General features: G+C 59.5%; 75 protein-coding genes (1 of these 75 running past the window's edge). 55 read left to right on the top strand and 20 right to left on the bottom strand.

Annotated elements, in window-relative coordinates:
* The 5 genes from LDH74_RS01505 to sdhC all read right to left on the bottom strand — a co-directional run.
* Nucleotides 1–61: the 5' portion of a hypothetical protein gene (locus LDH74_RS01505; protein WP_226040874.1), read on the bottom strand. The gene continues 89 nt to the left of window position 1, outside the view; the window shows 61 of its 150 coding nt (coding positions 1–61); it begins with the start codon at nt 59–61; its stop codon lies off the left edge, out of view.
* A gap of 89 nt (nt 62–150) precedes the next feature.
* A complete protein-coding gene (locus tag LDH74_RS01500) occupies nt 151–1,989 on the bottom strand; it encodes an FAD-binding protein (protein ID WP_226040873.1) in 1,839 nt (612 codons plus the stop codon).
* A 2-nt stretch (nt 1,990–1,991) separates the two neighbouring features.
* Nucleotides 1,992–2,870, bottom strand: coding sequence for a succinate dehydrogenase/fumarate reductase iron-sulfur subunit (locus tag LDH74_RS01495; RefSeq protein ID WP_226040872.1), 879 nt, complete (start codon nt 2,868–2,870; stop codon nt 1,992–1,994).
* A gap of 1 nt (nt 2,871) precedes the next feature.
* Nucleotides 2,872–3,237, bottom strand: a complete 366-nt coding sequence (locus LDH74_RS01490) for a succinate dehydrogenase (RefSeq protein ID WP_226040871.1) — start codon at nt 3,235–3,237, stop codon at nt 2,872–2,874.
* Nucleotides 3,237–3,668, bottom strand: coding sequence for a succinate dehydrogenase, cytochrome b556 subunit (sdhC, locus tag LDH74_RS01485; protein WP_226040870.1), 432 nt, complete (start codon nt 3,666–3,668; stop codon nt 3,237–3,239). Before sdhC ends, LDH74_RS01490 begins: the two co-directional genes overlap by 1 nt.
* A gap of 156 nt (nt 3,669–3,824) precedes the next feature.
* Here sdhC and LDH74_RS01480 point away from each other — a divergent pair, with 156 nt between their 5' ends.
* From LDH74_RS01480 to LDH74_RS01455, 6 genes are all read left to right on the top strand, one after another.
* Entirely contained in the window at nt 3,825–3,977 is a 153-nt protein-coding gene (locus LDH74_RS01480) for a hypothetical protein (RefSeq protein WP_226040869.1), read from the top strand.
* Entirely contained in the window at nt 3,970–4,278 is a 309-nt protein-coding gene (locus LDH74_RS01475; protein ID WP_226040868.1) for a hypothetical protein, read from the top strand. The genes LDH74_RS01480 and LDH74_RS01475 overlap by 8 nt, the downstream gene beginning before the upstream one ends.
* Complete coding sequence (locus LDH74_RS01470) at nt 4,275–4,871, top strand: hypothetical protein (RefSeq protein ID WP_226040867.1); 597 nt, start codon at nt 4,275–4,277, stop codon at nt 4,869–4,871. The genes LDH74_RS01475 and LDH74_RS01470 overlap by 4 nt, the downstream gene beginning before the upstream one ends.
* A 256-nt stretch (nt 4,872–5,127) precedes the next feature.
* The gene (locus LDH74_RS01465) at nt 5,128–7,224 is read left to right on the top strand and encodes a minichromosome maintenance protein MCM (protein WP_226040866.1); all 2,097 of its coding nucleotides are present in this window, start codon (nt 5,128–5,130) and stop codon (nt 7,222–7,224) included.
* Entirely contained in the window at nt 7,225–7,614 is a 390-nt protein-coding gene (locus LDH74_RS01460; protein WP_226040865.1) for a hypothetical protein, read from the top strand.
* A 365-nt stretch (nt 7,615–7,979) separates the two neighbouring features.
* Nucleotides 7,980–8,213 carry a MarR family winged helix-turn-helix transcriptional regulator gene (locus LDH74_RS01455; RefSeq protein WP_226040864.1) on the top strand — a complete coding sequence of 78 codons (234 nt, stop codon included), beginning with the start codon at nt 7,980–7,982 and terminating at the stop codon, nt 8,211–8,213.
* A gap of 67 nt (nt 8,214–8,280) precedes the next feature.
* On the opposite strand, the gene LDH74_RS01450 is transcribed toward LDH74_RS01455, so the two are convergent.
* Nucleotides 8,281–9,252 carry an ATP-binding protein gene (locus LDH74_RS01450; RefSeq protein ID WP_226040863.1) on the bottom strand — a complete coding sequence of 324 codons (972 nt, stop codon included), beginning with the start codon at nt 9,250–9,252 and terminating at the stop codon, nt 8,281–8,283.
* 165 nt (nt 9,253–9,417) lie between these two features.
* Here LDH74_RS01450 and LDH74_RS01445 point away from each other — a divergent pair, with 165 nt between their 5' ends.
* From LDH74_RS01445 to LDH74_RS01295, 30 genes are all read left to right on the top strand, one after another.
* On the top strand, nt 9,418–10,500 hold the full coding sequence (locus LDH74_RS01445) for a PAS domain-containing sensor histidine kinase (protein WP_226040862.1): 1,083 nt from the start codon (nt 9,418–9,420) through the stop codon (nt 10,498–10,500).
* Nucleotides 10,501–10,668: 168 nt separating this feature from the next.
* Entirely contained in the window at nt 10,669–11,370 is a 702-nt protein-coding gene (locus LDH74_RS01440; RefSeq protein WP_226040861.1) for a hypothetical protein, read from the top strand.
* A complete protein-coding gene (locus LDH74_RS01435) occupies nt 11,367–11,549 on the top strand; it encodes a hypothetical protein (protein ID WP_226040860.1) in 183 nt (60 codons plus the stop codon). The genes LDH74_RS01440 and LDH74_RS01435 overlap by 4 nt, the downstream gene beginning before the upstream one ends.
* Nucleotides 11,550–11,751: 202 nt before the next feature.
* A complete protein-coding gene (locus LDH74_RS01430; protein WP_226040859.1) occupies nt 11,752–12,351 on the top strand; it encodes a hypothetical protein in 600 nt (199 codons plus the stop codon).
* An 83-nt stretch (nt 12,352–12,434) separates the two neighbouring features.
* On the top strand, nt 12,435–12,680 hold the full coding sequence (locus tag LDH74_RS01425; RefSeq protein WP_226040858.1) for a hypothetical protein: 246 nt from the start codon (nt 12,435–12,437) through the stop codon (nt 12,678–12,680).
* Between the two features lie 2 nt (nt 12,681–12,682).
* Nucleotides 12,683–12,907, top strand: coding sequence for a helix-hairpin-helix domain-containing protein (locus tag LDH74_RS01420; RefSeq protein WP_226042591.1), 225 nt, complete (start codon nt 12,683–12,685; stop codon nt 12,905–12,907).
* 862 nt (nt 12,908–13,769) lie between these two features.
* A complete protein-coding gene (locus LDH74_RS01410; RefSeq protein WP_226040857.1) occupies nt 13,770–14,321 on the top strand; it encodes a helix-hairpin-helix domain-containing protein in 552 nt (183 codons plus the stop codon).
* A 13-nt stretch (nt 14,322–14,334) separates the two neighbouring features.
* Nucleotides 14,335–15,687 (top strand): phage terminase large subunit, encoded by a 1,353-nt coding sequence (locus tag LDH74_RS01405; RefSeq protein WP_226040856.1) that lies wholly within the window; start codon nt 14,335–14,337, stop codon nt 15,685–15,687.
* Nucleotides 15,688–15,705: 18 nt separating this feature from the next.
* Nucleotides 15,706–17,172 (top strand): phage portal protein, encoded by a 1,467-nt coding sequence (locus LDH74_RS01400; RefSeq protein ID WP_226040855.1) that lies wholly within the window; start codon nt 15,706–15,708, stop codon nt 17,170–17,172.
* Between the two features lie 3 nt (nt 17,173–17,175).
* Complete coding sequence (locus tag LDH74_RS01395) at nt 17,176–18,279, top strand: phage minor head protein (RefSeq protein ID WP_226040854.1); 1,104 nt, start codon at nt 17,176–17,178, stop codon at nt 18,277–18,279.
* A gap of 88 nt (nt 18,280–18,367) precedes the next feature.
* Nucleotides 18,368–19,729: a hypothetical protein gene (locus tag LDH74_RS01390; protein WP_226040853.1), complete on the top strand. Its 1,362-nt coding sequence runs from the start codon at nt 18,368–18,370 to the stop codon at nt 19,727–19,729.
* A gap of 10 nt (nt 19,730–19,739) precedes the next feature.
* Nucleotides 19,740–20,228: a hypothetical protein gene (locus LDH74_RS01385; RefSeq protein ID WP_226040852.1), complete on the top strand. Its 489-nt coding sequence runs from the start codon at nt 19,740–19,742 to the stop codon at nt 20,226–20,228.
* A gap of 11 nt (nt 20,229–20,239) precedes the next feature.
* Complete coding sequence (locus tag LDH74_RS01380; RefSeq protein WP_226040851.1) at nt 20,240–21,388, top strand: DUF2184 domain-containing protein; 1,149 nt, start codon at nt 20,240–20,242, stop codon at nt 21,386–21,388.
* Nucleotides 21,389–21,397: 9 nt separating this feature from the next.
* A complete protein-coding gene (locus LDH74_RS01375; RefSeq protein WP_226040850.1) occupies nt 21,398–21,568 on the top strand; it encodes a hypothetical protein in 171 nt (56 codons plus the stop codon).
* On the top strand, nt 21,561–21,908 hold the full coding sequence (locus LDH74_RS01370; protein ID WP_226040849.1) for a hypothetical protein: 348 nt from the start codon (nt 21,561–21,563) through the stop codon (nt 21,906–21,908). Before LDH74_RS01375 ends, LDH74_RS01370 begins: the two co-directional genes overlap by 8 nt.
* Before the next feature lie 3 nt (nt 21,909–21,911).
* Entirely contained in the window at nt 21,912–22,271 is a 360-nt protein-coding gene (locus LDH74_RS01365; protein WP_226040848.1) for a hypothetical protein, read from the top strand.
* A 6-nt stretch (nt 22,272–22,277) separates the two neighbouring features.
* Nucleotides 22,278–22,589, top strand: a complete 312-nt coding sequence (locus tag LDH74_RS01360; protein ID WP_226040847.1) for a hypothetical protein — start codon at nt 22,278–22,280, stop codon at nt 22,587–22,589.
* A complete protein-coding gene (locus tag LDH74_RS01355; protein WP_226040846.1) occupies nt 22,579–22,719 on the top strand; it encodes a hypothetical protein in 141 nt (46 codons plus the stop codon). The genes LDH74_RS01360 and LDH74_RS01355 overlap by 11 nt, the downstream gene beginning before the upstream one ends.
* On the top strand, nt 22,716–23,093 hold the full coding sequence (locus LDH74_RS01350) for a hypothetical protein (protein ID WP_226040845.1): 378 nt from the start codon (nt 22,716–22,718) through the stop codon (nt 23,091–23,093). The genes LDH74_RS01355 and LDH74_RS01350 overlap by 4 nt, the downstream gene beginning before the upstream one ends.
* Nucleotides 23,093–23,476 (top strand): HK97-gp10 family putative phage morphogenesis protein, encoded by a 384-nt coding sequence (locus LDH74_RS01345; RefSeq protein ID WP_226040844.1) that lies wholly within the window; start codon nt 23,093–23,095, stop codon nt 23,474–23,476. The genes LDH74_RS01350 and LDH74_RS01345 overlap by 1 nt, the downstream gene beginning before the upstream one ends.
* On the top strand, nt 23,473–23,973 hold the full coding sequence (locus tag LDH74_RS01340; protein ID WP_226040843.1) for a hypothetical protein: 501 nt from the start codon (nt 23,473–23,475) through the stop codon (nt 23,971–23,973). Before LDH74_RS01345 ends, LDH74_RS01340 begins: the two co-directional genes overlap by 4 nt.
* A gap of 19 nt (nt 23,974–23,992) precedes the next feature.
* Nucleotides 23,993–24,475 carry a hypothetical protein gene (locus tag LDH74_RS01335; RefSeq protein WP_226040842.1) on the top strand — a complete coding sequence of 161 codons (483 nt, stop codon included), beginning with the start codon at nt 23,993–23,995 and terminating at the stop codon, nt 24,473–24,475.
* Nucleotides 24,476–24,479: 4 nt separating this feature from the next.
* Complete coding sequence (locus LDH74_RS01330; protein WP_226040841.1) at nt 24,480–24,626, top strand: hypothetical protein; 147 nt, start codon at nt 24,480–24,482, stop codon at nt 24,624–24,626.
* The gene (locus LDH74_RS01325; RefSeq protein WP_226040840.1) at nt 24,626–24,925 is read left to right on the top strand and encodes a hypothetical protein; all 300 of its coding nucleotides are present in this window, start codon (nt 24,626–24,628) and stop codon (nt 24,923–24,925) included. Before LDH74_RS01330 ends, LDH74_RS01325 begins: the two co-directional genes overlap by 1 nt.
* Nucleotides 24,926–24,927: 2 nt before the next feature.
* Nucleotides 24,928–25,419, top strand: a complete 492-nt coding sequence (locus LDH74_RS01320) for a hypothetical protein (protein WP_226040839.1) — start codon at nt 24,928–24,930, stop codon at nt 25,417–25,419.
* A gap of 178 nt (nt 25,420–25,597) precedes the next feature.
* On the top strand, nt 25,598–27,997 hold the full coding sequence (locus tag LDH74_RS01315; protein ID WP_226040838.1) for a phage tail tape measure protein: 2,400 nt from the start codon (nt 25,598–25,600) through the stop codon (nt 27,995–27,997).
* The gene (locus LDH74_RS01310) at nt 27,994–29,115 is read left to right on the top strand and encodes a hypothetical protein (RefSeq protein WP_226040837.1); all 1,122 of its coding nucleotides are present in this window, start codon (nt 27,994–27,996) and stop codon (nt 29,113–29,115) included. The genes LDH74_RS01315 and LDH74_RS01310 overlap by 4 nt, the downstream gene beginning before the upstream one ends.
* 43 nt (nt 29,116–29,158) lie before the next feature.
* The gene (locus tag LDH74_RS26620; protein ID WP_305082470.1) at nt 29,159–30,655 is read left to right on the top strand and encodes a hypothetical protein; all 1,497 of its coding nucleotides are present in this window, start codon (nt 29,159–29,161) and stop codon (nt 30,653–30,655) included.
* Between the two features lie 6 nt (nt 30,656–30,661).
* Nucleotides 30,662–31,909, top strand: a complete 1,248-nt coding sequence (locus LDH74_RS01300; protein WP_226040836.1) for a LamG-like jellyroll fold domain-containing protein — start codon at nt 30,662–30,664, stop codon at nt 31,907–31,909.
* Between the two features lie 2 nt (nt 31,910–31,911).
* Nucleotides 31,912–34,638: a hypothetical protein gene (locus LDH74_RS01295; RefSeq protein ID WP_226040835.1), complete on the top strand. Its 2,727-nt coding sequence runs from the start codon at nt 31,912–31,914 to the stop codon at nt 34,636–34,638.
* A gap of 7 nt (nt 34,639–34,645) precedes the next feature.
* On the opposite strand, the gene LDH74_RS01290 is transcribed toward LDH74_RS01295, so the two are convergent.
* The 4 genes from LDH74_RS01290 to LDH74_RS01275 all read right to left on the bottom strand — a co-directional run bounded on the left by LDH74_RS01290 (nt 34,646) and on the right by LDH74_RS01275 (nt 36,840).
* Nucleotides 34,646–35,056: a hypothetical protein gene (locus LDH74_RS01290; protein ID WP_226040834.1), complete on the bottom strand. Its 411-nt coding sequence runs from the start codon at nt 35,054–35,056 to the stop codon at nt 34,646–34,648.
* 93 nt (nt 35,057–35,149) lie between these two features.
* Nucleotides 35,150–35,344, bottom strand: a complete 195-nt coding sequence (locus LDH74_RS01285) for a hypothetical protein (RefSeq protein WP_226040833.1) — start codon at nt 35,342–35,344, stop codon at nt 35,150–35,152.
* Between the two features lie 63 nt (nt 35,345–35,407).
* Nucleotides 35,408–35,593 (bottom strand): hypothetical protein, encoded by a 186-nt coding sequence (locus tag LDH74_RS01280; protein ID WP_226040832.1) that lies wholly within the window; start codon nt 35,591–35,593, stop codon nt 35,408–35,410.
* A gap of 914 nt (nt 35,594–36,507) precedes the next feature.
* On the bottom strand, nt 36,508–36,840 hold the full coding sequence (locus LDH74_RS01275) for a hypothetical protein (RefSeq protein ID WP_226040831.1): 333 nt from the start codon (nt 36,838–36,840) through the stop codon (nt 36,508–36,510).
* 126 nt (nt 36,841–36,966) lie between these two features.
* Between LDH74_RS01275 and LDH74_RS01270 the strand changes: the two genes are divergently transcribed.
* Both LDH74_RS01270 and LDH74_RS01265 read left to right on the top strand, forming a co-directional pair.
* On the top strand, nt 36,967–37,230 hold the full coding sequence (locus LDH74_RS01270) for a HalOD1 output domain-containing protein (protein ID WP_226040830.1): 264 nt from the start codon (nt 36,967–36,969) through the stop codon (nt 37,228–37,230).
* A 58-nt stretch (nt 37,231–37,288) separates the two neighbouring features.
* The gene (locus tag LDH74_RS01265) at nt 37,289–37,627 is read left to right on the top strand and encodes a hypothetical protein (protein ID WP_226040829.1); all 339 of its coding nucleotides are present in this window, start codon (nt 37,289–37,291) and stop codon (nt 37,625–37,627) included.
* A 3-nt stretch (nt 37,628–37,630) separates the two neighbouring features.
* On the opposite strand, the gene LDH74_RS01260 is transcribed toward LDH74_RS01265, so the two are convergent.
* From LDH74_RS01260 to LDH74_RS01250, 3 genes are read right to left on the bottom strand one after another with little or no spacing between them, the layout of a single operon-like run.
* Nucleotides 37,631–37,918, bottom strand: a complete 288-nt coding sequence (locus tag LDH74_RS01260) for a hypothetical protein (protein WP_226040828.1) — start codon at nt 37,916–37,918, stop codon at nt 37,631–37,633.
* Nucleotides 37,911–38,573 (bottom strand): J domain-containing protein, encoded by a 663-nt coding sequence (locus LDH74_RS01255; RefSeq protein ID WP_226040827.1) that lies wholly within the window; start codon nt 38,571–38,573, stop codon nt 37,911–37,913. Before LDH74_RS01255 ends, LDH74_RS01260 begins: the two co-directional genes overlap by 8 nt.
* Nucleotides 38,566–38,826 (bottom strand): hypothetical protein, encoded by a 261-nt coding sequence (locus LDH74_RS01250; RefSeq protein ID WP_226040826.1) that lies wholly within the window; start codon nt 38,824–38,826, stop codon nt 38,566–38,568. The genes LDH74_RS01255 and LDH74_RS01250 overlap by 8 nt, the downstream gene beginning before the upstream one ends.
* Nucleotides 38,827–39,008: 182 nt before the next feature.
* On the opposite strand from LDH74_RS01250, the gene LDH74_RS01245 reads away from it, so the two are divergent.
* From LDH74_RS01245 to LDH74_RS01230, 4 genes are all read left to right on the top strand, one after another.
* Nucleotides 39,009–39,407, top strand: coding sequence for a hypothetical protein (locus LDH74_RS01245; protein WP_226040825.1), 399 nt, complete (start codon nt 39,009–39,011; stop codon nt 39,405–39,407).
* Between the two features lie 3 nt (nt 39,408–39,410).
* On the top strand, nt 39,411–39,659 hold the full coding sequence (locus LDH74_RS01240) for a hypothetical protein (protein ID WP_226040824.1): 249 nt from the start codon (nt 39,411–39,413) through the stop codon (nt 39,657–39,659).
* On the top strand, nt 39,659–40,075 hold the full coding sequence (locus LDH74_RS01235; protein ID WP_226040823.1) for a hypothetical protein: 417 nt from the start codon (nt 39,659–39,661) through the stop codon (nt 40,073–40,075). The genes LDH74_RS01240 and LDH74_RS01235 overlap by 1 nt, the downstream gene beginning before the upstream one ends.
* A 111-nt stretch (nt 40,076–40,186) precedes the next feature.
* Nucleotides 40,187–40,384: a hypothetical protein gene (locus tag LDH74_RS01230; protein ID WP_226040822.1), complete on the top strand. Its 198-nt coding sequence runs from the start codon at nt 40,187–40,189 to the stop codon at nt 40,382–40,384.
* A gap of 9 nt (nt 40,385–40,393) precedes the next feature.
* Here the strand turns inward: LDH74_RS01230 and LDH74_RS01225 are convergent, their stop codons facing one another.
* Both LDH74_RS01225 and LDH74_RS01220 read right to left on the bottom strand, forming a co-directional pair.
* Nucleotides 40,394–40,660: a hypothetical protein gene (locus LDH74_RS01225; RefSeq protein WP_226040821.1), complete on the bottom strand. Its 267-nt coding sequence runs from the start codon at nt 40,658–40,660 to the stop codon at nt 40,394–40,396.
* Complete coding sequence (locus LDH74_RS01220) at nt 40,641–41,150, bottom strand: hypothetical protein (protein WP_226040820.1); 510 nt, start codon at nt 41,148–41,150, stop codon at nt 40,641–40,643. The genes LDH74_RS01225 and LDH74_RS01220 overlap by 20 nt, the downstream gene beginning before the upstream one ends.
* 305 nt (nt 41,151–41,455) lie before the next feature.
* On the opposite strand from LDH74_RS01220, the gene LDH74_RS01215 reads away from it, so the two are divergent.
* Nucleotides 41,456–42,526 carry an AAA family ATPase gene (locus LDH74_RS01215; RefSeq protein WP_226040819.1) on the top strand — a complete coding sequence of 357 codons (1,071 nt, stop codon included), beginning with the start codon at nt 41,456–41,458 and terminating at the stop codon, nt 42,524–42,526.
* A gap of 318 nt (nt 42,527–42,844) precedes the next feature.
* Here LDH74_RS01215 and LDH74_RS01210 read toward each other — a convergent pair whose 3' ends face one another.
* Both LDH74_RS01210 and LDH74_RS01205 read right to left on the bottom strand, forming a co-directional pair.
* A complete protein-coding gene (locus LDH74_RS01210) occupies nt 42,845–43,183 on the bottom strand; it encodes a HalOD1 output domain-containing protein (protein ID WP_226040818.1) in 339 nt (112 codons plus the stop codon).
* A 62-nt stretch (nt 43,184–43,245) separates the two neighbouring features.
* Entirely contained in the window at nt 43,246–43,899 is a 654-nt protein-coding gene (locus LDH74_RS01205; RefSeq protein ID WP_226040817.1) for a helix-turn-helix domain-containing protein, read from the bottom strand.
* Nucleotides 43,900–44,138: 239 nt separating this feature from the next.
* Here LDH74_RS01205 and LDH74_RS01200 point away from each other — a divergent pair, with 239 nt between their 5' ends.
* Nucleotides 44,139–44,579 carry a response regulator gene (locus LDH74_RS01200; RefSeq protein WP_226040816.1) on the top strand — a complete coding sequence of 147 codons (441 nt, stop codon included), beginning with the start codon at nt 44,139–44,141 and terminating at the stop codon, nt 44,577–44,579.
* A 170-nt stretch (nt 44,580–44,749) separates the two neighbouring features.
* On the opposite strand, the gene LDH74_RS01195 is transcribed toward LDH74_RS01200, so the two are convergent.
* Nucleotides 44,750–44,941, bottom strand: coding sequence for a ribbon-helix-helix domain-containing protein (locus LDH74_RS01195; protein ID WP_226040815.1), 192 nt, complete (start codon nt 44,939–44,941; stop codon nt 44,750–44,752).
* Nucleotides 44,942–45,038: 97 nt separating this feature from the next.
* Here LDH74_RS01195 and LDH74_RS01190 point away from each other — a divergent pair, with 97 nt between their 5' ends.
* The 9 genes from LDH74_RS01190 to LDH74_RS01150 all read left to right on the top strand — a co-directional run bounded on the left by LDH74_RS01190 (nt 45,039) and on the right by LDH74_RS01150 (nt 48,997).
* Nucleotides 45,039–45,239, top strand: coding sequence for a ribbon-helix-helix protein, CopG family (locus LDH74_RS01190; RefSeq protein WP_226040814.1), 201 nt, complete (start codon nt 45,039–45,041; stop codon nt 45,237–45,239).
* A 312-nt stretch (nt 45,240–45,551) separates the two neighbouring features.
* On the top strand, nt 45,552–45,776 hold the full coding sequence (locus LDH74_RS01185; RefSeq protein WP_226040813.1) for a hypothetical protein: 225 nt from the start codon (nt 45,552–45,554) through the stop codon (nt 45,774–45,776).
* Nucleotides 45,773–46,003: a hypothetical protein gene (locus LDH74_RS01180; protein WP_226040812.1), complete on the top strand. Its 231-nt coding sequence runs from the start codon at nt 45,773–45,775 to the stop codon at nt 46,001–46,003. The genes LDH74_RS01185 and LDH74_RS01180 overlap by 4 nt, the downstream gene beginning before the upstream one ends.
* Entirely contained in the window at nt 46,003–46,368 is a 366-nt protein-coding gene (locus tag LDH74_RS01175; RefSeq protein ID WP_226040811.1) for a hypothetical protein, read from the top strand. The genes LDH74_RS01180 and LDH74_RS01175 overlap by 1 nt, the downstream gene beginning before the upstream one ends.
* Nucleotides 46,365–47,105, top strand: a complete 741-nt coding sequence (locus LDH74_RS01170) for a hypothetical protein (protein ID WP_226040810.1) — start codon at nt 46,365–46,367, stop codon at nt 47,103–47,105. Before LDH74_RS01175 ends, LDH74_RS01170 begins: the two co-directional genes overlap by 4 nt.
* Nucleotides 47,102–47,416 carry a hypothetical protein gene (locus LDH74_RS01165; RefSeq protein ID WP_226040809.1) on the top strand — a complete coding sequence of 105 codons (315 nt, stop codon included), beginning with the start codon at nt 47,102–47,104 and terminating at the stop codon, nt 47,414–47,416. The genes LDH74_RS01170 and LDH74_RS01165 overlap by 4 nt, the downstream gene beginning before the upstream one ends.
* Nucleotides 47,416–47,562: a hypothetical protein gene (locus LDH74_RS01160; RefSeq protein WP_226040808.1), complete on the top strand. Its 147-nt coding sequence runs from the start codon at nt 47,416–47,418 to the stop codon at nt 47,560–47,562. Before LDH74_RS01165 ends, LDH74_RS01160 begins: the two co-directional genes overlap by 1 nt.
* Nucleotides 47,562–48,560, top strand: a complete 999-nt coding sequence (locus LDH74_RS01155) for a hypothetical protein (protein ID WP_226040807.1) — start codon at nt 47,562–47,564, stop codon at nt 48,558–48,560. The genes LDH74_RS01160 and LDH74_RS01155 overlap by 1 nt, the downstream gene beginning before the upstream one ends.
* The gene (locus tag LDH74_RS01150; protein WP_226040806.1) at nt 48,557–48,997 is read left to right on the top strand and encodes a hypothetical protein; all 441 of its coding nucleotides are present in this window, start codon (nt 48,557–48,559) and stop codon (nt 48,995–48,997) included. Before LDH74_RS01155 ends, LDH74_RS01150 begins: the two co-directional genes overlap by 4 nt.
* A 28-nt stretch (nt 48,998–49,025) precedes the next feature.
* Here the strand turns inward: LDH74_RS01150 and LDH74_RS01145 are convergent, their stop codons facing one another.
* The gene (locus tag LDH74_RS01145) at nt 49,026–49,235 is read right to left on the bottom strand and encodes a hypothetical protein (protein WP_226040805.1); all 210 of its coding nucleotides are present in this window, start codon (nt 49,233–49,235) and stop codon (nt 49,026–49,028) included.
* Nucleotides 49,236–49,430: 195 nt separating this feature from the next.
* On the opposite strand from LDH74_RS01145, the gene LDH74_RS01140 reads away from it, so the two are divergent.
* Both LDH74_RS01140 and LDH74_RS01135 read left to right on the top strand, forming a co-directional pair.
* Nucleotides 49,431–49,724, top strand: coding sequence for a hypothetical protein (locus LDH74_RS01140; RefSeq protein ID WP_226040804.1), 294 nt, complete (start codon nt 49,431–49,433; stop codon nt 49,722–49,724).
* Nucleotides 49,724–49,909: a hypothetical protein gene (locus tag LDH74_RS01135; RefSeq protein ID WP_226040803.1), complete on the top strand. Its 186-nt coding sequence runs from the start codon at nt 49,724–49,726 to the stop codon at nt 49,907–49,909. Before LDH74_RS01140 ends, LDH74_RS01135 begins: the two co-directional genes overlap by 1 nt.
* 1 nt (nt 49,910) lies before the next feature.
* On the opposite strand, the gene LDH74_RS01130 is transcribed toward LDH74_RS01135, so the two are convergent.
* Complete coding sequence (locus LDH74_RS01130) at nt 49,911–51,179, bottom strand: tyrosine-type recombinase/integrase (protein ID WP_226040802.1); 1,269 nt, start codon at nt 51,177–51,179, stop codon at nt 49,911–49,913.
* Nucleotides 51,180–51,254 lie beyond the last annotated feature (75 nt).

Genomic DNA, 51,254 nt, shown 5'->3' with positions numbered 1-51,254 from the left:
CGGCCAGGACGGTGCCGCTGACGAGAGACGCGACGATGCCGAGCAGCGGAACGATACCCATAGATTCGCCATTAGCCAGGACGGGTATAAACAATTCTACTCGAGACGACGGCCGGATCGCACGCCGAGAAAATAAAAGCGACGCCGCGGTCAGTAACTGCGCTCTTTGGGCTCGTAGGTCTTGTTCTCGCCCTCGAGGATGACCGGTCGGTAGAAGATCGAGGGTTCGCCATCGTCCCACGAGATGAGCGTGTGCTTGAGCCAGTTCTCGTCGTCGCGGATCTGATTCTCCTGTCGCCAGTGAGCGCCGCGGAACTCGTTGCGCACGAGCGCGCCGAGCGCGATCGTCTCGGCGACGTCGATCAGGTTGCGCGTCTCGATGGTCTGCTGGAGGTCGGTGTTGAACGTCCGCGACGGGTCGTCCACGTAGACGTCCTGGTACTCCTGTCGACACTCGCGGATGACCTTCAGCGCCTTCTTGACGCCCTCTTCGGTGCGGAAGACGTTGACGTAGTCGGTCATCGCTTTCTGGAGTTTCGCGCGGATCTCGGCGTGCTGGACGCCGTCGTCTTTCTCCATCAGGTGGTCGACGCGCTCGCGGGCCGATTCGACGGTCCGCTCGAGGATACCCTCGGCGTCGGCAGTGACGCCCCCATCTGCGGCGACGCTTCCGCTCGTCTCGAGTCCCGCTTCGCCGGGAGCGACCGGGAGTTCGGTGTCGGTTTCATCCTCGACGTCGTCGCCGTAGCCGGTCCGGATCTCGGGCTCGCCGAGGTCGTCACCAGCGGCGTGGCGACCGGCGCGCTTGCCGAAGACGATCAGTTCCGGCAGGGCGTTCCCGCCCAGTCGGTTGCCGCCGTGGACGGAGACGCAGGCGCACTCGCCGGCGGCATAAAGGCCGTTGACGCAGCTCTCTCCGTTCTCGTCGACCTCGATGCCGCCCATCGCGTAGTGCTGGCCGGGCTTGACCGGCATCGGCTCGACGAGCCCGTCGACTCCCTCGAAGTCCTCCGCGAGGTGCAGAATGTTCTCCAGGCGGTCCATGATACGTTCCTCGCCGAGGTGGCGCATATCGAGGTGGACGTACTCGTCGTCGACGCCGCGGCCCTCGTTGACCTCGGTCAGTTCGGCGCGGGCGACGACGTCCCGCGAGGCGAGCTCGCCGGAGTTGTTCGCGTAGCCGTGCTCGAACATGAACCGCTCGCCTTCGCTGTTGTAGAGGATGCCGCCTTCGCCGCGGACACCCTCGCTGATGAGCACGCCGGTCGAGGGCAGCGAGGTCGGGTGGAACTGGATGAACTCCATGTCCTCGAGCGGTGCGCCGGCGCGATAGGCCATCGCGTGGCCGTCGCCGGTACAGGAGACCGCGTTGGTGGTGTGATCGAACGCCTGCCCGGGACCGCCGGTCGCGAGGACGACCCCGCCGCTGGCCTTGAAGCCCTCGATCTTGCCCGACTGGACGTCGTAGGCGACGACGCCGTGACACTCGCGGTCGTTCGGATCCGGTTCGTCCGTCGTCGCGAGGTCCATCACGTACCACTCGTCGTAGACCTGGATGCCCCGTTTGACGACCTGCTCGTACATCGTGTGCAGCAGGTGATGCCCCGTCTCGGCACCGGCGTAGGTGGTTCGTGGATACGAGAGTCCACCGAACGGTCGCTGGGAGACCCGGCCGTCGTCTTCGCGGGAGAACGGCATCCCCCAGTGCTCGAGGTTGATGGTCTCCTCGGGGGCATCCTGCGCGAGGGTCTCGACCGCCGGCGCGTCGCCGAGGTAGTCCGACCCCTTCATCGTGTCGTAGGCGTGGAGTTCCCAGTCGTCGCCCTCCTGAAGCGCGGCGTTGATTCCGCCCTCCGCCGCGCCGGTGTGGCTGCGGACGGGGTGGAGTTTCGAGACCATCGCCACGTCGGCTCCCGCTTCGTGCGCTGCGATCGCGGCTCGGAGGCCGGCGCCGCCTGCGCCGACCACGATGACGTCGTGTTCGTACATAGTTACCAGAACTTCAGGTTTTTCTTCACTGCCTCCCGCTTGAGCTCCTGAATGTGCTCGGTGAGCGGGATATCCTTCGGACACACCTCGGTACAGGAGAACTGGGTCTGGCACCGCCAGACGCCGTGCTCCTGTTCGAGAATGCGGAGTCGATGCTCTTTGATTTGCTCGCCCTCGCGGTCGTCCATCGCGAACTTGTAGGCCTTGTTGATCGCCGCGGGGCCCAGGTACTCGTTGTCGCCGGCCGCGATGTTACACGAGGACATGCACGCGCCACACCAGATACACCGCGAGGACATTTTGATCTTCTCGCGGTTTTCCGGACTCTGGCGCTGCTCTTCGAGGTCGTCGGTCGCGGGCGTGTCGTCGTCCTGAAAGTACGGCTCGACCGTGTGCATCTGGTCGTAGAAGTGGTCCATGTCGACGACCAGATCCTTGACGACCTCCTGGTGGGGAAGGGGCTCGATGCGAACCGGCTGCTCGAGGTCCGAGATCTGGGTCTTGCAGCCCAGTCGCTGCCTTCCGTTGACGAAGAAGGCGTCGGAGCCACAGACGGCCTGCCGACAGGAGTGTCGGAACGTTAGCGACGAATCGTACTCGTCGCGGGCGTACATGACCGCGTCGAGGACGGTCATCCCCTTCTCGAAGGGGACGTGGAAGTCGTCGAATCGGGGTTCCTGTTTCCCCTCGACTTCGGGGTCGTAGCGGAACACCTTGATGAGGACAGTCTCCCCCTCGAGTTCGGCCTCCTTTTCGGCGTGGTCGTCGACCATCCCGTCGTCTTTGTCGTCGAGTCGCCGCTCCTGGGGCGACTCCGCGCCTTTCATTTCCGGGTCTTCCGGTGCTTCCTGGCTCTCGGGTTCGGCCTGTTGCGTGCTCATATTAGATCATCCCTCTCATTGCGAGTGCGACGTAGATTCCCTGCGCGACGAGCGCGACGCCGGCGATGACCAGCACCGCCAGCACGACCTTCTTCTGGGCCCCCTCGAGGCCCTGATTGACCAGCGCGTTGTAGACGCCGTTGACGCCGTGGAACGCGGCGGTGATCAGGAACAGCACCATCGTGAGGAAGTAGCCGATGTTTTGCATTCGGGCCTCGGTGCCCAAGAAGGTTACCTCGTACGCGTGGTTGACGAAGTGTAGGAGGAAGAAGTGGAAAGCGAGAACGACGACGAGAAACGCCGCCGTGATCCGCTGGAGGAACCAGCCGGTGCCGCCGGGCGTAAAGGAGGAATACCGTTCCGCCATTAGATCGACACCCCCGTGAGGAACGTGGGGACGCTGGCGACGGTGATCGCACCCGTCAGTACCAGCGAGGCGTAGAAACTCTTGTCCTGGGAGTCGAGTCCGACGCCGAGATCGACCATCAGCAGGCGGAGGCCGTTCAGAATGTGGAAGACGGCCACCGCGAGCAGGCCGATCTCGAGCAGACGGACGAGAAACAGGCCCTCGAGCCCCTGCAGCGTCGCGGTGTACACGTTAACCGCTTCTCCGTCGACCATCGTCGTTTCGCCCTGTGCGCCACCGATAGAGGTACTCAGCACGGCGATGTGGGTGAACAGGTAGCCGATTAGCACCCATCCGGTGAACTTGTGGAAGATCCACGCCCACATGCCGGCCGAGAACTCCTTCCAGCGACCGAAGTCCTCGATGAGACCGCGATTGTAAGACTGACTCATACGCTCATGTGGTGCGTTAGACCGCGGGGGTATAGAAGTTACTTCTTGGATCCCGAGTCTGCCACAGAAACCGGCAAACCGGTGTATAGGAAGTAGTCACTCCGACATTTTCCGGCCGACGCATCAATCTGGCGGTCAGATAGGGGGTGTCTGCGCGTGAGCGCCCAGACTGACGATGGATCCGGCCCGACCTGCGGGGCGCTCGGTTGCACCGATCCGGCCGACGTCGCCATCGATCACCCGAAGCACGGGGAGCGGATCGTCTGCGGTGGCTGTACGGGTGGCTACCCGGTGATCCGCCATGTCTGAGGATCTCGAGGAGAGGGTGGAAGACCTCGAGGGTCGTGTCGCGGAACTCGAAGCGTTACTCGAAGACTCGACCGATTCGACGGTCAACTATGACGATCGCGACGAGGCTGTAATCGATCACCTCGAGCCAGGGGAGCCGGTCAAGATCACCCGACTCCACAAGCTGTACCGTCGTCACACCGATATCCGCGCCGACGACACACTCAAGCAACGCGTTCGCGGTCTCGTCTCGGGTCCGGACTTCCGGATCGCGCGTGCCGGCGAGATCCTCTACGATCCCGACGGAGGTGAGCAGCGGTGACCGACGACTACGCCGACGCTCGCCATGCTGACGAGTCGCTCGACGGGGATGCGGCCAACGACGTCGCGTTCCGGAAGCTCATCTACGGGCTCGCCGGCGACGAGATCGACCCGACCGAGTGCGGTCCCGTCGAGGCTGCCCAACGTGCCGTCGATCGCGTCGAGGGCCTCGAGGAGGAGAACGAGCAGCTCCGTCAGCGTGTGGTAGATCTCCGCGATCAGGTTAACAAGATGAATCGAGCAGCGGAATTCTACCAGGACGTCGCTCGAAAGAGTGCGGCGAAGCGAGACCACCAGGCAGCTATCGTCCTCAAGCACGCGGCGAACGTCACGGCCAGCTCAGTGGGGAGAGAAGAGTACGATGGGAGTCGGATCCAGGACGTCCTCGAGGCGGCCGAGGAGAAGATCCACCGGACGAATACCTACGCCGTGATGGAGAAGGCCGAGCAGTTGGTCGACGATCGTGATCTCTGCCGATTCCAGAAGGAGCCTCGATCGAGTTCGAAGAACACGCGGTTGATCGTGAAGTCGCCGACCGAGCTCCCGGAGACGGTCGCCGGCGTCCGGATCCACGAGGGGGTGTTGTCCGGGTGAACACCTGTTGCGGAGGTGTTGCGGTTACACAACACCTCATCAGGGGGGTGCCCCCGCCAGGACCGTTCTGAGTACAAGGACGGTTGAACTGGGAGAAAATCCCCTGAAGTAATTCAAGAAAGCAAATGTCGATTAGTCATAGGTACGCTCGGACATCGCTCGCATCGCTCGCATTCGAACAGCACAACACCTCTCGTTCGGTGTTGTGTAGTCTACACACCTCCGCAACAACGGTCCGATCCCGGAGGTGGTCGTTGTGACGGCTCAAGACGGCGGTTCAGAGCTCGTGGATGACTTCCAGGAGTTCTTCCGGAACTACTACGACGAGGAGATCCGGACGCTCGCCCAGTACTACCCGAACGAGCAACGGTCCCTCGAGGTTGGCTGGGGGGATCTCTACCAGTATGCTCCCGACCTCGCGGACGACTACCTCGCCCAGCCGGACCAGCTCCAGCGCTACGCCGAAGAGGCGCTGCGGCTGTACGACCTTCCGATCGACGTCTCACTCGGTCAGGCACACGTCCGCGTGAAGAACCTGAACGAGACCGACTCGTTCTACCCAGGGTGGTTCTCACCGACGGAGCGCCACAACAAGTCGCCGTACCTCACGGTCGAAGGCCAGGTCGAGAAGGCGACCGACGTCGATCCGAAACTCGAGGAAGCGGCCTTCGAGTGCCAGCTCTGCAGCACCCTCAATCGTATCCCACAATCCGGATCGGCCGAGGACTTCCAGGAGCCTCACGAGTGCAAGGGCTGCGAACGGCAGGGGCCGTTCAATATCAACTACGACCAGTCGGAGTTCGTCGACGCGCAGATGCTCCGACTCGCCGAGCCGCCGGAAGTAGCCGCCGGTGGTGAAGGGACGAAGATCGACGTCGCCCTCGAGGACGACCTCACCGATCAGGCCGAACCCGGCGATCGCATCGACGTCACCGGTCGACTGCAGCTGAAACAGGATGGATCGAACAACAAGAAGACCAACCGGTTCAAGCCCTACCTCGAGGGTCACCACATCGAGATCTGCGATACGGACTTCGAAGATCTCGAGATCACCGAGGAAGACAAACGGCAGATCGAGGCGATCGCGAACGGCGAGTACGGGCCGCTGTTCGAGGTCGTCCTCGACAGTATCGCCCCTGACCTCACTGGCGAGAAGTACGACCTCATCAAGGAGGGGCTCTTCCTGATGCTCATCGGCGGGGCGACCGTCGAGCTCGACAACGGCCGTGAGGTCCGCGGGGTCTTCCACATGCTGCTGATCGGTGACGCCTCGACGGGGAAGTCGACGCTCCTCCGGGAGGCGAAGCTGATCGCTCCGCGGTCGGTCTTCGCGAACGGCAAGGGAGCAACCGAGGCCGGGATGACGGCGACGGCGAAACAGGACGACTGGGCCGACGGCGAGTGGACGCTCGACGCCGGCGCACTCGTCCAGGCGAACAACGGTCTCGCCTCGATCGACGAGATCGACAAGGTTCGCGACGACGTCCAGGACTCGATGCACGGTGCGATGGCGGACATGAAAGTCGACGTCAACAAGGCCGGGATCAACACGACGCTCCCTGCCGAGACGTCGGTGTTCGCCGGCGGCAATCCGAAACACGACCGCTGGGACAACTACGTCGCTGACAGCGAGCAGATCGACCTGGGCGAGACGCTCCTCTCGCGGTTCGCGCTCATCTTCAAACTGCAGGACATCCCGGACGAAAAGACGGACCGAGAGAAGGCCGACCACGTTCTCGAGACGAAAGAGACAGCGAAAGCGAAACGGGCCGGAGAGAACACCGTCGCCGATGACGACGATCGCGTGATCGACCACGACCTCCTCCGGAAGTACATCGCCTACGTTCGACAACTCCCCGATCCACGCTTCCGGACCGAGGAGGATCGGAATAAGCTCCGGGATGCGTACGTCCGGATGCGTGGCGTCAACGGCTACGATGATGACGCCCCGGTCCCGATCACGCTGCGGAAGCTCCAGGACATGCATCGTATCGCTGAGGCGAGTGCTCGAGCTCGTCTCTCGCAGTGGATCGAAGAGGAAGACATCCAACGTGCGAAGCGGCTGGTCGGCGAGTCCCTCCAGGACTACGGCATGAACGAAGACGGCGAGTTCGACGCCGACATCGTCGAATCGAACACCTCGCAGCCCCAGCGAGAGCGGATCAAGACCGTCCAGGCAGTCATTCGGGAGATGCAGGCCGGCAAAGCTGGCGGCGTCCCCTACGAGGACATCTTCGAGAAGCTCAAAGAGGAAGGGATATCGCAGGAGAAGGCACAACACGAGATCAAGAAACTGAAGAAGAAAGGCGACGCCTACGAGCCGAAAACGAACAAGGAGGTGCGGGTGACGTAGATGCCCCGATCATCCACCACCCAGACCGAAGCAGAACGCCGCAAGCGCTCGAAGGAGGTCTACGAGCGGGCCATCAGCGCCGTCGATCACAACTCGGGGAACAAGCAGCCACCGCTCGCGAGCAAACCATCAGTGGTCGGCACACTCAACCAAGCCGGCTTCGGCATCGAGGAGATCCATCGAGCGTTCACCGCCGCTCGCCGAAACGATGATCTGTTCCAGACCAAGGACGACGAGGGCCGCACATGGATCGGGATCAACGACCGGTGGAAACTCCGCGAGAAGATCGAATCGAACCTCTCGAGAGTCGACGATCCGCGAGAGGAAGTTATCGGACTGGCGAACGACCGTGTCCAGAAGCTCCGACTACGAGGTGAGGTCGATGAGTGACGAAAGCGCACACTACTCAGGCGAAACTTACCGGCAATCAGTGCCCCCGTCTACAGAGGGGTTATTAAGCAGCCTGAAACATGGGTTTTCACAACTGCATTTTGTGCAACCTGCAACTGGAGAGAGCCCTCGTTCAGGGCTAATCCAGACGATAACAGAGTTCTTGCAGCGATCACAGATAGCGATCCCACGTCGCGCGCCTTTAGTTTCATACATACTTATCCAAAGAGTTCCTGATCAGTCAGTCTGGTCTTCACTAAGATATATTGAACGGCCAGAATGCACCCACCAATCACTACAGCAGAATACTGATCGCGCCGTCTCACAATCTGAAAACTCTACGCGAAGCGAAGGGGGTGAGTCCGATGCCTGAACAAGTACCCCAGAAACTCAAGGACTTGCCGCCGACAGCAAAGCTGGTATACAAGATCCTCGAGTACGAGGGGAAGCTCACTCAACAGGAGCTCTGCGAGGAGACATTCCTCGCTCAACGGACGGTCTATAACGCTCTCCGAGATCTCGAGGAAATTGGCGCAATTGACAGCTACCCAAATCCAGAAGATCTTCGTCAAACCATGTACTTTATCTGCAGTAAGTAATAGTTGAAGACCCTGCTCAAAATATCCCATAAAATCAGTTAGATGAGGTTGAACTGCGGAGTATATTTTAACTGAATTCGAACCGAGCACCTCCTTCTGGGCTTTCAGAAAGCGATACATCGAGGTCGTGATCAGCGGCTATGCGACTAACGATTGTAAGCCCAATTCCATTCCCGCTGTAGCCCGATGTGAAGCCGTGCTCGAACACATGCTCTCGATTTTCTTGTGGGATTCCCTCTCCGGTATCCTCAACGTAGAACCCGTCTTCTATGGGCCCGACACGAACAGTTATGTTCTCCCCACCGTGGCCGATTGCGTTTCGGAATAAATTCTCGAAGAGTGCTTGCAATTGGCTCCTGTTACCGTTGATTGTACAGTCCTGCGTTTCGAGAGACGCTGTGCGTGTATCTAACATTCTCCAAGCGTCTTGTGCGACTGTAGATAGTGAGACCGGTTTGAAGCTTTTTGAGGGGTGACTGGTCTGAGCAAGTGCTGTAAGATCTACGATGAGGTCTTCTATTCGTTCCAGTGCGCCCTTGACTCCATCTAAGTAAGCGTCATCGCCCGTCTCACGATACTCCTCAAGTTCTCCTAATGCAACCCCCAACGGGTTCCGAAGATCATGAGATACCATACTCGCAAATTGGTCGAGGCGTTCGTTCTGTTGCTTAAGTTCTTTCGTGATCTTGCGAACGTCAGTTACCTCCTGGGTGACTAAGACGCCGTATGGCTCACCATCAATATCCACTGGCCGTGTCTCAATGTGATGAATTTGATCCATATATTTAATGTCGAACGATTGTGGGGAACCATTTATAGTGGCTTGGAGTTTCGGTTTAAGTTCGGTAACAGTTTCTTCGGGAAACAGTTCAGAAAGCTGTTTCCCGACCATGTCTTGTGCTTTTCTTTCTGTGAATGGAAGAGTCTTCGGACCAACGACACGATAGCAGAGATCAGCATCAAACAGCACTAAGACACCATTTGGAAAGTGTTCAACAAGGGCCTGACGACCACCTGACGGTGGAGGGAAACTTTTCATGAAATATCTCCAGTGATCTCAATACGTTTTGTCATTTGTTAAATCTATTGGCCTAAATTAGGTGTTCTAACATCACCTTTAGCAATATTTCTTGACCATTGTTAGTAGAAATACTCTTTTTCTGTTTATTGGGGTTTTTTATAGTTATTCTTACTTGAAATACTCATGGCTGGTTCTCAGAAAGTGTCATTGCCGGCGGCATTCGATGATTTAGATATCGGTATTACCTTACGTGATCCAAAGACAGGCGCACTTTTAGACCTAAACGAACGGGTACAGCAGTTATACGGCTATTCTCGAGAGAATCTACTCAAAATGGAAATTGGAGATTACACTCCAGTTTCGAAAAAATTTTCACAAGAAAAGGCAGTCCGCCGAATTCAGGCGGCTGCTGCAGGTGATTCTCAGGTATTTGAATGGCGGATTGAACGAGCGAATGGGGAGCAGATATGGGTTCGTGTTCGTCTCAACCAGACCACAATTGATGGAACCACGTGTGTCCTCGCTGAAATTCGAGATATAACCGAGTATAAGGCACGAGAACGCCGATTGCGACTTCTTAATCGAATTGTCCGACATAACCTCCGAAACGAAACAAATGTTCTCATAGGATATGCCGATCGCCTCAAAAAAGCTATTGAGGAAGAGTCGCTACAAGAGGAGGTAGAGACAATTTTGGAGATTTCAATGGAAATCGGGACATTAAGTAACTCAGTTCAGCAGATCGAGGATATTGCTGAACCTGACGCAACACAGCGCTCGCCCACGAATATCAATGGTCTTGTGAAAAATATTGTAACAGAGACTCAAGTTGACCACTCAGAAGTGGATCTGACTGTGAACGTTCAGGACGACATCTGCGTAAACGCCGATAAAGGCCTACGCTACGCTATCGAACACGCCGTCGACAATGCAATCGTCCATAACGATCAGGATATCCCATCCGTCAAGGTACTAACTGCCATAGACTCGGATACTGGGTTGGGAGAAATTAGTATTATTGACAATGGTCCAACCATCTCAGATGTCGAAATCAACGTTCTTAACGAGGATGTCATGGCAAGCACCACATACCATGGGTCCGGCGTCGGTTTGTGGGTAATGAAATGGTGTGTCCACTCACTCGGAGGCGAACTCATTTTCGAGAAAAATTCTCCTCGCGGAAACGTTGTTCGTTTCCTCCTTCCTCAAGTTGACCCCTCCAAGGATGAAGATAATTCTGATTCACATTTTTCATGTGCTGAGTAGGTGTATCTATCCTATTGTAGACCGGAAAACTGTCTCTTAAGTAAGACTATCTCATCTATAAAGTAGAAGAGCCTGCTACTTTCTTACGGTTTAAGATCCATAGTCACCATACCAAATAGTAACCCGTTTCTCCTGGGGTCGTTGGTAGCGGCCCGGGATCCCATAGCCATGTCTGTCCACACATCCACCCCACCCCAGAGCGTCGAGTGCGGACAGTGCGGCGATCAGTTTATCCTCCCCGCCACTGCGGGCTCGTTCTGTTCGCCGGAATGCCACACCGAACACCGCCGCGAGAAGCGTGCAGGCGACTTCTTCGAGACGCTCGAGCACGATCACCGCTTCTGCTCGACGTGCGGCCGGCAGCTCAAGGAGATCGAAAAGCCCCCGGAACGCAATTCCGCAGGGAAGTCGATCACCGATGCGGCGATCGGCTGGGAACACGTCACCGATCATGGCGAGTTCGGCGTGAAATCGAGTGTCGTCCAGGACGACGATGACGATGAGCCGGATCTCCCCGATCTCGACTTCGAGGACGGCCACGATCCGGTCTACGTCTTCGAGTACGACGGCGATACCTACAACGTCGGCACCTACCGCGACTTCCGGAACCCGCTCGAGTCGTCGATTCGAGCTGACGAACCGGTTCCGACGGGCACGATCTGCCGGTGCGGGCAGACTGATCACAAGCACGAGTCGGAGACACTCCGCAAACGGCTCCCATTCACGACTGCCCATTACCTGACACTCGCTGTCGATACCCTCCGAGCTGAGGAGAAGACCGACGTCCGCGTCGATCGGGAGCGACTGTTCGAGGCCGTCCTCGAGGGCGAGTCGACCCGCGAAGCCTTCGCATCGGCGGTGGTCCTATGACGGTCCAGCCGATCGACGAGGGGCTGCCGGTGGAGGTCCGCTTCGCCGGTCGCGCCGTCCAGGGCGTCGTCGACGAAGTCCGATGGACGCCCACCTGGGGCGAGCCGCGTTCGGAGATCGTCGTCGACGCCGACGGCACGACGATCTCGACCGGCCGAGCGAACGTCCGACCTCGATAACGTCCCCGATGTGGCCCGGCGTTGCCCCTGCCCCGCCGGGCTGAAGGGGATCAGTATCGCTCTCGCTCCCGCTGTCACTCGCTTCGGGGCGGCTGGCACACCGCGACTGTTAGAGATCCCACGGTCCGTCCCGACCCGCGCCGGGATTCGGCAAAAAGCCTCTCGGACGAGACCCGGCGCACCCGTTTTTCATACACCACCCATGATCGAAACACTCCCAGACCACGCCGTCTACCTCGGCGGCGTCGCTATCGTGTCGCTCCTGGTACTCGGTCGGCTCTACGCCGGCGAGCACCTCTTCAACAATCGGGCTCGTTTCTGGGGCCCGCTTCGGCGACACGCGATCCCGCTCTTGCACCGACTGTTCCAACGACACGACGAGGACCTCTACGCCGAGACCGAGATCGGCACCAACCAGGTGGTCGATATCGTCCATCGGTCACCGGAAGCTGTCCTCGAGGACCTCGCCGACGCCGGCTACGAACCCCAACCGCTGGCGAGCTTCGCCCGTGACTGGCTCGGTCGACCGGAGGTCGCCAGCTGGGCGCGCTACGAGGGACCCGCCCCGTTCCACGGTGCGCCGCACTTCCTTCGTCCACGGCAGGTCCACGTCCGACTGTTCGAGACCGACGATGGCACCATGATCACCGCCCACGAGGAGGCGACGTCGTGGCGTCCCGACCAGTGGCACGATCACTACCGCGGCGAGACGATGGACGTCGAGACAGGTGTCGTCATGGTGGCGTTCGATCTCGACCTGAACCACGTCATCGAGGAGATCGCCGACCCGATCGAGGCCTGATAGATGCCATGTCGACGAAACCAAAGAAGTCCGATCCGCTGGAGCGCGCGAAAATCGAATTCATCTGCCTGGGGAGGACGCTGATGCCTGACGACGAGACACTCGAACGGACGATTGGCACGCTCGCCCTATTCATCGTCTGGGCGGCGATCGTCCTCGGACCGATGTTCACCGGGGCCGATCCGGCGCGTTACGAGATCGTCATCGGAACGACCGCGATCGTGTTCACCGTCCTCGGGAAGATGTGGGACTTCGAAGTCAAGCGAGCTCTCAACGCGGTCACGCTCACTGACGGCGGCAAGTCGAAAGAGGACACCGAGGACGACTGACCATGACCGAGGACCTTACCGACATCGACGGCATCGGCCCAACGATAGCCAAGGCACTCGAGGAGGCTGGCTTCGAGACCGTGGACGATGTCCCCGTAATCGCTCGAGTTTATCGAAAATCACGACGCCGGGATGTTCTTGACTGCACTCACCAGCGCAGTAAGTACTTATTCGGCGTGTACAGTGAGTTCCAGGAACGGGGAAACTACATCCCGATCGACTGCTAGTTCCAGGAGCTCAGTTTCCTCCTCGTAGTGGACGAGACCAACATCACACAGGTATGGAAGGTGTCGGTGGTGAAGGTCAACGAGAATACGCTGATACCAATCGTATGATGGGTTGTTCTCCTTGATCGAGATGTATTCGGCAAGGTCACCGATGTAGATCGCCGCTGGTTTCTGAGCGAGATAAATAAGCGCATACTGCCGCCGTTCTGCTGCAAAGGCGGCAAACAGCTCTGTATTGGAAATGTTCGGTGTACCGGTCTCTGTGTCCTGTGGGGTCTGTGTATGCGGCTTCATGATGTCTGCGTACTGCACCTACACGCTGTTAACCGACCATGTCTCACGTCGCGACTTCAGCAGAGTACACCACGGTGTATAAGGAACACCCACATAACCTTTGTTGTTGAGAAATTGCACTAGAAAAGAAACTGTGCGGTTCTTCTACTGGTTACTCCTCGAGGAACTCCGGTTCATAAGATGACTCGTCATCGCTTTCGTGCCGCTCGATCGCAACCGACCAACGTGGGGCATCAGCGATAGGGAGCGTGATGTCCCAGGTGCCTTCAATGACGGCTCCCTGGCCAAATGCAGTTGCAATAAGGTTGACGAGATCGTCTTCGAATGTATCCGTTATATCAGGGGAAGATGGAGGTTTCATGATGCAGGATGGAATTGCTGCCCCAATTCCTATACGGTTCAGGCTTGGCAGAGGGATAATGTTGTCTCTTACCTCTGTATGAACAGAAATCCCGCTCTCACCTCTGAATAAAGAGACCGTACTACTCTTCTTGTTAAAGCACTCGAGGCGTCCCTTCCAGCGGAGACGGCACGGGAGTTCGAACGAAAGTTCCAGTAATAGAATCCTATGACTGATGAACTAACAGAGATCGATGGTGTAGGTCCGGCGATCGCGGAGAGTCTTCGCGACGCCGACTTCGAGACCGTCGACGACGTCATGACTGCGAGTGCCGACGAGCTAGTCGAAGTCCACGGCATCGGCGAGAAGTCTGCCAAGGACATCCTCACCCGAGAGCCCGGCGCCGGTGGCCGCGATCCGAAGCTCACGCACGAGGTCCAGACGTCGATCGCGAACATGCTCCAGCAGGGCCACTCAGTCGCTGCAGCCTGTCGGTGTAACGGGATCGGCCAGTCGACGTTCTACGAGTGGCTCGAGAAAGCAGACAAGCAGGGAGAGGGAATCTACGCGGACTTTGCGGACGAGGTCGCGAGCGCGCGTGGGATGGGAGAAGCAACCCTCGTCGACGATCTCCTCGAGATGGCTCGGGAGAAGAAGGATACGAAGGCCATCCTCTCAGTACTGAAGAACCGATTCCCAGAGTCCTGGGGAGAGGTCGAAGAGGGCGACGAAGGCAGCACAGTCGAGGTGTTCCTCACCGCCGACCGCGAGCAGTCATAGAATCCCATAGCTCATGGCAGCGTCCTCCTACACCGATCAGTTCCCCGAGCCGTCTCACTCGAGATATGGGCGGGGCGAAGATAGACAGGCAGTTCGGCCCTACTACCACCAAGACACGGACGTCGCTCCACAAGAGGAGTTCCTCGCCGGGCCCGAAGGGCTGGCACCAGTCCAGTCCGAAGCACGGAACCACGCCTTCGTCTCTGGTCTCGGCGCCGGGAAGACCGCAGCCGGGATCCTCCGATCAGTAGCGAACGCAGAGCAGTGGAACCCTGGCGAGCTCGGGATGATCGTCGCGCCGACAGTCCCCGCACTGAAGAACGCGATCCTTCCCGTGATGCGAGAGTTCGGTCTCCTCGATGCGTGGGAGTATCGTGGGAAGGGCTCGGAAGAACCCGGTATCCATACACCGAGCGGCTCAAGGATCATCCTCGAGAGTGCTGACAACGATCGCAAGATCCAGCGCCTTCGTGGCCCGAACCTCTCGTGGGTCTGGATCGACGAGGCCGCAGCCGTCTCCGAACGAGCGTGGGAGGTCCTTTCCGGACGTCTCCGAGTCGGCCAGTACCGCAACGCGTTCGTCACGACCACTCCCAAAGGAAAGAACTGGGTCTACGAGCGCTTCTACGCTGACCAAGATCGCGACGTCCACCGGTCCGATCCGTATGAGGTTGTCACGGCGAACGGGACCCACGGCGTCTTCGGTGTCCCATCGTGGCTCAACCCTCACAACCCGGACGACTACATCGATCGGCTCGACGAAGAGTACGAGGGTGAGTTCTTCCGCCAGGAGGTCGAGGGCGAGTTCACGAAGTTCGACGGCCTCGTCTACTCCTGGTTCGACGACAACGACCACATCCTCCGGGACGATCCGAGCCCCGACGAGTACGACGAGTTCATCTACGGTGTCGACTGGGGTCACGGAAACCCGATGGTCGGGCTGGCGGTCGGGCGGGCCGGCGACGCCTACCACATCGTCGATGAGTTCTACGAGACCCGCTGCACCAACGACGACCTGAGCCGTGAGCTCGAGGAGATGCAGGATCGGTGGCGCGAGGGCACGGTCTACTGCGACCCTGCCGAACCGCGCTCGATCGAGGATCTGTCTCGAGACGGATTCCACGCGAAGAAGGCGGACAACAGCGTCACACCCGGGATCCAGAAGGTCTCCGAGGTGCGTGACGAGTTCCAGGTTTGTGAGATCTGCCAGAACGTGATCAACGAGTTTGATCTGTACCAGTACAAGGACGGCGGCGACTCTGACGACCCGCTGAAGCAGAACGATCACGCGATGGACGCGCTCCGATATGCGATCCTCACGCATACTGGGCCCGACGATGGCCAGAGCGGCAGCGGAACTTGGTAACCAGACACCACGATCACCATGAGTGACACATCTACCGACACCGACGAGACGGACGGCTCCGCCGGCGACGGCTCGGACGCCGAACTGGTCGCACAAGACGACGGGTTCTCGGCCCGGCAGGAGTACCAGATGCGCCTCGCGTTGGCGCAGTCCCTCGGAGAGAACCTCCCCGGCGACGAGGACTACTACGAGGTGTTCAACTGGGATAAGGATCCGAGCGTCGAGGACTTCTTCGCCCTCGCACTCCGGAACCCGTACGCCTACGCCGTCACGTTCCTCCCACCGTCGACCACGTGGCGCGATCCACCGAAGATCGACGACAAGGACGATCCTCGAGGCGACGCCGACCAGACAGAGTTCGAGAGCGACGTTCAGGACCTCATCGATGACCAGAACCTGTGGCACTACGCGAAGCGGGCCGACAAGCTGGCCGGGATCGGGAAGTTCGGTGTTCTCGTCCTCGAGTTCGACGACGTCGACGATCCCGATGGCTTCTCGAAGACCGTCGATGAAGGCGCCGAACTCACTGGACTGCGTCCTTTCTCGAGAGCGTCGGTCGATGATGTCACGGTCGGTGGTCCTGGATCCGGGCGCTGGAACGAACCGACCGAGTACACGCTGGACTTCAGCGACGAGAATGAGGTCGAAGGCGCTTTCGAGCATCAGGGCCCGGAGACGCTCGACGTCCACTGGCAACGGGTCATCCACATCCCGAGCGAGGAGCTCCTGGACGACGAACTCAGAGGTGTCGAACGGCAGAGGCCAGTCTACAACAACCTGATCGATATCGAGAAGACGCTCGGCGCCGCCGGCCAGCTCGTCTATCGGGCCGCTGCGTGGGGCATCCACATCAACATCTCGGATGAGTTCAACCTCGAGGACAACGGCGACGACCTTCGCGAACACCTCCAGCGCTGGCAGCACGGCCTCGAGAATGTCCTCCGGACTCAGGGCGCCGACGACGTCAAGAGCCTCGGCGGCGAGGACATCGATCCGCAGCCGGTCATCGATCCGAACATCGAGGCGATCAGCGCCCAGACGGGCCTCCCGCAGTCCGTCCTGAAAGGTAACGAGAGCGGCGAACGTGCCACGACGCAGGACCTCAAGGAGTGGTACGGGAAGATCGCTGAACGACGCAACGAGTTCGTCGAGCCGCAGATCGTCCATGCGATCATCGACCGGCTGCTGGATATCGGCTCGATCACCGAGCCCCAAGGCGGCAGATACGAGGTCGACTGGCAGCCGCTGGCGGAGATGTCCGAGTCGGACCAGGCAGATATCCGCAAGACCCGGGCCGAAGTCCTCGAGACGTGGATGCAGGTCGCGCCGGGCGTCCTGACTCCCAAGCAGCAACTCGGGTTCATCGAGGATGGCGATCTCCCGTCTGACCTCGAGGGTTCCGACCTGCCGGATCTGGACGAAGCCGATCCGGAGGTCGAAGCACAGTTCGAAGCGCAGTTCGGTCCCGTGGAGGCCGATGACTGAGACATGAGCAGCGCCCCTTCCTCGGACGGTCACCGACACCACCTGCATGCTCAGCAGGAGGATCCGACCAAGACGAAGACGATCCGGCAGACCTACGCTCGCCGACTTCGCGCGGCGTTCGGGCGGATCAACAGCACGATCCGCGACGCCGTCATCGAGGAGGACATCTTCGGTCTCCGGAGCGACGATCTCTCCGAGGCGCAGGTCGAGGAGTTGCTGGACACGTTCGCGTCCGCGGGTCGCGACGTCGAACTGCGGGCGGCCGACGACCCACCAGACCTGAGCACGGTCCCGCCGGGCGAGCGCATCGAGCGCTTCCGGGAGTGGCTCCAGACCGCACAGGAGTCGGAGGTCCTCGAGGTCATCGATCGCGACGAGAACGTCTGGGTGCGCCGGGCGTACGAGCGCGGCATCGAAGACGCTGACACGAACCTCCGGAAGGCCGGCCTCGATATCGAGCCGACCGATGCTGCAGCGGCGCAGCAACTGGTCCAGATGCCGGTCCACGAGCGGAAGTTGCACGTGCTGTTCGCTCGGAACTACGCCGAACTCGAGGGCATCACCAACGCGGTCGCCCAGCAGGTCACACGGGAGCTCGCCGACGGGATCGGCGAGGGAGTCAACCCGACCGTGATGGCGCGGCGGATCACCGATCGCGTCAACAAGATCGGGAAGACGCGGGCGACGGTGCTCGCGAGGACCGAGACGATCAACGCCCATTCTCAGGCGACGGTCGAGCGCTACCGGCAGCAGGGCGTCGAGTCGGTCGGCCTCGAGCCCGAGGTCCGGGTCCAGACCGCCGGCGACCAGCGTGTCTGCGATCAGTGCGCTTCCGTCGCCCAGCGCGGTCCGTGGGAACTCGATGAATTCGAGGGATCGACAGACCAGCCACCGGTTCACCCGCAGTGTCGCTGCGCGGTGATCCCGATCGTGAACGAGGCCGCGGCGGCGGCACTCGAGGCGCACCCCCACGAGTTCGTCACGATGCTTCGGGCTGGCGCGTTCGTCGACGAGTCCCGTGAGCGCTACGAGGCGCTCGCGTCGACGGACGGCGCCGGCGCCCAAGAGCTGGTCGCTCACTTCTCACCAACTCAGATAGCAGCGTAGTTCCGGGACCGATGACCTCCGTACAACACCACGCTCGCCGCGATCAGAGCGGTCGGCGTGAGGGGCGAGGGCCTGGGCCGATGTAACCATGAAGAACAACGATATGCATGACCTGCGGGTGTCGGCCCGAACGGCCCGGCTAACCGCAGCTATAGACGACGATGACGAGGACGAGGACGGCCCGCCGTGGCGGTTCTCCGGTATCGCAGTCGCCGCCGGTGACATCCTCCATATGGACGACGGGACGCGAGTCCTGATGACCGCGGAGGAGCTCCGGAAGGCCGCAGAGAGTCAGGCCGACGAACCTCTGACAACGGACCACCCCGCGGACGACGAGGGGCGACCGCAGTATCCACCACCGACCGACGAGACGATCGGCAAGGTCCCGAAGGCCGGATGGATCGACGACCAGCAGGCCGTCGGCTACGAGGCGAGTACCCACGACGAGAACGTCGCGAAAGGCGTCCGTGGCGAGAGCTACGACGTCTCGGTCCACCCGAGATTCCGTCTCGGCGAGTTCCGTGAGGACGTTCAGGCCTACGTCGGCGAGGACATCGAGTTTCTCGACCTCTCCGTGGTCTCGAAGGGCGATAGCCCATCGAACACTGCGAAGTGGGGCCCGAGTCAGGCACTGGCGTCCTACACCGAAGAGACGGACATCGGTTCTCAACTGACGGCCGGCGACGGCTCGGGCACCGGTCCCGATTTCGAGGACTCCCCGAACGGCGCGATCGGCGCTGCGGTTCGTGGGACGCTTCAGGCGATCGGGTTCGATATCGGTCGATCGGACGACCTCGCAGGCGAGAACGGAAACCCACTTCCGGAACCGTCTGACCTCACGGCGAACAGTACCGACACTGAAACGACGGGGGCGGAATCCCCCACGGACGACCCAGATCCAACTGACATGGACGACAACACTCGAGAGCAGTACATCACGTTCCTGACCGCCAACGCGGACTTCGACAAGGAGTCCCTCGAGGCGATGGACGACAACGTACTCAACCAGACGTACGAACTCGCCGCCGAGAACGCCGCCTCCGATGGCGGCGATGGCGGCAGCAACGACGACCCCGACAACGGCGGCGACGACAAAACGCTCGGCGACATGACCGTCGACGAGCTCGGCTCTGCGCTCCGAGATCAGGGCTTCGTCACCGAGGACAACGCCAGCGATCTCGTCGCACAGGCTCAGGAAGAGGCCACGAAGGCGCAGAAGGTCGAGGAGATCATCGCCAATTCCGACCAGTACGAGGAGGACGACCGCGAGGACCTCATGGCCTCGGCAGACACCCTCGTCGATAGCGAGTACGATCGCGCTACCGGCAAGAGCGGCATGGGGCTTCCCGGCGCGGCTGGCCTCACGGCATCCGCGGCGGCGGGCGGTTCCAACGACAACGGCGCCGACGAGGACCCCGACGAGTACGGCACTGGGGTCGCGGAGAACTGAGGTGATATAGATGACGCAACTCAACACGCAGATGTCGGTTCTCGCACAGACCAACGACGCCGAAGACTACGACGACGACGAAGCGCTCGAAGCGCTCAACCCCGGTCAGGGCGTCGTTCGCGGGGCTGGCGGCTACGCGGCCGCCGGTGCCGACTCGAAAACCAAGCGCGTCGTTCGCGAACAGCGCAACCCTGGCAGTCGTGGGGTCGGGACGAATCAGAGCCCGCTGGAGATCTCCTACCCGGCGGGCTCGAACGTCGAGACGATCGGGTTCCAGAGTCACGACGAGGCTCGCCTGCTCGTCGCCTACGCTGACGTCGACGCCGACGGTACCGACGACACCTACACCGAGGGCACCGACCTCGGATGGAACGCCAACGGCAACCTCGAGACGACGGCTGGCGCACCGACCGAGGCGGTCGCGACGATCGCAGACGAAGATGGTATCACGATGAGCAGTGGTGACGATCCGACCCATGTTCTCGTGGAGTTCTACTGAGGTACTCATTCATGGCAACTGACAACGTTACGCAGCACGAACCGGAGATGGCCGAAGAGTTCGAAGGCGCCTCGCGTCTTCACGAAACAGCGCTGTTCAACCCGGTCAAGAACCAGCGCGAGCAGGCGTGGAAGCAGATCCGTGCCCAGTCCCCGATCGGCCCCGACACGTGGAACGACCTCGACCAAGCCGTCGGGATCCACCAGCCGTCGGCGGAGCTGACCGCCGACTCGGCGATGCAGGTCGACTCGTGGCAGGAGTACGCAGAGACCATCCTCGACGACCAGTTCGTCCAGTCGACGGTCATCGACCAGCTGGTCGGCGCCGGCTTCGGCGTCAGCGCGAGCCTCTTCCGCTACGCGTACTTCGACCGCCTTCGCGCCGGCCGACTCGAGGCTGACCGGACGATGAACGCTCGTGCGCGCAGCACGCAGGAGCTGCCCGCCAACGGGCTGCACGGCGTTCCGCTCTGGATTCACCACGTCGACTACGAGTTCGACAGCCGCGAGGTCCAGAACGCGATGCAGTTCGGTGACGATCTCGACACCAGCGTCGGTCAGGAGGCCCGCCGGGCGCTCAACCGCTCGGAGCACAGTCTGCTCTGGAACGGCGAGGGCCGCGAGATCCCGACCGAGCGCGGTACCCTCATGGTCTCCGGGCTCGACTCCGACGAGGACCTCATCCTGCAGACCAGCGGCTCGAACGGCTGGATCAACAGCCCGAACGAGATCCTCTCCGACTTCAAGGAACTCCACGACACCGTCGAGAACCAGACCGATGTCATCGACGAAGACGATGTCCCGCTGGTCTCCGAGATCGGCGGCTGGCTCTTCGTTCCCCGCGCGCTGTGGGGCGAGGTCGACCGCGAGGACTACGAAACCTCCACGACCGACGAGCCGATCATGGAGCGGCTCGAGCGGAAGTACCCGTACCTCAACATCGTCCCGGCGCCGCGCCTGGACTCGGACAGTGCGATCCTGATGCTGAACGATCCGCGGTACTTCCAGATGGTCGTGGCGCAGGGCGTCACGAACACGAACTGGGAGGTCGACGGCGGCTTCGGCCTGCGTAACAAGACGCTCTCGAGCCGGACGCCGTTCATCCGCCGCAGCCCCGACGGCGTGCGTGGCATCGCTCGGATCACCGGCATCAACGCCTGAGGTGTCTCGATGGCAGACACTGAAGCGTTCGGCGATCTGGCAGAAGTAATCGACATCCTCGACGCAGAAGGGTACGACGTTGTCCGGGACGTTCACGTCCGCGAGGAACGCGTCGGAAGCGAGGATCAACTAGTCGCGAACCTCCCGGTCGTCCTCAAGGAGAGTGATCATGATGAGTGAACAGACAGTTCGAGTCCGCGTCGCCGGCGCACAGTTCCGATTCGATCGCGAGCAGTACACTCGCGGTGACGAACTCGAGGTTCCCAAGCGGATCGTCGGACGTCACCCGCGGACGCTCGAGATCGTCGCTGACGAGGACGACGGCAGTGACGAGGCCGATGACGTCGACGAACTCGATCCGCACCCCGCGGACCTCACGGTTGGCGAGCTCGAGGATCGCATCGAAGACGTCGAGGATCCGGAACTGATCAAGGCGATCAAGAAGGCCGAAGAGGAGAGCAAGAATCGGGAGACTGCGAAAGACGCGATTGATGCCCGGCTGAACGAACTCGAGGGGTGACGGATGTCCACCGCTACGCCGACGGATGTCCGCCTCGAGATCGACACGAAGCTGGCCGACGAGAAGATCCAGAAGGTCATCGATCGGAAGGCACGCGACATCAATCGCGACGACGGCGTCGCTGGCCTCGGCGACCAGGTTCGGACCGACCTCGAGGCCGTGCTGGCAGCGCTCCACATCGCTACGAAGCTCGATCGGGCGACTACCAACGAGGAGGTCGGCAGTGCCCGGAAATCCTACGAGGAGTCGATGGTCGACGAACTCCGTGCTGATGCGCGTCGACTCGGTGCAACGGATGAACTGCTCGGAATCGGTGCCACAGACAAGACGGCATCGATCACTGTACCGGACACGAGGAGTTGATCCACGATGGCCGAGAAGCGCATCCGGCAGACTCTCGAGCCGAATCGTAACCGAGAGTTCATCGTCGACGGCGAATCCATCGCGTTCGATCGGGGCGTCCAAGTCCGACCGGTCACCGAAAGCCGGGCTGAAGTGCTGCTCGATCACCCTCACCTCGAGCTCGACATCGACCTACCAGCGGACTACCGCGATCTCCAGAAGATGGCGGCACGGGCCGAGTCGGATACGGTCAACGGAAACAGTTCCAGAGACGAGATCGTCGATCACCTCGAGGGCCTGCCTGCTGAGAAACTGGAGGGGCTAAGAGATGATCTCTGACAGGATCACTGTCTCGATCTTCGTGAAGACGTACACGTTCCCTCGTCTGAGAAAGATTGTCGCTGTCGCCACAGTCGAGGGCTCCACAGACCCGTTCGTCCTCTCCAAAACCGTAGGTGAGGGCAGATGAGGTGGCTGTCTGGCTTCGAGACCCATCAGGCGACGATCACCGGCGACCGTCAGACTGGAACGGAAGACGACGGCTACGGCGGTACGAAACCCGTCACGGAGACCATCACCGTCTTCGAAGGCTGGATCCGGTACGAGTCGAACGGCGCAGGTCTCGCGAGGGACTTCCAGGGCGAGCGCTCCGAAGACGAACCGGTCGTCTTCATCGACGGTGTTGACGCGGTCAACGACTTAGGATCCATCAACATCCGCGAGGATGATACACTCGAGATCGACGGCCTCGAGGGAACGTTCGAGCCCCGTAACATCGAGCCGCAGTTTCTGGATGGGTCCGATCCGGCGATCGTCCTGCTGAACCCGGTGGAGGTGTCCTGATGGAGTTGGACTTCGACTTCAAGTCAGGCTTCGCGCCGGAGGACTTGGATGATAGTCTCGGCACACTCCTGGAAGAGGGGAACGATGAGCTCGAGGCGCGTGTTCAGGAAGTCGCTCTCGAGACAGAGGCCGATGCTCGCCGGCGTGCAGCCGTCGACACGGGCAACCTCCGGGCTTCGATCGAGCACGAGGTCGAGTCGAAGCGTGACTCGGTCAAGGCGACTGTCGGAACGAACACCGAGTACGCTCCCTTCGTCGAGTTCGGGACAGTCCACCAGGAAGCGCAACCGTTCCTCCGGCCGGCGGTTGATACGACCCTGCGTCGGTACGAGCCCAAAGTGATCGAAGCGGTCTACAAGGCCGTACGGAGTGCGCAACGATGACCGATCAGGACCTCCGGAAGACGCTCGAGGACGTCCTGACCGACCTACGATCGTACGATCCACTGGTCACGAAACTGGAGGGCCTGAACCCGACAGCGCACGGCCAGAACGCGATCCAGTTGTCCAACGAAACCAGCGACCCGTTCGAGAATCCCGTCGGGGCAGAGGACGACTTCAACGTGGTCGTCGTTCCGGGCGTGATGACGGAGACAGGGTCGTTCCAGCACAAGACGAAGCAGTCGACGTTCCGTATCCAGGTCGACGTCGGCGGCCGCCTCGCATGGCGGAAAGACATCGATGCAGAGGCTGGGTCGTTCGCCCAACTCGAACTCGCAGAAGTGCTCGGTCTGGTCGGCGATCGGATGGACACGGCAGCCCCGGTCGATGGCGGGTCTCCTGGCGGATCGGATGGCTCGCCAGTGCCGCGAGAAGACGACGATGGATCGTTGACGATCAGCGAAGACTGGTTGCTGAGTGTCGCACAGACAGACAACTAATCAGACGGAGACCATTCAAATGGCAACGAACAAACTTACCGGCGCGTTCGTCGAGATCGTCAAAGTTACCGATCCCGATGGAACCGCCACGAAGACGACGCTGAGTTTCACGACTGACGATGTCGAGATGACGGTCGACGAGGATTCGGCCACGGCAGACGGCCATGCAGATCGCCGCCGAATCCGCTCGAGGACGTACAACGAAGCTGCGGTTTCGCTGTCCTCGTTCATCGAACCCTCGATGGAAACGCTCGAGGAGATCGGCCTCATCGACCCAGACAACGACGGCAAACTGCAGTTCGACGCGGAGAGTCGGACGTGGGATGCCTGCTTCCTCCGCGTCTACAAGAATGAGGAGGATACCGATCCCGCACTCGTCCACCGCTACGACGAGGTCGAGTGGCACATGCCCGATGGGGTCACGTACCCTTCGGACTTCGCCACTGCAGGGATCGAGGGCTGGATCCACGGGGACATCTTCCTCGACTACACCGAGGCGTAGATAGATGCCTGACGCAACGATCGGCAGGGAGCGGACTGGCCGGGTCAAAGCCACGGTCACGAACGGCGCTCCCTCGGCAACGATCAGCCGTGAGGCAGCGGGCCGCGTGACTGCGACACTGGACGTCCACAGACCAGGTGAAAGCGCATGATGACCGCATACGAAGGCGAGGATGTACCGCTCACGATCAGCTACGAAGACTCGGACGGTAACGCCATCGACCCCGATGACCAGGACACTTCGGGCGATCCGGACGCTGATGTCACGGTCGTCGACACTAGCGACGACACGGAAGTGATCTCGGCGCAGTCGATGACTCACGGATCGACTGGAGAGTTCGAACACGTCTGGGACACTGCTGGGGCTGGAACCGGCACGTATCGGGTCGAGGTTACAGCTGAGTTCTCGTCCGAGACGAAGATCGCCAAAACGGAGATCCAACTCGAGTAATCATGACGACCGCAACAGTCACGAACCCAGACGAACGCGAAGAGCTGCTCGAGCAGGCCCGCGACGAAGTCCAGGAGGAGAAACAGAAGAAGGTCGAGGTCTACGGCCAGGCGCAAGAACTGTTCGACGCCCGGTCCCGGGACACGTTCACGATCGAGCGCCACGGCGTGGAGATCGAGTTCCTCTACCCGGACCCGGAGACTCAGAAGGAATTCGAGGACCGACAACAGCGCGTCCTCGAAGGCGCACAGTCGGGCGCTGATCTGTTCGAGTTGCTCCAGGAGGCTCAGGTCGGACTCGACCAGATGGAGGCGACACTGTCCGACCATGCCGTTGATCCGTCGTTCCAAGACGCTGCTGTCTGGCGTGATGGGCTCGGATTCACTGACGACGAAGTGGGTGAGCTCTATCAGGATTTTATGGCGCTTGGCGAGGCAGAGACGCAATCTCAACAGCTCGAGATGTTGCAGAGTCTCATGTCGGACGATTCCTAGATTGGCTCAATCGGGAACAACACATTCGTCCGAGCGAGTTCTTCGAAGATCTCGACGAACCGCAGAAGACGTTCTGGATCCAGCGCTATAAAGAACACCAGCAGGAGCAGCAGCAACTCAGCGATAAACTCCAATTTTGAGCCATTCTTTCGATGAACGTAAAACGAGCGATTAGCACATGCCCACGATTTCAACACTGACAGCCGTGCTGAACCTCGATCAATCGGGGTTCCGTTCGGGAGTGGAGGATGCACAGAACGATTTGGATGGTCTCCAGGGCCAGGCTCAGAAGACGGGGAAGAAGCTGACATCCGCTGGGAAGACGATGACGGCGGGGATCACGGCCCCACTGATGGCGATGGGGGCGCTCTCTGCCCGCACAGCAGCTTCGTTCGACCAGAACATGCAGAAGTCCATCGCGGTGATGGGCGACGTCGACGAGGCGATGCGCGAAGACCTCGAGCAAACGGCTCAGGAGGTCGCGAATACAACCACCCACAGTGCAGACCAGGCCGCTCAATCGTACTACTACCTCGCATCGGCGGGCCTCGATGCACAGGAGTCGATGGCAGCGATGCCACAAGTGGCTGCATTCGCCGAAGCCGGGCAGATGGACATGGCTCAGGCAACGGATACGGCGACGAACGTCATGTCCGCGTTTGGGTATGAAGCCGACGAAATGACCGAGGTGACGGACACGCTCACAGCCACGGTCAGCAACCATAACCAGACGATGCAGGATATGAGCTCGGCGATGAGTAAAGTCGCCCCTGTTGCCTCCTCGCTCGGCTTCTCGATCGAAGAGACGTCTGCCGCGATCGGGCAGATGGGGGATGTTGGTATCCAGGGCGAACGTGCCGGGACCGCCCTTCGGAACGTTATGTCCCAGATCTCTGACGAGGGGTCCACTGTAACCAAGAAACTCGAGGGAATGGGGGTTGCGACACGCGACTCGCAGGGCAACATCTTGTCCCTCACGCAAGTCCTCGCGAATATGGAGGAAGCCGGCGTTGGGGCCGGGGACGCCGCCTCGGTCTTCGGGACCGAAGCCGGACCTGCGATGGCTGCACTCATGCAAGAGGGCAGCTCCGCACTTCAGGAAAATACCGATCGTCTTCGAGAGGCGGAGGGTGCGACGAAAGACATGGCGACAACACAGCGCGAGACCCTGAACGCTGAACTGTCCATCGCCAAATCGAATCTTAAGGACGTCGGAATCGCCATTGGATCGCAGCTACTCCCGATGCTTTCGTCGTTGACTAGGTACGTCAAAGGCGCTTCCGAGAGGTTCCAAGGGCTGAGTGATGGGCAGCAAAAAGCGATCATCGCGGCTGTTGGTCTATTAGCAGCACTCGGCCCGGTCCTCATGATGGCGGGGCTAATGGCGCAGTCGATCGTTGCTCTGTCCGGGGCCTATGGTGTTCTGACAGCATCGTCATGGGGCCTCTCTGGGGCCCTGTCTGGCGGAGTTGTTCCATCAGCGATAGCCGCGAACGTTGCCCTCGGCCCGATCACGGTCCCTATTTGGGCGATTATCGCCGCTATAGGAGTGCTCGTAGCTGCTGTCGCAGGGCTATATTACGCGTTCACCAACAATATGTTTGGAATTAAAGACAAGACCTACAGCGCGCTCTCTACTGTCAAGGGGTGGTTCGATGCCGCCCCTGATTGGATACTCGCACTGCTCGGGCCGGTTGGGTGGCTCTATAAAGGTTGGTCTGAGAACCTCTTCGGGATCCAAGATATCACCGGCCAGGTCTTCGACTGGATCGGCAACAAAATCGATTGGCTGATGAAGTATATCGAGAAGATCCCCGGGATCGGTGGGGACGGTGATGGTGGGCCAAGTATCGAAAGTCCAGATGAACCGGACCCGCCCGATTCAGAAGACTTCGATAATGGGGAGCTCAGCCAGGAGAATTTCGACCCTGCAGAGGGTGAGGATGGAGACTGGGAAACAGAAGGCGAAAACGCTGGCCAAGAGTTCGGCTCCGGATTCCAGAACGGAGTCGTTGATAACCTCCAGACCGGCGATATCGAAACCCACCTCGAGGAACGGCTTTCAGAACTCGAGGAACGGAAATCGAACGTCTACGGCGAAGAGTATACAGAAGCCCGCGAAGAGGCGCAAAGGGTCGAAGAGCAACTGGCCCAAGTCCGTGATGCTGAGAATCTTGGCGAGGTTGAAACTGAGCTTGTTGTCGACGTCGCCCGATCCGAATTAGAGTCTGAAGAAGAGCGGTCCACTCAACTCGAGGACGTCCGCGCCCAGCTCAAGGAAGAAGGGTTCGAGATCGACACAAGCAGCGACAGTAACGGCACTTCGATGTCGTCGGAGGACATCGACAAACAGTCGGTCGAAAAGATGCTCGCCGAAAGCAGCGACGAGGGTGGCCAAGAGAGTGACCTCGCGGCGAAGTTCGACACGCTCCTCGAGAAACACGACCAACTCAGAACAACGGTCGAAACCCTCCAACTCATCGTCGAAATGGACCTGAACAGCCGTGAGTTCAACAAGATCATCGACGAGCGCGCGGAGGCGAAGGCTAAAGAAATCATCAACGGGACAGGCCCATGAAACTACATACGCTCGAGTTCGACGACGACCAGGTCGGACAGATCGACGTCGGAGCCAGTCCCGATGTCGCTAACCAGACACAACTTGATGATCGGGGCTCGGCGACCATGCTCACCGGGCCGACACCGACGATCGGGTTTACGATCATCTGCGACGGTCCACGAGGGCGGATCCGGGCGAGTGAAGCCGAGCACCTCCTCTCGCAGCCGACGTTCTCTCCGGTCGCGGTCTCGATCCCAGCCCAGCCCGACCTGGAAGGATACTACGCAGCCTCGAGCGTCGATCGCGACGTCCGCCTGTCACAGGACGACGACGATGATCACCACCAGGTCCCGCTGACGCTGTCTCGATCAGGGACGGACCAGTCGCACTTCCGCATCCTCGAGACGAATCCGAACGAAGATATCGACCACGAGTTCGGCAACGACACGACGCTCCAGGTCGGTATCCCGGCGGCCGCGAAGAAGACCCAGTGGTTCAACCCGGAGGACGAAATGCGCGACCTTGCGTCGCCAGTTGAGACTCGCAGCGCCGAGGGCGGCAACATCGAGATCTTCGACATCGCCGACGGCGAGGCTGCAGTCGGGACGGGGGAGCCAGCACTCATCTACCAGCTTGATCTCGAAGCCGACGGCGATTTCGACGTCCACGTTTTCGATACGCAGGGATCCGAGACCGAAGACGACTGGGTCAAGATCTTCTCACCGAAAACCGGCGTCGACGAGATCATCCTGGATACGAGCCTCCTTCGGCTACGTCTCGACGAGCCTAACGGCACACTCGAGGCCGAGGAATGGGACTCCGCGACCGACGCCTGGGCGACGGTCGGCCTCGAGGGAGCGCAGCCGTCGACGGTCACGCTGTTCGACGTCGACCTCATGGACGTCGCGATGGTTCGCGATCGCGCCCAGCTCACGTTCGACGTCGACGGTTCGCTGTTCGCGCTGAACGCGAACCTCAACCGCGGCTACGACGCGGTGCAGTTCTCGATCCCCGAGGACGAGACCGGCCCCGTTCCGCAGGCGCTTGAGGACTGGCTCTCCCCAATCGCGTCGGCATCGGTCGTTGATCCGCAGCCGGCGAAGGGGCTCGTTGCCCGCAACAACGTCCGCCGGTGAACCGCTCCAGAACCGACACCTCAGTTTTCGGTACGATACTCCAATGACATTCAATCCCAGCATCGCAGACGGCGCACAGTTACTCGACATCGTGCAGTACCAGATGGCACTCAACGGCTACCATCTGCTCGATCCCGATGGCGCGAGTGTCGATCCCGGCAGTAGCAACCTCGCGGTCGACGTGACGATCTCGGCAGAGGCTCGTCTCGGTGGGCCGGCAAAGGCCGTGAGCAACGCCTCCGGGGTCTCCCTTCCCAGTTCTGACCCAGACAACCCGCGAAAGGCGCTGGTCTATCTGGACGGCACTGGGGCGGTCCAGACGCTCGGCGGCTCTCCCGCTGCAGCCAGTCCGTCGAACGAGCAGGGAACGCGGACCGGATTACCGACGGTCCCCATCCCCAGCGGCACGTTCATCCCGCTCGCGGAGGTTTGGATCGGCGCGGGGGTGAGCGATATCTCGAGCAGCGATATCTCGAGCCGACGTATCCCACTGGCCCAAGGACAGGGGTCGGGGCTCAATGCGGATCGGTTGCAAGGCAGTCCGCCAACGGCGTTTCAACCACCGATGTACGGCGATGGGCGTGACGGTGCAATAACCCGGAGCAGTAATACGACTGAGAGCGGAGTCGTGTCGGCCACGACGTACACTATCAACGGCGGTGTGACCGTCGAGGCAGATCCGGCAGATGGCGTTGTAGTCATCTTCGCTTCAGACAGGATCGAGATCAATGGAACTCTCACCGCGACTGGCGTTGGCGCATCCGGGGGCGCTGGAGGTTCAGGTGGATCGGGTGGAGCTGGAGTCGGATCTAACAATATGGACGGGAATGACGGCAGCTCCGGCGATGATGGCGCTACCGGTGAGGCGGGGCGATGGTTCGCTTCCGGTGGTGCCGCTGGCGGCGGTAGCGGTGGTGCCGGAGGTGTAGATCCCAACGAGGGAGGTACTGGCGGTAACGGAGGCGGAGGGACCTCGAACACAACGGCTACCAGCAATATCAGTGCTGATATCACCGTTCCGTATGTTGGTTCGTTTGACGATATTTTGGGACTCTCCGTTTTAGCTGGAGGCGGTGGAGCAGGTGCGGGAGGTGGAGGTGGGGGAGGTTCCGGAGGCTCGGATGAAAATAACTACAGTTCCGAAAGCGGGGGTTCAGGCACAGATGGTGGAGCAGGAGGTGACGGCGGAGGTGTGGTCTTATTAGCGTCTCCAGAAATCGTCATCAATGGCGACGTTTTGGCTCGTGGTACTGACGCAAATTCCGGCGGCGATGGCGGTGATGGAGGTGGCAGTTACGGCGGTGGAGGCGGTGGAGGAGGCGGCGGTGGAGGCGGTGGTGGAGGCGGCGGGACGGTGATCACGGTCACCGGTGCCCTCAACGCTTCGAGTTCAGCCATCGATGTGACGGGCGGGGACGGTGGGGGTGGCGGCTCCGGCGGATCCGGTGTATACTCCGGTGGGGAGGACGGGACGGGTGGACAGAGCGGGAACGCTGGCGAAAATGGACACGTCTTCACTTTCGGAGACTCTCTCAACTAACAACCAATGACCGAATTTACGTGGGGCGGATCGCAGCCGGCGACGTGGGGTGGCTCACAGTCCGCGACGTGGGGGGTATCGCAGCCAACTGCTCCGACAAACGTCTCGGCGACTGTTGACGGTATTCGGACGGTCGTAATCGAGTGGGAGTTCACAAGCAACGCTGACTCCGCGATCGTCGAACGCTCCCCATTCGGTTCAGGTAACTGGACTGAGGTGGGGACAGTCGCTTACCCCACGACGACGTTCACCGACGACGATCAGTCGAAACTCGATGATGAACGCTATGACTACCGAGTGATCGCGAGCAACTCGATCGGGTCGTCTGACCCTTCAGCGGGTGTCAGTTCGGACCGGTTGCCACTCCCGCCAGTCGAGGGGGTCGCAGTCGATGATATCTCTGGACGTTCAGCCACGCTCTCGTTCACGGACCCATCGAATAACAAAAACGGGTATCGGACCCTCCTCAAGAAGCCGTCTGACGGGTCATACAGTCAGGATGGAACCGATATCGAACCGCAGTACGCGCTTGAGTTCCCCGGAGATGGAAGTGAAGTTACTGGACCGGGTGACTGGTCCTCTATCGGGACTGGCGATTATACAATCGTTGCAGTCGCTCGATGGGACGATCTTAATCGGGATGGTGCTAATATTGGCTCATCTGTATTCAGAGACAACGGTAGTAATGTATATTCATTTAATATATACGCAGGGGGTGGAGGGATAAAAGCATGGGATAGTGCTGGTGGAACTGGAGGAATTGGATGGGGTTCTGCTCCTGAAGGTGAAGTAATTACAGTAGCAACAAGAAGAACCGATGGTTTAAGAGAATTATATGGTGATGGATTGGTGCGGGATTCTGATACCAGCACCACGGATATCTCATCCACCGGCGGATACGCCATCGGAATCTCTGAAGACAATGTAGATAGCAAATCCCTCGATGGAGCGGTTGAACGAGTAGCCGTCTTCCCCTATTCCCTAACCGACGAAGAGATAGACGCTTTCAGTGAAGGAATAATGCCGGATGGCCCATCTCCGCTCCTTCATCTTGGAATGAATGATGGTCCGCCATCCGCAATTGTCACGGATACCTCTGGAAATGGGAATGATGGGTCGGTGAAAGGATCCCCAGAGTGGGCCGCACCGCTTTCGCCGATCCGCTACAAGACAACTGAACTCCTCGATGGTCAGCAGTACGATGCGACTGTCGAGACGTTTACCGCGACTACCACAGTCAGAGAGGACCAATAGCCATGCCCGTCACGTTCACAACCGACGTTCCGGACATCGACTCGCTTTCGCTGGACGCAAGCGTTGCAGAGGAGATCACGGCAGCGTGGAACGCTGATCTGAACAACGGAGAGTACCGCCTCGAGCTCCGCGACGACGATCCGAGTGGCGATCATCCACCATACGAGCTCGAGACGACGGTACCGTTTAATGGTACACTCGAACATACGATCGCGAACATCCTCGGAGGCGAGCAATATTCGGTTCGGGTGCGAGTCCAGACTGAATTCGTGACAGGAGAGTGGATGGCCGCTGAGGAGATCACGAAGCTTATCGCGTCGGATTCGATCACGTTCGACGCAATCGCGGAGACCTCGGTGGGCCTCTCCTGGTCCATCAACAATGACTTCCGCGGGAGCCACCAGATCTTCCGGCGGCGGGCCGACTACGACTACGACGGACAGGGCCGGCTGGTCGGTTCCGTTGGCTCTGACTTGAATTCGTTCGTCGACGACTCGGTTGCACCCGATCGGGAGTACGATTACGAGGTCCGAACACTCACTCAGTGGCAGTATGCCGACAGTGAGTCGGCGTCGACGACCACCGACTCGATTGGGCTCAAACAGCACACTGTCCCGCCGCGAGGCTGGCACGCTGAGGTCGACCACCCGAGCGGGACGCCACTCACACCGCAGGTCCTGGACGGCGCCGTCCGCCGGCCGACGATCAACGGCTATCCGCGTGTCGAGATTCCCGTCCCGTTCCGCGATCGCTGGCACGCCGAGGCATTTGACGACGCGCCGCTGCGGGTCTGGAACGACGGCGATCGCGAACCGATCGAGGTCCTCGAGCATCGCAGCCTTGAGGAGGGATCGGGCTCGAAGCAGACTGTCCTTGAGGGACGTGGCGGGACGCAACTTGATGACCGCGTCGTCGAGGATGTCGACATCCAGCCGACCCACGAGTTCGTCAGGTATCTTCTCGACACCTATACCGATTACAACTACACTGTCGACGACCCGCAGGCCGACCAGGAGCCAACCACACTCCAGACGGCCGACACCAACCTCGAGCTCAATCAGGCCGTCGCCGAGGCCGTCCGTGATGCGCTCGCCGACGACACGATCCCTCTCGAGTTCACCGACGACGGCCGGATCAACCCCCTCCAGACCTGCGAGGTCGTCGTCCTCTCGGGGGGCAACGCGGACGACCAGTACGTCGGCGGGGAAGCTGGCGAGGCAGCGACGGTGGTCTCGTTCGACGGGTTGGACTACACCATTCCCTCTGGAGAGGTCGGGGTCGCGGTCCGCGTGGGTCTCATCGGGAGCGACCCGCCGACGCTTTCGTTCGAGTTCGGCGGGACACTGCTGACCGACACCTACTCACCGTCCTCGAGGTCGTCCCCGGGCTGGTTCGAAGTGGGCGCGTTCCTCCCGTCAGACTACAGCTACGACGGCACCAGCACGAACCTCCTCGTCGATATCGTCAGCAGCGGCAGCGACAACTATCCGATCGACGTCGCCGTCATCTTCGATAAGCGCTATCACGATAGGTCGGCATTCGACAACGACGTCCACGAGCCCGGCGGCCACCTCGACTCGCCGACGGAGTACGCCGAGACCATCCCGATCGACCTCGAGGTGATCACGACGCCACTCGCGATCTCGGACCTCTCCCTCGAAGTGACGATGGCCGACGGCCAAGCCGCTCCCGAACTCGCCCTCGGCGAGAACGGGACCGAGACGTGGAACACGGCGACAGATACGACCAGCCACTCGATTACGTACTCGGAGCTCGCGACGACTGCCCGCGGCCGCGTCTCGGTCGGTTACGACGACACGCTGAGCGCTCGCGACGCCACACCACGATACGGCTATGAACCCCAAGCACTGGACTCGCTCACTCTCGAGGCGACGCTCGATAGCACTCCAGTTCTGACGAATCGTTCGTTCGATGGCAAGCTGATCCAGGTAATGCGCGAAGTCTTCGGTATCGGGAATTTTGTGTCCGAAGCTCGCTGGGAGGATGGCGGGATAACGATCGAGGTGACCCAGCTGGGCCAGCGCGAGGCCAGCGTCGATCCCGATATCGCGGACTACTCGATCGATCGCCAGACCGAGGACGTCGTCGAGCGGGCGGTCGTCTACGGCGGGGCCCAGCAGATCACGCGCCAGTCGGTGACCGTTACGGTCGGCTCATGGGTCGACCTTCCGTTCCCCGACACTCGGATCGTCGATGGGAAAGAAACCATCTACGACGGCAGCACGGAGTACTCTCGAGGTGACGACTACGGAATTAGATACACCACACAGGACGGGCAGCCCCAGATCAAGGCGTTGTCAGGTGGCTCGCTCTCGGATGGGCAGACGGTCTCGGTCGACGCCGAGGTCAAGCCTCGAGGCGAGTTCACGGCGGGCGACGTCGTTGACGAGACAGATGCGAAGACGCTCATCGAAGATATCCCCGGGCTGGCCTCGAAGCAGATGTGTGATCAGGTCGCCCTCTTCGCCGTCGAGGAGACCGGCGACGCGATCGTCGATGCGAGCGTAACCATCCCGCACGACTCGGTGGAGTGGTCGCTCGTCGACGCGATCGATCCGGACCGGTTGCCCGGCGATGGGCCATGGCAGGTGAACGATATCAGCCCTGGAGAGAGTGAGACCTCTGTCGAATTAGGGAACGGGCAGTCTGCAGATGAGTTCCTCGAGGAGGTCAACGACCGGACGAAGCGCAACAGTGAGCGAGTGTGACTCCGTATTACCCCATCGTCTCTTGGATCCGGCCAAGATATTCAGACTCGGAGAGCTCGTCGTCCATGAACTGCTGAGCCCAGTCGACTTCGATCTGGAAATAAAGGACCGTCTCCTCGCCTTCGTAGCCGTAGCCGGTGAGCGGGAGATCCAGCCCGTTGTCGACGTTACCCGCGTATGCGCCGGCGACGATCTGGAGAGCGCGATCGTTGGAGCCGGCCGGCGTAAAGTGGAGGTGAAACGTCCCGTCGTTGATCTCCCAGTTGTCGACGCTGGTAGCGGATTCCTCGTCGACCGCGTCAGCTGTCTTCTCAGCGTAGACCTCATCCCGGTTCTCGTTGGACGCCTCGCTCGAGCAGCCGGCGAGGATCGTCGAGAATGCAACTCCACCCCCCAACAGCAGCTTCCTTCGGTTCATATCCTTCCAATTGGATAGTTTCGTGATACGTGTTTCGGGCGTAAACACTCGCCATTCTGCTCTGCCAATAAAAGAGATATTCCGCAATCGCGATTATACCACCATCGCGATCATCAGGATCACGATAATGGCCCCGATAGCTTTTAGGACATCTTCGAACAGCGTTGTTCGAGATCTCCCGTAGTTCCCGTTCGATCGGCGTGGTTGCCCCAGGACCTTATCGGCTCCCCCGAGTACAGCATACGCCGCCATGAGCAGTAACACGCCGAAAATGATTGCTCCTATCATTATTCTCACCTCCGTTATGCTACTGTATAACATCATCACTGTTAAGAATGTCGCAGAATAATGTTATTCAGTACCTGTTTTAGATGCGTTGACGGCCTCGGCAGGCTTGACGGCACGATCGACGAGGCGGCTCGCTGCGAGCTGCCAGGCGTGCTCGGCGAGCTCGGGATCACCAATTTCGTAGTGGACGCTGAACTCGGTCAGTGCGACGGCGATCAGGAGGTCTTTCTGTCGATCGATGAGAGACATCGCCGGCGTTGGCCGCGGCTCCGTATAGAAACACTCGCGTCACAGAAACGCCGGCCAGAGGCCAGCGTTGAGCCCCCATCCAACGTCAATGGGTATCGACTTGGGTGGGTCCGAGATCAAGTTTGACAATCTGGCTATTGACTTCACGTCGGAACGTGGTTCGATCTCGAAGACGAGGGACCGTATGTCTCGTAGCGGACGGATTCTGTCAGGCAACGACTGAATCCTCTCTCCTCGCCATCTGTTCTTTGTGACCATACTGCTATCAACTTATTGGCTAATTGGAACTAACACAAACAGTTAATGGACATCACCATGAATAATAGATTGCCTCCGATCCCCTTCCCCCACACATCTGGAGGCACCCCACATCTCCCCCATTCCGTTTTCAATATGATATCGAAAGTATCGGAACCTCCCCTCCCACGGTTGGGAAGAGGTGCATCTGTTCTCCCGGGTCTTAAGGCTCGCTTTAGCGACGAGAAGCAAGTTTAGGACACAGTTGAGCAGCTGTGTCTACAGGACGAGGCACTCAATCGGGAGATCTGAACGGAGGTGGACAGTAAAAGTGCAGCGCTACTCCCCGATCTCGTTCCACACAATCCTCCAGCCTTCATCGTACTGAGCCGGAACCCGTCCAATCTTGTGACCTGGCACGTCACCCTGCGACTCGGTCAAGTCGTTCAGTCGTTTTATTCTTCTATTCGTCGTTAGTCCCATGAATCGTTTTGGGAGGTGATCCGGCCGTTTGACAGTAAGCAAGACCACCTTTCGATCATTCTGTGATTGGATCTCCTCTACGATTGCCTCATATGTCTCAGTCATCATGCTCTTATATTGGCGGAGGGGAGTCTCTTTTTCGCACCGCTAACCCGGACATATCTTTTGGTAACCGAATTGTATAGCTGCTTGGGTTACTGGTCATTTGGCTGTTCTAACACCTTTGCAACCGTAAGTAACATGTCGAATTTGGTCGACTCATCGGTGAGTTGTATCGTCTGCTCGTCTTTGTTGTAGTAGATAAACTCGAGCGGCTGAGTTTTTGGGAGGTGGTGGTGGTACAGTGATAGTTCGATGTCTTCCAGATCGCCATCAGATTTCGTTTCCGCCGCATCTGCTTCCATCTCGGCAACCGCTTCCACTACATCGTCTATGTGGACCGCCCCATCCTGCTCCTGAAGATAGTACAAAGTGTACCGCCGCCGCTCATTATGTAACAGATCTAGCGTATTGTCAACAGAAACCATGTGAGTAAGTAACACTCCAAAGTGTAAAACCCTGATGGTATTTGAGGGGGTGTTAGCCCCAGGCATTATCACCACCAGAAATAAAACACCCACCATATATTAATGCCACCGCGTAGAGAACCGGCTATGGGAGGAAATTCGATTGGGAAAGCAGATATCTGTGTCTGTATTATTGACAGTATTGCACAAAAGGATGGTACAGATCCTTTAGATCTTCCGCCGTTACACGACAGTATTGATACTGACGCCCTTGGCGATCTCTTCGCGACGACCACGGGCGGGGCAGAGCGATCTGGCCGGATCGAATTCCGATATGCTGGGTATCAGGTCCGCGTCGAATTCGATGAGGAGCCAACGGTCACAGTGGAAGGGATTGCGACACCGAACTAACGGAAGAATCGGAACCGACCCGGATAGCGCTAAGGCGGTTCTGATCTCTTCTTTAGGTATGCACGAGTACGCTCGGAAACAGCGAGTCCTCCGATACGAACTCGCTCAGAGACTGCTGGAACTCCGGGTCGGCGATGTCGAGGCGATGGTGCGGGCGCTCTGCAAACGAGATGGTGTCTTTTGGACCGTCGTTGCAATCCGCGATCGCGGTCGTGAGGCAGTGATCTACGCCCGCCGGTTCGACGGACACGAGAACAGGCTTGGCGTCAATGAAATCGATCGCGATGGGGAGTTACCGTTTCGGGAGTGGCTCTGGAAAGGGGACGAAGATCGGCTCGAGGACTGGCTCGAGAAGCATCGCGATGAACTGGACTGGGTGCATCATGAGTGGCGGTAGTCACTACTCAATCTCGCGCTCTTCGAGCACGTCGACGATATCCTCCGTATGGAGGTGAACCCGTCGGAACACGGTCCGGTCGCCGTCCGAATAGAGCCGCTCCTGCTCGAGTGTTTTCTCGTCGCGATCGTCGTCGACGACGCCACGCGAACGGTAGGCGTAGGCCTGCGTCGTCCCATCAGAGAAGTGCGTCGCCCGGATCGACCACTCGTCACCCCAGCGACCGCGAGCTGCAGCCTCGAGGCGCTCGAGTGCTTCCTCGCGACCGTCTAGTTCGTGGTCGTCAGTCATCGTCCAGCATCGCCTCTTTCGCCTTCTGGATCCGGACGAATTTCTCTTCGTCGGGGTCGTCACTGTCGGGGTGAACGTTCGCCGACTTCCGGCGGGCGACCGCTGTGACGACGTCGTCGGAGGCGTCTGGCGAGATCTCAAGGATCTCGTGGGGCTCCTCGTCGAACTCGTCTTCGCTCGAGGCCGGCGGTGCCGCGATCGCCTCCTCGTCTGCTGGAGGCAGCCGCGCAGTCTCGACTGTATCGGCCGCAGTCTGCACACCGCAGCGCTCGGCGAGGCGCTGGCGGCGGGCCCAGAGTGCGATCGCCCGCGCGTTCTCGCGCTGGGTTTCCCAGCAGTCACAGGAGACGGCGAACTCGTGATCGGCGGCCTCACCCTCACGTCGGAAGTAGGCCGCGACACCAACGTCGTCGGGCTTGTCGTGCTGGTGGGGGATGTTCGGTCTGTCCACGTAGTGCTGGGAGGCCGTCTTGATCCGGACACTCCCCTCGGTGGCTTCCCACTGTTCGAGCTCGTCGACGATCGACTGGAACGACTCTTTCCGCGTGGGCGAAAGGTCGCCCGGGTAGGAGTCGCGGTCGGCTGGGTCGATTCGGCTGTGGCCTCGAGGCCAGTCGATCTTGCGGCCGCCGTCGGTCTCCTGGACGCTACTCATCGTCCACCTCCTCGCGTGGATCCTTGACGATCTCGTAGATCCCGGTGTCGTAGAGATCGCGGATGTGGCCGTGTTCAGCCAGCCGCGTGAACCGACTTGAGACCCACTGTCTCGAGGTGTCGATATCTTCCGCGCGCATGAACAGCGTCGGTGACGCGCGGCCCTCTGTAGCGAGGTACTCGACAATTTGCTTGTCGAGATCGTTCAGGTCGTCGGGTGTGAGGGTCACACCACTCTGGTTTCTCACCGCCATTTACAAGTGCAACGTTTGATGGCACCGTGGGAAAATGTTTCGGTCGTCTACCTACAACCGCTATTGACAACCGCAAGCTTTACATGCGCAAGTGACGTACTGTAGGATGAGCACGGGAGTTCGGCTGAGGAAATGGCCGTCGGGCGCTGTAACGCCCTCGACCGTGCTGGAGAAACCAGCGTATGAGCGTACAACACCCAACGGATGAAACCGTTTCGACTGACGCACAGGCACAGATTGACGACGTCGTCCTCGAGCGACGTAGCTGGAACTACGGCTACGTCGGCGAAGACACGAAAGGCCGTCACCACCACGTTGACCGCAAACTCGAGCGAATCGTCGTCACGAAGTCTCGAGCAGACCGCGACGACTCCGGTGCGGTGCCGGTGTTCTCGCTGCGGGGCCCGATCCTGCACACGGAAGGCATCCTACTCGGATCGATGGGCGAGGGCGGTGACGATCTCCGGCGCTGGATCCAGTTCATTGACCAGGAGGTCGGCGACGACGATGAGAGTGGCTGGGCCGAACGACCGGTCTCGGCAGCTGACCAGGCGTACGACATCCTTGAGGAGGTGCTGTAAACGATGATAGCTGGCAGAGATCCCAACGGCTGCGAGCGCTGCGATGCACTCCGACCGCTCGATGCCCGCGGCCTATGCGACTCCTGCGGGAAGGTTGTCGATCGGCGCGAACTCCAGGCCCGAGTCGCGGATGCCCGCGAACAGCAGGCCCAACAAGATCTCAAACACCAGCGTCAGTTCGCTTGCGAAGCCGAAGCGGTCGCCGGCCCAGAGATCCGTGCCGACGGCGGCGACGGTGGGGGTGAGCGGTGATGCAGGCTCGGAAGCGACTCAACGAACTCGTCCACAAGCGTGCGAACGCGTTCGACACGACGATCTGCCACAACAACGTCTACGAGGCAGTCCAGGGCCACCATGATCACGGGGTCGACCTCGAGCGGTACGTCTCGGTCGCGGAGGACATCTACGAACTCTCGACCGACGAGGATCTCGAGGACCGCCGGCTGGACGTCTTCGGTGCAGCCGAAGAGATCAACGACCACATCGACGACGTCGTTGACGAGGTCATCGCCGCCGCACTCGTGGATCTGCTCAAGGTCGTCGACGACTGGGAAGACGCCTGGAGCGACGACGAGATCGCGGACGCGAAGGTGGAGGCCCGAGACTGGCTGCAGGGACACTCCGAGGCCGCGAAGCGCGCCGGCGTCTGGGACGAGGTGACCGCGTGATGGCGGCCAGCGGTGACACGGTCGAGATGAGGGTCACGTTCGAGCGCCCGCTGACCGACGAGAAGGTCGCCGAGCGCTGCCGGGCGATCGCCGAGTTCCTAGAGGACAACGATGGCTGACGATGCGGTTGACATCCGCTATCGGCCGACCGGCGGCCCGCTGCGGAAGGTATCCTTCCGGCCGCGGTCAGACGGTGGCTGGCTACGGGTGACGCTCGAGTGGAACGGTTGTCAATGGCGCGAGACCGGGTGCGAGCCCGTCGAGGATGTCGCCCTCGAGTGCGCCGACGGCGTCGCGATCGGCGAGTAGTACGGTTTTCTATTGGCCTGGTATTTTGAGTTCATATTTGATAAATTCCCAACACCGATAGAATACTAAGAGAACGAATATCGCAAGCAGGACTGTCCCTGAATACAAGACGAAATGGACGAGTTCCTTATAAACTGTCACCAGCAACGTTACAATCGTGACAAAGCCGAGAATACCACCTAATAACGTGTTTTTCAGCTTCTGGAATAGCTCCTGATTCTCCTCCTCAAGGATGAAGAAGGCGTTGGCAACGGCTTCAATAACCGCTAAGATCATACCAGAGTCTCCCAAACCCGAGCGCCGAAAGGAAGAGCAGGACGGTAAGCCCTGCAACGAGGGCTACTGGAAGAATGTCCGCGCTGAACATCATCAGAAACAGTAAGAGGAACGCGACACTGGCCAGCGACGAAAGGCCGAGAAACGTGCGGAACTCGGTTACGTCAATAGTGGCTGTGTCGCTTGCCATCTCGTTTTCTATTATGACCTCCAGCGTACTTACCCTTTGTTGCAGAGTATCTACCTTCACTCGAAGCGCTTCTGAATCCTGGTAGGAGCCGCCTATCACCTTGCTTTCTCGATACTCAATCCGCTCCTTTGCCTCATTTTCAACCTCCTGCTCTAATTCGCCCCAATCGGTATCTTGGTCACCGACCATCTCATCAATGACGCGCTCTCCATAGCGCCAGCCAGTCTCCCAATCGTCTTTCCCGCCAGCCTTTCCATCAGAATCATCCTGTTGGAGGGCATTTAGCGGGAGTTCCTGCATGGTAGGCTACTTCTCATTATCATCTGATTAATCTTGTGAATGTTTGCCCTACTTTACAATAGGTTTCGAAACGTCGCCCATTACGGCTTTAGGATGGTTATCGAAATGGTCCGAGTCTATTGAGAGGGGGTCTCTCGAAACTGCAGACGGCATCACATCGGCAAAAGTAGTTTCGGAATCAGTAACGGAAGCGACAAACCATTTTCCTGACGGTTGTACTACCAGGATTACCCGATAGCCCCTGTATCGGAACTATCGGAAACCGGGTTCCATCACTTATGTCGGAGAGGTGAGACTGCCAGGGTATGATTGAATCGCAGTGGGTTTTCGACGACGAGTACCCGACCGATATTCTCCACCGGCACGAGGAGAAAAACTCGCTCTCTCGCTTACTCGAGCCGGCCCAACACGGCGAACGTGCCAACGACATCCTGATCTACGGCCCCAGCGGTGTCGGGAAGACGGCGACCGCTCGGCAGATGCTACGCGATCTCCGCAAGCGGTCCACGGTCAGCTCCGCACTGATCGAGTGCTCGGGCAAGACGGGGAACGGGATCCTTCACGAGGCGATCGAGAAATATCCGAAGGGAACGATGGTCCATCGAAACCAGCCACGGGAGGACCTCGTTGCGATGCTCGAGAAGATCGTCGATGGACCGTTTATCGTCGTGCTCGACGAGGCCGACGTGATCCCCGACCTGGACGTCCTCGAGGATCTGCTCTCCGTCGACGGCGTCTCGACCATCGCGATCACGCACCAGCACGTCGAGTGGCTCAACCGAATCGATCGCGATCTCCGCGCTCGCTTCCACGGCGACTCCCAGATCGAGTATCGGAAGTACAGTACTGACGAGCTCGTGGATATCCTCGAGCCCCGCGTCGAGCATGGCCTGACTGGAGATCCGACCCAGGATGGGCACCTCGAGCGGATCGCCGACGAGACCGGCGGCGTTGCTCGATGGGCGATTAAAACCGTGCTCTCCGCTGCAGAGCTGGCGCTCGAGCGTAATCACGACTACTTCCATGACGAGGACGTCGCGGATGCGTTCGGGCGGGCGAAGCAAAAGATACGGAAGGACAACCTTCGGAGTCTACCGCTGCCCCACCAGCGCCTCTACGAGATCGTCCGTGTTCTGGGGCCGATCTCCGGTGGTGAGATGCGCGAGGTCTACGGCAAGCAGAAAGAGGCGATCTTCGAAGGTCGCGGCCACGATCCGGTGAGTTGGCGGCAGGCATGGAACTACCTGAGCAAGATGGCCGACTACGATTTGATCAGGATGCCCGGAGACACGAACGCGAAGGTGTACGAAGCGACCGACGAAGAGTTAGAAGCGCCTGTCGGGTTTGATCCGGGAGAGACCACAGAAGTGAATTGATCTGTTCGGTTAGATCAAATTATTCGGAGCTTCCTCCCTTCGGAACGACTGGACACTACGGCTGCGAACTGATCGCGAGGAGATCATTAGTGAGTCCATGTGATTGACAATAAAATTTCGAGCCCGACATCAAAATTTCAGAAACCGTGGGCCTCTATGTACGTTTCATGTACATTTCCGTTCTTCATAAAAATTCAAATTCCTCTTCGTCACAATTCGGACATGCTGTGCCGTGATATGGTTCTGGTTCTGCACTCCGATTGGCCATAAAAACAAACTCACACTTCATACATTCAACATACTCTCTCACCACAGCAATCACACGTTCTCCCCTGTCGGCTGTTCGAAGATAATGGCCCCGGTACTATCGACTGTTACATCAAAGTCGGCATATTCGAAAGAGACTTGGCACTCCTCTCGGGTTGCGGAGACCATCTGATTTAGAGCATCAGGGTCGATAGCCTGATACAATGGGTCCAGTTCTAGTGGATCCGTTTGGGTGAGAGTGCCGATTGCAGCGACGACAGCATGGCTCGGATCGTCGAGAGCAAAATCGCATTCGACACGATAGCGCCCCTCATCACATGGCTTGACATTAGGAGCAGTTGACAGAGTCCCAGCGACGGGGTTCTCGGCGGGGGTATTTTCTCTGTTCACATCATAGACAGGGGCGGAAGGCGGATGAAAATGGCTTTTGCTTAGGCAACTCCTTTATATGATCATTCCGGCGACGAATGGATAATAGTACTGGAAACCAACCGTCTCATACCCCGTCGCAGTCGCGAAGCGAATGCTTGGCGGGTAATTCCAAGTTCATCAGCGACATCATCTTGGGACACATCCCGGGGAGAATCAAAGTAGCCACGAGCGTACGCGAGTGTCAAGGCTTCTCGTTGTGCCTCTGTGAGGTCGTACTCATTCCCCGAGTGCATTGGGGACAACGCGTGGAGTTGGACGAGTTCAAGGGGAATATCACACTCATTGCAATATGATTGGAAATCCGAGATATCTTGCTGGTCCTCACCACGGACATCAAATGTCCATTTATCCTCCTTCCCAATAGCTGATATGAGTGACACACCCGTTTCGAGGATTGCTTTGAGGACACTCTCGTAATCTAAATCCCACTCAATCCGAATAAGTGCCTCGTCCCCAACTTTATCAACTACTTTCAAATCGTTGAGGCCGGGATGATTGATTCCATCCATAGAAACCTCTGAGTCGTTGCCAAGTTGTAACCAAAAGTATGGAATTATTGCGTGATTCGTAGGAACGACGCGGTCTAATTCCACTTGGGAGTTAGGGAACTTCTCGAAGACTTCCGCGAGGGGGAACTCGTCATCAGTGGATGTGAACGAGGCCTCAATTGCCATGTTACTATTTATCGTGAATGGGTAAAAATCCCACCCCTCGGGGACCGTGTCCAGTTCAAGAGCATTTACCTCACAGATCCGTGTGAAAAATACCGCTATTTGACCATGTGTAGTTGCCGTTCAGTACATGTGCGTACTGAACGATAATAGGAAACAACAGTCGATGTTGAAGACTCGAAATTATACCTATTAGGCATCTCACCAAATCTCTTATATCGAGTTATCCAATTCACCACACCATGGGAAACGGGTCATCAGAGGCGGTAATACTGCTGGTAGAAGACAATCCTGGCGACGTTCGCCTCATCGAAGAAACCTTCTCAGACGGGAACATCGAAAACACACTCAACGCCGTCACTGATGGCCAGTCAGCACTCGACTTCATCTATCAACGTGGAGAGTACGACGACGCACCTCGACCAGACATTGTATTGCTCGATCTGAATCTGCCGAAGGTGGATGGTGAAGATGTTTTACACGAAATCAAACACCACCCCGAGTTGGATCATGTCCCAGTGGTCATCCTGACCGGGATGAAGGAAGACCTGATCGAGTCCCGTGACCTTGATCATGATGCAGACGAAGATGCAGTCCTCAAAAAGCCAGTTGACCCTGGCGAGTTCGTTGAGGTAATTCGATCGTTCGAGCAGTTTCAGTTAGCAGTTATGCGAGTGGACTGACGGGCACAGCTTCTGCGGTAAGTCCTCGACCTGTACTGAACGGCAACGAAGATAGCAGACTACGATTTTATCAGGATGCCTGGAGACACAAACGCGAAACAGTATGAAGTGACCGACGAAGAGTTAGAAGTGCCTGTTGAGTTCAATCCGCGAGAGGCTACAGAAGCAAATTAGTCAGCTGTCACCATCGCCGCCGTCGAATCGGATTTCGAGTTTCCCTCTACCCATTCCTCCATGAGAGTACGGATGACCTCACTCCTCGAAGCGTCGCGATCGATCTCTCCCTCCGCCTTCAGCTCGAAGACCTTGTCGTCGAAGTCCTCGAGCAGCTCGTCGGGAACAGTGATCCCAGTATTTGCCATAGTGGTGGTGTGGTACCTTGGTACTATAAATGCTAGTGGTTAAACAGTCTGGTGAGCTACCAAACATTTATGCTGGTAGGCTGGTAACGTGGTGGTGATGGCATCTCCAGGGGTAAGCATCCCGGACGAAATGATCGAGGAGGTCGATGAGATAGCCTATGAGCGTAGCGAACCCGGCGATTCGGTAAGCCGCTCAGAAATCATTCGCGAGGCGATTGACGAATATCTTGAGCGACAAGACTGTCGGCCGGATCAGGCAAACGACGACTCGGTCAACGGAGCACAGGCTACGAACTAAACTGCGGAAGTCGGGCGTCCTCAGCGCCCGACTCGAGGACACTCTGATACGCATGATCACAGACGCACCACACGGTCATAGTTACACAGCGGGTAAGACGGTTGCAACAGCCGTTAACCGACAATTGCCCGTCAGTAGCTATTTCGAAATGCCGCGGGTCGCTTTTAGTGTGTATCAGGTCCAACAGAGAATCAGTTACTCGCGGCCACGGCCGGAGCGCGACCAGGGTCCAACCGTTCGCGCCCCGGCAGTCCGCGGGTTACAGACGACAACCATCCGGGGCAGGAATCCCGCCCCGGCGCATCCGTAACCATGTACGCAGACGACAACCATACAGAAGACGATACCGGATCGAATAGTGCGCAACCAACCCCCGCGAACTACCTGCAGTCCGTCCTCGGACGGCTGACCAGCGAACCGCCGCGCGTCCAGCAGCGGGTCGACGAGACGGGCCGCTTCTGGCTCGAGGACCGGGAGAATCGCGAGGAAGCGTACGTCTGGTCACGCCAAACGATCGATGTGGAGGCGGTTCGATGAACGCCGACGAGGCCGCCGGACGCGTCGACGACGCACACTCATCGATTCGAGATGCCCTCACCGCACTCGACGATATCCCGCTGACAGCGCTCAACGAGACGGAGCGCGAACACGCCCTCGCCGCTGTTTCGGATCTGTACAATGCGGACGTGGCGATGTCGGAACGGTCGACGATCGAGCCACACCCGAAGCCGAAAGACGTCCTCGGTGACGGAGGTGAGGCCTGATGGCGAACACCCTCACCATCGATCAGTACCGCCAGTGGGTCAACGACTACCTCGACGCGATCGAGGACGCAACCGACGAGGAACAGGTGATCGTCACTGGTGATTTCGAAGGGGACGTTGATCTCAGAGCGTCAGATGGCCACGACTCGAAGCGTATCGATGGGGCGATCGGGTACCCCAACGAGATGTGGGGCGTTCCCGGCACGAAGCCGCTAAGAGATGTCATCGCAGGATCGATCGAACGTGATCGTCTCCTTGGCTCGGCGGTCGTCCCTCGACGGACGATTTCTGAGACAGCCGAGGAGATCATCAGGGAACAGGCGGACGATCTCGAGGTGCGGGAAAACGGAGGTGAGTCGGCATGATCGCCGGCCAGCTGGCGCTCCTCGCCGTGCCCGCCGCCGACCCCCTCGAGAACCACCACGATCAGACGGGGCGCGCCCTCGAGGTCGAAGAGACCCAGGCCTATCTGGACGGGCTCACCATCCAGTCGGGGCTGGTCGCCGGCGAAGTCCCCCAAGAGGAGGAACGCGTCCTGATCGACGGCCACGAGATCGAGACCGAGACGCGGAAGGTCACCCGGAGGGTCGCGAGCGAGTGGGTCGCCGACGTCGACGGCGAGGGCTGGATCCTCGCCGAACAGACGCACACGAGCGACCTCGAGGCCGACCCCGACTGGCCGTTCAACGAGTTCTCGCGGTTCGCCGGCCCGGAGATTGCACCGGTCCGCCTCAAGCCGTGGGAGTTCATTCGGAACCAGCGCGATGCCGATCGGACGTGGAACGTCGAGATGGTCACCCAGGAGTCCAACCTCGACGACGTCACGATCGAGTGGGGCCACGGGGCGCTCAAGTCCAAGGCCACCGATGCAGATGTCGGCGTCGCGGGGACGATCTTCTGGAACGACATCCACGTCCGCCTGGTCATCTACGCGAGTGGATACATCGCCATCTGGGAGCCCAGCGAGATGAAGCCCGAGCTGCTCGGGCGGTTCATCCACGAAGAGATCGTCCCGGTCGCGACGTTCGACGACGAGGCCGAGGTCGAAGAGGACGAAGGCGCTGAGCAGGCGACGCTTGAGGACAGCGGGGCGGAAGCATGAAGCGAGCCCCCCACGACGGCGCGGATCTGTTCGATGAGCCGCTCGAGATCGAGCGCGCGTTCCTGAAGATCTCGGGGAGTGGTGGCGATGCCACGCTCGAGCGCGATGTCGAGTACGACCACAACCCCAGCGTCGAGTTCGATGCACGTGCGTTCCCGGGCATGGTCGAAGCGTCGGTCGACTTCGAGAAGTTCGGCTACGACGGCCGTGCGATAATCGACTGGAGTGATGAGGACCTCCGCGAGTTCATCGAAGCCGTTGCGCCGTATGTCGGCCTCCGCGTCGAACAGATCGATAGAGGTGAGTGGTAATGTCCGTTGACGAGTTCCGTGACCAACTGGACACGGCCCTCGCATCGGCGATCGCCGGCGACGCCGACTTGGGCGAAGTCGATCAGGCTCTCGAGGACGCACGCGGACGTATCGACGAGATCCGAACGGCTCGAGGTGAGGCCTGATGTCGTCGTGCCCCACCTGCGGAAACCGTGATTACCTCTGCCAGAGCTGCAAGATGGAGGAACTCGAGGACCGGCTCGGCCTTCCAGAGGATCACTTCGACGCCAACGCAGGGATCGTCTGCTGGGTCCAGGACCTCAACGGTGACTGGCATGCCTCGATGTATTTCGAGGGGACGCGCCACGCCGCTGCCTGCGGTGAGTGTTTCGAGACGCCGGTCGCGGACGTCCGCGACGATCCGCGTCGGCTCGCGGACGCTCACACCTGCGACGACTGCGAGGCGTACCTCGAGGCCGACGAGAACGAGACCGTCCCCGACGGCGGCGAGTTCGCGACGGCGAGCGAGCTGCGGGCCGACGGCGGCGAGGTCGACGTCTATCAGTGGGTGCTCGAGAACGTCCACGAGTACCCTGCAGGGACCGACTCCCGCTGGGGCTCTCGAGGGAACCTCGTTCATCAGGGACGGAAGCTTGACGGCGTCGAGAAGGACGACGTCCAGATGGCGATCGCCCGCGCGGTCGGCAACGAGGACCTCCTCTCGTGGCACGGGCTGCTGGCTCGAGCCGAGATCGATCGGCTTCGAAAGATCACCCGCGTCGAGCACGAAGAGCACGATATCACCCGCGGGATCCTCGTCGGGAAGTGCAACAAGCTCATCGCCACGAAGAAGCAGGAGCAGGCCGATGAGCCCGCCGAACGGGAGATCACGACCGACGGGGGCGTCGATCAGTCACTGAGCGGGATTTGCTCGTTTGAGTCCTCAACAAGAGTGAAGCTGGTTCCGCCGCACTTGCAGAAGCCTTGCCCCATTGCCTTCGGTTCTCCATCTATGATATCCATTCCAGGCTGTATCAATCCACACTGGTCGCAGGTTACAACCACCTCTTTTGCTCTCTCTGTCATCTCACTAAAGGCTATTACTATTGGATGTAGTAATAGACTTTCCCAACTATCACGATCACTGAAACGATCACAGCAGCCGGGAGATGACCAACAGTGACGGGTGGTTCGTACCGGACCCACTGCGACGACTGCGAGGCCGAGATCCGTGCGTCGGCGCGGTACTGTCCCGACTGCGGGGAACGCCAGCAGTGGTTCACTGACGACGAGGACCCCGACGGCAACCTCGAGGAAGTCTTCCGTCGCGAGACGATCACCGAGGCCGGCGACGGCGGCCTCCTGGTCGGCGAGCGCGCGGTCGTCGATCGCGTTGACGATGTCTGCTCCGAACTCGAGGCGCTCCGCGACGAAGCTGACAACCCGGACGCCCAGGCGGCGCTGCGCTCTGCGATCGGCAACGTCTGGAGTGCGTCGGTGATCCAGCGCCTCGACGAGAACAGTGATATCCGGATGATCGCCGATACAGGACGCGGGAACACGTCCGTCAGCGGGCCCGTCGCAGACGATTTCACACGCGAGCGGGGTGAGTCGCGATGAACCCCGACAAGTCCTCGAGCGGTACTGTTCAGGAGTTTTTGTCTTCAGTTGTTCTGAATTCCAACCAGATCCCTGCTAATATAATCAGAAGCAAGACGCCAAGAGCTACGAATATCGCGTCTTCTGTTTGTCCGCCTATTGAGGCTTCCACGAAGCTGCCTATCAATCCTACCAAGAGTCCAATGAGGGCAGTAGCTGCGATTAACAGTATCACTAAGCGGTCACTGTATTCACCCATAGCGGGATGCACGCTTCTGCTCAAGATAAGCAACCAGCATGAAATCCCAGACCGATTCTCTGAACGCTCTGTTCGTTCACTTCATACGGGCACTGATCGCGACCGCGCCCAGATGGACCCGCGAGTAGCAGATCTGCTCGTCGTCGCGCTCGGGCTCGTTCTCACCGGCGTGATCACTGTGGGGGCGATCGTCCCATGAGCGCGACCACACAGTCTCCCCAGAGCGTCGAGCTCGAGGTATCGGGTCACGCTCGACATCGCTGGGAGAAGCGATCACCCCAGCCGCATCTGGACCTACGGGCAGCGTGGAGCGAGGCGGAGTCGGTTCACTACCCGAGTATCAAGCCGCCTAGCGAACACGCACGCTACCACACCGAGACAGATCTTGTCCTGTTAGTGGCCCAAGACGGCACGATGACGACCTGCATCCCCCTGTCGGATCGATCTCCAGACGAACAGCAGTACGTCCGAAATCAGGTGAGCGACTAATGAGCCAACCAGATTCAACAAGCGACATACGGTTTATAGAAACCGACGAAGACGATCCGCTGAGCTTCTGCCGACAACATCCCGACGCGGTCCGAGAGGCGAAACGACAAGCCGAAGAAGAGGGGTACAACGCGTTTGCAGCAGCCTGCGACGCTGTGATAGACGAGGTCGATCCCGATGAGTGACTCACTCCGACGTATCGGTGTCGACCTGGACGTCGTTCGTGGCCAGCGCGCTCAGGATCTCACTCACACCGAGTTGGACGTCTTCCCCGTCGGCGTCAACGATGAACTGAGAGCCTTCGGCAGTCGCTTCTTTCGTGGCCTCACGAGCCTCCGGAGTCACGGCATCGCCACACCGCGGGCAGTAGTCATGATACGGCGCGATGGGCTCGAGGCAGTTCCCACACGGTTGGCGTTCCTGCGACGGCCCATCGTCACTGTCTCCGAGTCCAACCTTCTCGAAGATAGCGTCGTTGTGTTGCTCGCCGGAGATGTGTTCGTACGTACTCCACATATTGGAGTCAACCGTCCAGTGGACCCGGTGTTCGACCTCTGCACGGTCGTAGCCTTCACGACGCATTCGCGTGATCGCGCTGTGGCGGAAGTTATGGGGGTTGACCGGCTTCTCGAGATCGGCTTTCTCAGCTGCTCGGTGGAGTTGGTTCCTGATGGTCTGCGGGGCGAGCGAGCCATCGTCTCCCTCGAGGTCGTTGCCGTGTCCCTCCATCTTGTGGAAGAAGGCGACATCGTCACGATCGGGGCGCGGGTGGACGCGATGGAGGTAGGTTCGCAGCGTTGCCTTGGCGTCGATGATCGGATAGGGGCGGATTCCCGCGCCCTTCAGCCCCGACGCATTCGGGTTCGGTGTGAACGTCGCCTGGTCGCTCTTGAGATCGACATCGCCGACCCGCAGAGAACCGACGAGCGAGATGCGGGCTCCGGTATCAGCGAGGAACTCGACCAGTGCGATATCCCGGAGGTTGTTCGCGCCGTCGCACAGCGCTTTGATATCCTCATTCGTCAGGATATCGTCTTCGGTGACCGGCGTCGAGTCGGGGGTGACGAGTTCGATGTCTTCGGCCCAGGAAAAGTCCGTCTCGACGAGGCTGTCGATCGTCGTGAGGAACTTCTTCAACGCGAACTGGTATGTCTGGACGGTCTTGGCGGCGAATCCGGGCGTGTCGCCTCGGCCATACTCCGGCGAGTGTTGCAGTTCGAAGATGAACTCATCGAAGCTGTCCTCGTCGAGATCGATGAGCGGTTGGTCGAGGCGCCTCGCGTTGAGTCTGAGATTTCCCAGATATTCGGCCATGCTGCTGGTCTTCACTCGACCGTCGCACTTCCGGACGAATCGCTTGACGTAGGGCTGGTCCTTGGGGTGAAACTCGTCGATGCGATCGAGTTGCTGCTGAAACCGGCGATCGAAACTCTGGAAATCGTCAATGTCACCCATACCACAACAATGAGAGTCCGCTATTATAATACTGAGTCAGGTAAAGAAGTTACTTTTATCTCTTCCACCCGGCCA

The organism is Natrinema sp. DC36 (genome assembly GCF_020405225.1).
Taxonomy (GTDB): domain Archaea; phylum Halobacteriota; class Halobacteria; order Halobacteriales; family Natrialbaceae; genus Natrinema.
The sequence above is the reverse complement of the archived record's forward strand: the minus strand, read 5'-3'. Positions and strand labels throughout refer to the sequence as shown.

What these genes read in the sequence shown, in the direction of transcription:
- LDH74_RS01500 (WP_226040873.1), bottom strand. Translation starts at nt 1,989, where the DNA reads ATGTACGAACACGACGTCATCGTGGTCGGCGCAGGCGGCGCCGGCCTC.
- LDH74_RS01495 (WP_226040872.1), bottom strand. Translation starts at nt 2,870, where the DNA reads ATGAGCACGCAACAGGCCGAACCCGAGAGCCAGGAAGCACCGGAAGAC.
- LDH74_RS01490 (WP_226040871.1), bottom strand. Translation starts at nt 3,237, where the DNA reads ATGGCGGAACGGTATTCCTCCTTTACGCCCGGCGGCACCGGCTGGTTC.
- sdhC (WP_226040870.1), bottom strand. Translation starts at nt 3,668, where the DNA reads ATGAGTCAGTCTTACAATCGCGGTCTCATCGAGGACTTCGGTCGCTGG.
- LDH74_RS01475 (WP_226040868.1), top strand. Translation starts at nt 3,970, where the DNA reads ATGTCTGAGGATCTCGAGGAGAGGGTGGAAGACCTCGAGGGTCGTGTC.
- LDH74_RS01460 (WP_226040865.1), top strand. Translation starts at nt 7,225, where the DNA reads ATGCCCCGATCATCCACCACCCAGACCGAAGCAGAACGCCGCAAGCGC.
- LDH74_RS01455 (WP_226040864.1), top strand. Translation starts at nt 7,980, where the DNA reads ATGCCTGAACAAGTACCCCAGAAACTCAAGGACTTGCCGCCGACAGCA.
- LDH74_RS01450 (WP_226040863.1), bottom strand. Translation starts at nt 9,252, where the DNA reads ATGAAAAGTTTCCCTCCACCGTCAGGTGGTCGTCAGGCCCTTGTTGAA.
- LDH74_RS01445 (WP_226040862.1), top strand. Translation starts at nt 9,418, where the DNA reads ATGGCTGGTTCTCAGAAAGTGTCATTGCCGGCGGCATTCGATGATTTA.
- LDH74_RS01440 (WP_226040861.1), top strand. Translation starts at nt 10,669, where the DNA reads ATGTCTGTCCACACATCCACCCCACCCCAGAGCGTCGAGTGCGGACAG.
- LDH74_RS01435 (WP_226040860.1), top strand. Translation starts at nt 11,367, where the DNA reads ATGACGGTCCAGCCGATCGACGAGGGGCTGCCGGTGGAGGTCCGCTTC.
- LDH74_RS01430 (WP_226040859.1), top strand. Translation starts at nt 11,752, where the DNA reads ATGATCGAAACACTCCCAGACCACGCCGTCTACCTCGGCGGCGTCGCT.
- LDH74_RS01425 (WP_226040858.1), top strand. Translation starts at nt 12,435, where the DNA reads ATGCCTGACGACGAGACACTCGAACGGACGATTGGCACGCTCGCCCTA.
- LDH74_RS01420 (WP_226042591.1), top strand. Translation starts at nt 12,683, where the DNA reads ATGACCGAGGACCTTACCGACATCGACGGCATCGGCCCAACGATAGCC.
- LDH74_RS01410 (WP_226040857.1), top strand. Translation starts at nt 13,770, where the DNA reads ATGACTGATGAACTAACAGAGATCGATGGTGTAGGTCCGGCGATCGCG.
- LDH74_RS01405 (WP_226040856.1), top strand. Translation starts at nt 14,335, where the DNA reads ATGGCAGCGTCCTCCTACACCGATCAGTTCCCCGAGCCGTCTCACTCG.
- LDH74_RS01400 (WP_226040855.1), top strand. Translation starts at nt 15,706, where the DNA reads ATGAGTGACACATCTACCGACACCGACGAGACGGACGGCTCCGCCGGC.
- LDH74_RS01395 (WP_226040854.1), top strand. Translation starts at nt 17,176, where the DNA reads ATGAGCAGCGCCCCTTCCTCGGACGGTCACCGACACCACCTGCATGCT.
- LDH74_RS01390 (WP_226040853.1), top strand. Translation starts at nt 18,368, where the DNA reads ATGAAGAACAACGATATGCATGACCTGCGGGTGTCGGCCCGAACGGCC.
- LDH74_RS01385 (WP_226040852.1), top strand. Translation starts at nt 19,740, where the DNA reads ATGACGCAACTCAACACGCAGATGTCGGTTCTCGCACAGACCAACGAC.
- LDH74_RS01380 (WP_226040851.1), top strand. Translation starts at nt 20,240, where the DNA reads ATGGCAACTGACAACGTTACGCAGCACGAACCGGAGATGGCCGAAGAG.
- LDH74_RS01375 (WP_226040850.1), top strand. Translation starts at nt 21,398, where the DNA reads ATGGCAGACACTGAAGCGTTCGGCGATCTGGCAGAAGTAATCGACATC.
- LDH74_RS01370 (WP_226040849.1), top strand. Translation starts at nt 21,561, where the DNA reads ATGAGTGAACAGACAGTTCGAGTCCGCGTCGCCGGCGCACAGTTCCGA.
- LDH74_RS01365 (WP_226040848.1), top strand. Translation starts at nt 21,912, where the DNA reads ATGTCCACCGCTACGCCGACGGATGTCCGCCTCGAGATCGACACGAAG.
- LDH74_RS01360 (WP_226040847.1), top strand. Translation starts at nt 22,278, where the DNA reads ATGGCCGAGAAGCGCATCCGGCAGACTCTCGAGCCGAATCGTAACCGA.
- LDH74_RS01355 (WP_226040846.1), top strand. Translation starts at nt 22,579, where the DNA reads ATGATCTCTGACAGGATCACTGTCTCGATCTTCGTGAAGACGTACACG.
- LDH74_RS01350 (WP_226040845.1), top strand. Translation starts at nt 22,716, where the DNA reads ATGAGGTGGCTGTCTGGCTTCGAGACCCATCAGGCGACGATCACCGGC.
- LDH74_RS01345 (WP_226040844.1), top strand. Translation starts at nt 23,093, where the DNA reads ATGGAGTTGGACTTCGACTTCAAGTCAGGCTTCGCGCCGGAGGACTTG.
- LDH74_RS01340 (WP_226040843.1), top strand. Translation starts at nt 23,473, where the DNA reads ATGACCGATCAGGACCTCCGGAAGACGCTCGAGGACGTCCTGACCGAC.
- LDH74_RS01335 (WP_226040842.1), top strand. Translation starts at nt 23,993, where the DNA reads ATGGCAACGAACAAACTTACCGGCGCGTTCGTCGAGATCGTCAAAGTT.
- LDH74_RS01330 (WP_226040841.1), top strand. Translation starts at nt 24,480, where the DNA reads ATGCCTGACGCAACGATCGGCAGGGAGCGGACTGGCCGGGTCAAAGCC.
- LDH74_RS01325 (WP_226040840.1), top strand. Translation starts at nt 24,626, where the DNA reads ATGACCGCATACGAAGGCGAGGATGTACCGCTCACGATCAGCTACGAA.
- LDH74_RS01320 (WP_226040839.1), top strand. Translation starts at nt 24,928, where the DNA reads ATGACGACCGCAACAGTCACGAACCCAGACGAACGCGAAGAGCTGCTC.
- LDH74_RS01315 (WP_226040838.1), top strand. Translation starts at nt 25,598, where the DNA reads ATGCCCACGATTTCAACACTGACAGCCGTGCTGAACCTCGATCAATCG.
- LDH74_RS01310 (WP_226040837.1), top strand. Translation starts at nt 27,994, where the DNA reads ATGAAACTACATACGCTCGAGTTCGACGACGACCAGGTCGGACAGATC.
- LDH74_RS26620 (WP_305082470.1), top strand. Translation starts at nt 29,159, where the DNA reads ATGACATTCAATCCCAGCATCGCAGACGGCGCACAGTTACTCGACATC.
- LDH74_RS01300 (WP_226040836.1), top strand. Translation starts at nt 30,662, where the DNA reads ATGACCGAATTTACGTGGGGCGGATCGCAGCCGGCGACGTGGGGTGGC.
- LDH74_RS01295 (WP_226040835.1), top strand. Translation starts at nt 31,912, where the DNA reads ATGCCCGTCACGTTCACAACCGACGTTCCGGACATCGACTCGCTTTCG.
- LDH74_RS01290 (WP_226040834.1), bottom strand. Translation starts at nt 35,056, where the DNA reads ATGAACCGAAGGAAGCTGCTGTTGGGGGGTGGAGTTGCATTCTCGACG.
- LDH74_RS01285 (WP_226040833.1), bottom strand. Translation starts at nt 35,344, where the DNA reads ATGATAGGAGCAATCATTTTCGGCGTGTTACTGCTCATGGCGGCGTAT.
- LDH74_RS01280 (WP_226040832.1), bottom strand. Translation starts at nt 35,593, where the DNA reads ATGTCTCTCATCGATCGACAGAAAGACCTCCTGATCGCCGTCGCACTG.
- LDH74_RS01275 (WP_226040831.1), bottom strand. Translation starts at nt 36,840, where the DNA reads ATGGTTTCTGTTGACAATACGCTAGATCTGTTACATAATGAGCGGCGG.
- LDH74_RS01270 (WP_226040830.1), top strand. Translation starts at nt 36,967, where the DNA reads ATGGGAGGAAATTCGATTGGGAAAGCAGATATCTGTGTCTGTATTATT.
- LDH74_RS01265 (WP_226040829.1), top strand. Translation starts at nt 37,289, where the DNA reads ATGCACGAGTACGCTCGGAAACAGCGAGTCCTCCGATACGAACTCGCT.
- LDH74_RS01260 (WP_226040828.1), bottom strand. Translation starts at nt 37,918, where the DNA reads ATGACTGACGACCACGAACTAGACGGTCGCGAGGAAGCACTCGAGCGC.
- LDH74_RS01255 (WP_226040827.1), bottom strand. Translation starts at nt 38,573, where the DNA reads ATGAGTAGCGTCCAGGAGACCGACGGCGGCCGCAAGATCGACTGGCCT.
- LDH74_RS01250 (WP_226040826.1), bottom strand. Translation starts at nt 38,826, where the DNA reads ATGGCGGTGAGAAACCAGAGTGGTGTGACCCTCACACCCGACGACCTG.
- LDH74_RS01245 (WP_226040825.1), top strand. Translation starts at nt 39,009, where the DNA reads ATGAGCGTACAACACCCAACGGATGAAACCGTTTCGACTGACGCACAG.
- LDH74_RS01240 (WP_226040824.1), top strand. Translation starts at nt 39,411, where the DNA reads ATGATAGCTGGCAGAGATCCCAACGGCTGCGAGCGCTGCGATGCACTC.
- LDH74_RS01235 (WP_226040823.1), top strand. Translation starts at nt 39,659, where the DNA reads ATGCAGGCTCGGAAGCGACTCAACGAACTCGTCCACAAGCGTGCGAAC.
- LDH74_RS01230 (WP_226040822.1), top strand. Translation starts at nt 40,187, where the DNA reads ATGGCTGACGATGCGGTTGACATCCGCTATCGGCCGACCGGCGGCCCG.
- LDH74_RS01225 (WP_226040821.1), bottom strand. Translation starts at nt 40,660, where the DNA reads ATGATCTTAGCGGTTATTGAAGCCGTTGCCAACGCCTTCTTCATCCTT.
- LDH74_RS01220 (WP_226040820.1), bottom strand. Translation starts at nt 41,150, where the DNA reads ATGCAGGAACTCCCGCTAAATGCCCTCCAACAGGATGATTCTGATGGA.
- LDH74_RS01215 (WP_226040819.1), top strand. Translation starts at nt 41,456, where the DNA reads ATGATTGAATCGCAGTGGGTTTTCGACGACGAGTACCCGACCGATATT.
- LDH74_RS01205 (WP_226040817.1), bottom strand. Translation starts at nt 43,899, where the DNA reads ATGGCAATTGAGGCCTCGTTCACATCCACTGATGACGAGTTCCCCCTC.
- LDH74_RS01200 (WP_226040816.1), top strand. Translation starts at nt 44,139, where the DNA reads ATGGGAAACGGGTCATCAGAGGCGGTAATACTGCTGGTAGAAGACAAT.
- LDH74_RS01195 (WP_226040815.1), bottom strand. Translation starts at nt 44,941, where the DNA reads ATGGCAAATACTGGGATCACTGTTCCCGACGAGCTGCTCGAGGACTTC.
- LDH74_RS01190 (WP_226040814.1), top strand. Translation starts at nt 45,039, where the DNA reads ATGGCATCTCCAGGGGTAAGCATCCCGGACGAAATGATCGAGGAGGTC.
- LDH74_RS01185 (WP_226040813.1), top strand. Translation starts at nt 45,552, where the DNA reads ATGTACGCAGACGACAACCATACAGAAGACGATACCGGATCGAATAGT.
- LDH74_RS01180 (WP_226040812.1), top strand. Translation starts at nt 45,773, where the DNA reads ATGAACGCCGACGAGGCCGCCGGACGCGTCGACGACGCACACTCATCG.
- LDH74_RS01175 (WP_226040811.1), top strand. Translation starts at nt 46,003, where the DNA reads ATGGCGAACACCCTCACCATCGATCAGTACCGCCAGTGGGTCAACGAC.
- LDH74_RS01170 (WP_226040810.1), top strand. Translation starts at nt 46,365, where the DNA reads ATGATCGCCGGCCAGCTGGCGCTCCTCGCCGTGCCCGCCGCCGACCCC.
- LDH74_RS01165 (WP_226040809.1), top strand. Translation starts at nt 47,102, where the DNA reads ATGAAGCGAGCCCCCCACGACGGCGCGGATCTGTTCGATGAGCCGCTC.
- LDH74_RS01160 (WP_226040808.1), top strand. Translation starts at nt 47,416, where the DNA reads ATGTCCGTTGACGAGTTCCGTGACCAACTGGACACGGCCCTCGCATCG.
- LDH74_RS01155 (WP_226040807.1), top strand. Translation starts at nt 47,562, where the DNA reads ATGTCGTCGTGCCCCACCTGCGGAAACCGTGATTACCTCTGCCAGAGC.
- LDH74_RS01145 (WP_226040805.1), bottom strand. Translation starts at nt 49,235, where the DNA reads ATGGGTGAATACAGTGACCGCTTAGTGATACTGTTAATCGCAGCTACT.
- LDH74_RS01140 (WP_226040804.1), top strand. Translation starts at nt 49,431, where the DNA reads ATGAGCGCGACCACACAGTCTCCCCAGAGCGTCGAGCTCGAGGTATCG.
- LDH74_RS01135 (WP_226040803.1), top strand. Translation starts at nt 49,724, where the DNA reads ATGAGCCAACCAGATTCAACAAGCGACATACGGTTTATAGAAACCGAC.
- LDH74_RS01130 (WP_226040802.1), bottom strand. Translation starts at nt 51,179, where the DNA reads ATGGGTGACATTGACGATTTCCAGAGTTTCGATCGCCGGTTTCAGCAG.